General features: G+C 73.9%; 37 protein-coding genes, 3 tRNA genes and 1 pseudogene (1 of these 41 only partly in view). 18 read left to right on the plus strand and 23 right to left on the minus strand.

All coding sequences use genetic code 11. The features are described from left to right. A protein-coding gene (locus tag ACZ3YO_RS34875) for a chitinase (RefSeq protein WP_465577596.1) crosses the window boundary here: on the plus strand, positions 1-1200 show its 3' portion. It extends 489 nt beyond the left edge of the window; only the last 1200 of its 1689 coding nucleotides appear in the window; its start codon lies off the left edge, out of view; the stop codon is at positions 1198-1200. A gap of 130 nt (positions 1201-1330) precedes the next feature. On the opposite strand, the gene ACZ3YO_RS34880 is transcribed toward ACZ3YO_RS34875, so the two are convergent. Further along, entirely contained in the window at positions 1331-1693 is a 363-nt protein-coding gene (locus ACZ3YO_RS34880; protein WP_396322640.1) for a MerR family transcriptional regulator, read from the minus strand. A 63-nt stretch (positions 1694-1756) separates the two neighbouring features. Between ACZ3YO_RS34880 and ACZ3YO_RS34885 the strand changes: the two genes are divergently transcribed. Together ACZ3YO_RS34885 and hemC are read left to right on the plus strand one after the other, a co-directional pair. Continuing rightward, complete coding sequence (locus tag ACZ3YO_RS34885) at positions 1757-2947, plus strand: MFS transporter (protein WP_465577598.1); 1191 nt, start codon at positions 1757-1759, stop codon at positions 2945-2947. A 42-nt stretch (positions 2948-2989) separates the two neighbouring features. Continuing rightward, the gene (gene hemC, locus ACZ3YO_RS34890) at positions 2990-3925 is read left to right on the plus strand and encodes a hydroxymethylbilane synthase (RefSeq protein WP_465577600.1); all 936 of its coding nucleotides are present in this window, start codon (positions 2990-2992) and stop codon (positions 3923-3925) included. Between the two features lie 156 nt (positions 3926-4081). Here hemC and ACZ3YO_RS34895 read toward each other — a convergent pair. Beyond that, positions 4082-4155, minus strand: a tRNA-Lys gene (locus tag ACZ3YO_RS34895). Positions 4156-4234: 79 nt separating this feature from the next. Beyond that, positions 4235-5143 carry an NADP-dependent oxidoreductase gene (locus ACZ3YO_RS34900; protein ID WP_465577602.1) on the minus strand — a complete coding sequence of 303 codons (909 nt, stop codon included), beginning with the start codon at positions 5141-5143 and terminating at the stop codon, positions 4235-4237. Between the two features lie 224 nt (positions 5144-5367). Here ACZ3YO_RS34900 and ACZ3YO_RS34905 point away from each other — a divergent pair, with 224 nt between their 5' ends. Together ACZ3YO_RS34905 and pgi are read left to right on the plus strand one after the other, a co-directional pair. Further along, positions 5368-6951, plus strand: coding sequence for a Na+/H+ antiporter (locus tag ACZ3YO_RS34905; RefSeq protein WP_465577604.1), 1584 nt, complete (start codon positions 5368-5370; stop codon positions 6949-6951). A gap of 301 nt (positions 6952-7252) precedes the next feature. Next, positions 7253-8914 (plus strand): glucose-6-phosphate isomerase, encoded by a 1662-nt coding sequence (gene pgi, locus ACZ3YO_RS34910; protein ID WP_465577606.1) that lies wholly within the window; start codon positions 7253-7255, stop codon positions 8912-8914. A gap of 111 nt (positions 8915-9025) precedes the next feature. On the opposite strand, the gene ACZ3YO_RS34915 is transcribed toward pgi, so the two are convergent. The 6 genes from ACZ3YO_RS34915 to ACZ3YO_RS34940 all read right to left on the minus strand — a co-directional run bounded on the left by ACZ3YO_RS34915 (position 9026) and on the right by ACZ3YO_RS34940 (position 15041). Next, positions 9026-9099: transfer RNA gene (locus ACZ3YO_RS34915), tRNA-Lys, on the minus strand. Positions 9100-9187: 88 nt separating this feature from the next. After that, the gene (locus ACZ3YO_RS34920) at positions 9188-9739 is read right to left on the minus strand and encodes a bifunctional DNA primase/polymerase (RefSeq protein WP_465577608.1); all 552 of its coding nucleotides are present in this window, start codon (positions 9737-9739) and stop codon (positions 9188-9190) included. Between the two features lie 174 nt (positions 9740-9913). Continuing rightward, positions 9914-10321 carry a hypothetical protein gene (locus tag ACZ3YO_RS34925; RefSeq protein WP_396322633.1) on the minus strand — a complete coding sequence of 136 codons (408 nt, stop codon included), beginning with the start codon at positions 10319-10321 and terminating at the stop codon, positions 9914-9916. Between the two features lie 360 nt (positions 10322-10681). After that, a complete protein-coding gene (locus ACZ3YO_RS34930) occupies positions 10682-12031 on the minus strand; it encodes an AAA domain-containing protein (protein WP_465577610.1) in 1350 nt (449 codons plus the stop codon). An 8-nt stretch (positions 12032-12039) separates the two neighbouring features. After that, positions 12040-13695: a hypothetical protein gene (locus tag ACZ3YO_RS34935; RefSeq protein ID WP_465577612.1), complete on the minus strand. Its 1656-nt coding sequence runs from the start codon at positions 13693-13695 to the stop codon at positions 12040-12042. Next, the gene (locus ACZ3YO_RS34940) at positions 13692-15041 is read right to left on the minus strand and encodes a hypothetical protein (RefSeq protein ID WP_465577614.1); all 1350 of its coding nucleotides are present in this window, start codon (positions 15039-15041) and stop codon (positions 13692-13694) included. The genes ACZ3YO_RS34935 and ACZ3YO_RS34940 overlap by 4 nt, the downstream gene beginning before the upstream one ends. A 370-nt stretch (positions 15042-15411) precedes the next feature. Between ACZ3YO_RS34940 and ACZ3YO_RS34945 the strand changes: the two genes are divergently transcribed. Beyond that, the gene (locus tag ACZ3YO_RS34945; protein ID WP_465577616.1) at positions 15412-16062 is read left to right on the plus strand and encodes a histidine phosphatase family protein; all 651 of its coding nucleotides are present in this window, start codon (positions 15412-15414) and stop codon (positions 16060-16062) included. A gap of 172 nt (positions 16063-16234) precedes the next feature. Here ACZ3YO_RS34945 and ACZ3YO_RS34950 read toward each other — a convergent pair whose 3' ends face one another. After that, a complete protein-coding gene (locus ACZ3YO_RS34950) occupies positions 16235-17896 on the minus strand; it encodes a tetratricopeptide repeat protein (protein ID WP_465577618.1) in 1662 nt (553 codons plus the stop codon). Between the two features lie 541 nt (positions 17897-18437). Here ACZ3YO_RS34950 and ACZ3YO_RS34955 point away from each other — a divergent pair. From ACZ3YO_RS34955 to ACZ3YO_RS34965, 3 genes are all read left to right on the plus strand, one after another. Beyond that, positions 18438-18956, plus strand: a complete 519-nt coding sequence (locus tag ACZ3YO_RS34955) for a hypothetical protein (protein ID WP_465577620.1) — start codon at positions 18438-18440, stop codon at positions 18954-18956. Positions 18957-19035: 79 nt separating this feature from the next. Then, the gene (locus tag ACZ3YO_RS34960; protein WP_465577622.1) at positions 19036-19965 is read left to right on the plus strand and encodes a spermidine synthase; all 930 of its coding nucleotides are present in this window, start codon (positions 19036-19038) and stop codon (positions 19963-19965) included. 199 nt (positions 19966-20164) lie between these two features. Then, a complete protein-coding gene (locus tag ACZ3YO_RS34965; RefSeq protein WP_465577624.1) occupies positions 20165-20626 on the plus strand; it encodes a GNAT family N-acetyltransferase in 462 nt (153 codons plus the stop codon). A 94-nt stretch (positions 20627-20720) separates the two neighbouring features. On the opposite strand, the gene ACZ3YO_RS34970 is transcribed toward ACZ3YO_RS34965, so the two are convergent. The 5 genes and pseudogenes from ACZ3YO_RS34970 to ACZ3YO_RS34990 all read right to left on the minus strand — a co-directional run. Further along, complete coding sequence (locus tag ACZ3YO_RS34970) at positions 20721-21743, minus strand: hypothetical protein (RefSeq protein ID WP_465577626.1); 1023 nt, start codon at positions 21741-21743, stop codon at positions 20721-20723. Positions 21744-21866: 123 nt separating this feature from the next. Next, positions 21867-22313, minus strand: coding sequence for a DUF4442 domain-containing protein (locus ACZ3YO_RS34975; protein ID WP_465551477.1), 447 nt, complete (start codon positions 22311-22313; stop codon positions 21867-21869). Between the two features lie 174 nt (positions 22314-22487). Beyond that, a tRNA-His gene (locus ACZ3YO_RS34980) sits at positions 22488-22563 on the minus strand. 166 nt (positions 22564-22729) lie between these two features. Beyond that, positions 22730-23332, minus strand: coding sequence for an oligoribonuclease (gene orn, locus ACZ3YO_RS34985; protein ID WP_396322622.1), 603 nt, complete (start codon positions 23330-23332; stop codon positions 22730-22732). 892 nt (positions 23333-24224) lie between these two features. Next, positions 24225-25224: pseudogene (locus ACZ3YO_RS34990) on the minus strand (helix-turn-helix domain-containing protein); the annotation flags it as partial. A gap of 1026 nt (positions 25225-26250) precedes the next feature. On the opposite strand from ACZ3YO_RS34990, the gene ACZ3YO_RS34995 reads away from it, so the two are divergent. Then, on the plus strand, positions 26251-27054 hold the full coding sequence (locus ACZ3YO_RS34995) for a GNAT family N-acetyltransferase (protein WP_465577629.1): 804 nt from the start codon (positions 26251-26253) through the stop codon (positions 27052-27054). 261 nt (positions 27055-27315) lie between these two features. Here the strand turns inward: ACZ3YO_RS34995 and ACZ3YO_RS35000 are convergent, their stop codons facing one another. Further along, positions 27316-28746 carry an HAD family hydrolase gene (locus ACZ3YO_RS35000; RefSeq protein WP_465577631.1) on the minus strand — a complete coding sequence of 477 codons (1431 nt, stop codon included), beginning with the start codon at positions 28744-28746 and terminating at the stop codon, positions 27316-27318. A 591-nt stretch (positions 28747-29337) separates the two neighbouring features. Here ACZ3YO_RS35000 and ACZ3YO_RS35005 point away from each other — a divergent pair. After that, positions 29338-29817, plus strand: coding sequence for a universal stress protein (locus ACZ3YO_RS35005; protein ID WP_465577667.1), 480 nt, complete (start codon positions 29338-29340; stop codon positions 29815-29817). Positions 29818-30004: 187 nt separating this feature from the next. Here ACZ3YO_RS35005 and ACZ3YO_RS35010 read toward each other — a convergent pair whose 3' ends face one another. From ACZ3YO_RS35010 to ACZ3YO_RS35025, 4 genes are all read right to left on the minus strand, one after another. Then, positions 30005-31195: an acyl-CoA dehydrogenase family protein gene (locus ACZ3YO_RS35010; protein WP_465577633.1), complete on the minus strand. Its 1191-nt coding sequence runs from the start codon at positions 31193-31195 to the stop codon at positions 30005-30007. 228 nt (positions 31196-31423) lie between these two features. Next, positions 31424-32419: a hydroxymethylglutaryl-CoA lyase gene (locus tag ACZ3YO_RS35015; RefSeq protein WP_465577635.1), complete on the minus strand. Its 996-nt coding sequence runs from the start codon at positions 32417-32419 to the stop codon at positions 31424-31426. After that, on the minus strand, positions 32416-34743 hold the full coding sequence (locus ACZ3YO_RS35020; protein ID WP_465577637.1) for an acetyl/propionyl/methylcrotonyl-CoA carboxylase subunit alpha: 2328 nt from the start codon (positions 34741-34743) through the stop codon (positions 32416-32418). Before ACZ3YO_RS35020 ends, ACZ3YO_RS35015 begins: the two co-directional genes overlap by 4 nt. 135 nt (positions 34744-34878) lie before the next feature. Beyond that, positions 34879-36618 (minus strand): carboxyl transferase domain-containing protein, encoded by a 1740-nt coding sequence (locus tag ACZ3YO_RS35025; RefSeq protein WP_465577639.1) that lies wholly within the window; start codon positions 36616-36618, stop codon positions 34879-34881. Between the two features lie 133 nt (positions 36619-36751). Here ACZ3YO_RS35025 and ACZ3YO_RS35030 point away from each other — a divergent pair, with 133 nt between their 5' ends. Both ACZ3YO_RS35030 and ACZ3YO_RS35035 read left to right on the plus strand, forming a co-directional pair. Next, complete coding sequence (locus tag ACZ3YO_RS35030) at positions 36752-37390, plus strand: SACE_7040 family transcriptional regulator (protein WP_465577641.1); 639 nt, start codon at positions 36752-36754, stop codon at positions 37388-37390. Between the two features lie 360 nt (positions 37391-37750). Then, on the plus strand, positions 37751-42049 hold the full coding sequence (locus tag ACZ3YO_RS35035) for an ABC transporter ATP-binding protein (RefSeq protein ID WP_465577643.1): 4299 nt from the start codon (positions 37751-37753) through the stop codon (positions 42047-42049). Between the two features lie 110 nt (positions 42050-42159). Here the strand turns inward: ACZ3YO_RS35035 and ACZ3YO_RS35040 are convergent, their stop codons facing one another. Further along, positions 42160-43218: an ATP-grasp domain-containing protein gene (locus tag ACZ3YO_RS35040; protein ID WP_465577645.1), complete on the minus strand. Its 1059-nt coding sequence runs from the start codon at positions 43216-43218 to the stop codon at positions 42160-42162. 176 nt (positions 43219-43394) lie between these two features. Here ACZ3YO_RS35040 and ACZ3YO_RS35045 point away from each other — a divergent pair, with 176 nt between their 5' ends. Then, positions 43395-43931 carry an NUDIX hydrolase gene (locus tag ACZ3YO_RS35045; RefSeq protein ID WP_465577647.1) on the plus strand — a complete coding sequence of 179 codons (537 nt, stop codon included), beginning with the start codon at positions 43395-43397 and terminating at the stop codon, positions 43929-43931. Positions 43932-44068: 137 nt separating this feature from the next. Here ACZ3YO_RS35045 and ACZ3YO_RS35050 read toward each other — a convergent pair whose 3' ends face one another. Both ACZ3YO_RS35050 and ACZ3YO_RS35055 read right to left on the minus strand, forming a co-directional pair. Then, positions 44069-44761 (minus strand): hypothetical protein, encoded by a 693-nt coding sequence (locus ACZ3YO_RS35050; RefSeq protein ID WP_465577649.1) that lies wholly within the window; start codon positions 44759-44761, stop codon positions 44069-44071. A gap of 490 nt (positions 44762-45251) precedes the next feature. Continuing rightward, complete coding sequence (locus ACZ3YO_RS35055) at positions 45252-46373, minus strand: ABC transporter substrate-binding protein (protein ID WP_465577651.1); 1122 nt, start codon at positions 46371-46373, stop codon at positions 45252-45254. A 323-nt stretch (positions 46374-46696) separates the two neighbouring features. Between ACZ3YO_RS35055 and ACZ3YO_RS35060 the strand changes: the two genes are divergently transcribed. The 4 genes from ACZ3YO_RS35060 to ACZ3YO_RS35075 all read left to right on the plus strand — a co-directional run bounded on the left by ACZ3YO_RS35060 (position 46697) and on the right by ACZ3YO_RS35075 (position 51349). After that, the gene (locus ACZ3YO_RS35060; protein ID WP_465577669.1) at positions 46697-48268 is read left to right on the plus strand and encodes an APC family permease; all 1572 of its coding nucleotides are present in this window, start codon (positions 46697-46699) and stop codon (positions 48266-48268) included. Positions 48269-48443: 175 nt separating this feature from the next. Continuing rightward, complete coding sequence (trpS, locus tag ACZ3YO_RS35065) at positions 48444-49562, plus strand: tryptophan--tRNA ligase (protein WP_465577653.1); 1119 nt, start codon at positions 48444-48446, stop codon at positions 49560-49562. Between the two features lie 87 nt (positions 49563-49649). Next, a complete protein-coding gene (locus ACZ3YO_RS35070; RefSeq protein ID WP_465577655.1) occupies positions 49650-50609 on the plus strand; it encodes a S66 peptidase family protein in 960 nt (319 codons plus the stop codon). A 50-nt stretch (positions 50610-50659) separates the two neighbouring features. After that, positions 50660-51349, plus strand: a complete 690-nt coding sequence (locus tag ACZ3YO_RS35075) for a nucleoside/nucleotide kinase family protein (protein ID WP_465577657.1) — start codon at positions 50660-50662, stop codon at positions 51347-51349. Positions 51350-51641: the final 292 nt, after the last annotated feature.

Here is a 51641-nt window from a genome sequence, read left to right on the forward strand (position 1 = left end):
TGGTACGGGCAGGGCACCTACTACGCCGACGACCTCTCGCTGGACGGCCCGGGCGCGCCCTCGCCCACCGCCTCGCCCACGGCCACCGCCTCGCCCACCGCGACGGCTTCCCCGACCGCGACGGCGACGCCGACCGCCACCGCGACCCCGACCGACACCGCCTCGCCGACCGCGCCGCCCACCGGCAGCCACTCCCTGGTCGGCTACCTGCACGCCAGCTTCGCCAACGGCGCCGGCTACACCAGGATGGCCGACGTCCCGGACTCCTGGGACTTCATCAACCTCTCCTTCGGCGAGCCGACCTCCGTCACCTCCGGCGACATCCGGTTCAACCGCTGCCCGGCCACCGAGTGCCCGACCGTCGAGTCCGACGCCGACTTCAAGGCCGCCATCGCCGCCAAGCGGGCCAAAGGCAAGAAGGTGCTGATCTCGATCGGCGGCCAGAACGGCCAGGTCCAGCTCACCACCACCGCCGCCCGCGACACCTTCGTCAGCTCGGTCTCCGCGATCATCGACAAATGGGGCCTGGACGGCCTCGACATCGACTTCGAGGGCCACTCGCTGTCCCTGCAGACCGGCGACACCGACTTCAAGAACCCGACCAGCCCGGTCGTCGTCAACCTGATCTCCGCCCTGAAGACGCTGAAGGCCAGGTACGGCCCGAACTTCGTCCTCACCATGGCGCCGGAGACCTTCTTCGTCCAGCTCGGCTACCAGTACTACGGCTCCGGCCCCTGGGGCGGCCAGGACCCGCGCGCCGGCGCCTACCTGCCGGTGATCCACGCCCTGCGCGACGACCTCACCCTGCTGCACGTCCAGGACTACAACTCGGGCTCCGTCATGGGCCTGGACGGCCAGTACCACTCGATGGGCGGCGCCGACTTCCACGTCGCGATGACCGACATGCTGCTCAAGGGCTTCCCGGTGGCGGGCAACACCGCCAACGTGTTCCCGGCGCTGCCGGCGAACAAGCTCGCCATCGGCATGCCGGCCACCACCAACGCGGGAAACGGCTACGTCGCCCCCGCCGAGGTGAACAAGGCCCTCGACTGCCTCACCAGGCTCGCCGGCTGCGGCACCTACGTCCCCAGGGCCGGCGCCCAGCCGAACCTGCGGGGCCTGATGACCTGGTCCATCAACTGGGACCAGTTCGGCGGGCGGGAGTTCTCGAAGAACTTCGACGGCTACTTCCGCCGCTGACCGGCCTCCGGCGGACGTCGGACGGCCCTCCCCGCCGTCCGGCATCCGCCGGTGTCCGCCGTCCCGGCACCCGCCGGCACCCGCCGGCACCCGCCGGTGTCCGCCATCCGCCGTCCGGTGCCCGGGGCCCTCACGGCCCGACCCGGACCACCTCCAGGTACTCGGCGATGGCGTCCCGGTTGCGGGTCAGGAACTCGATCCGCCGGGTCATGCCCGTGAGCTCGCCCTCCAGGGTGGCGATCATCTCCGGGGTGGCGTCCGGGAAGTGGATGACCCTGGGCTTGTTCAGGCAGGGCAGGATCTGCTTGATGATCCTGGTCGGCAGCCCGGCGTCGAGCAGGCCCCTGATCTGCAGCACCCGGTCGACGGAGGAACCGTCGTAGGAGCGGTAGCCGTTGGCGCAGCGCTCGGCGAGGATGAGGCCCTGCTCCTCGTAGTAGCGCAGCAGCCTCCGGGACGTGTTGGTCCGCTCCGACAGTTCTCCGATGCGCATCCGAATCCACCTCGTGACCGGGCTTGACCTTCACATCAGTGTGAGGGTTCGAGCATAGCCGTCATGTCGACCATCGAACGTCCAACAGCCGTGGAACAGCGGAAACTTCCCGTGCCCGCCCTGCTGGCACTGGCCACCGCCGTCTTCGTCACCGCCCTCACCGAGACCCTGCCGGCCGGCGTCCTGCCCGCGATGAGCGCCGACCTGGGCGTCAGCGAGTCCGCCATGGGCCAGTCGGTCACCATCTACGCGATCGGGACGGCCCTCACCGCCATCCCGCTCACCTCGGCCACCGCCGGCTGGCGGCGCAGGCGGCTGCTGCTCACCGCGATGGCCGGGTTCGCCGCCGCCAACACCGTCACCGCCCTCTCCGGCACCTACCCGCTGACCATGGCCGCCCGGTTCGTCGCCGGCGTGGCGGCGGGCCTGGCCTGGGCGCTGCTCGCCGGGTACGCACGGCGGCTGGCGCCCGAGCACCTCCAGGGCCGGGCCATCGCGATCGTGATGACGGGCATCCCGGTCGCCCTCTCCCTGGGCGTACCCGCCGGGACCTTCCTGGGGCGGGTGCTCGGCTGGTGGGTGGCCTTCCTGCTGATGACGGCCCTCGCCGTGACCGTGATCGGCTGGATCGCCGCCACCGTCGCCGACCACCCCGGGCAGCGGGCGGCGAGCCGTGCGCCGGTGCTGCGGGCGCTGGCCGTCCCCGGCGTGGTGCCGGTCCTCTTCGTCACCCTGGTCTTCGTGCTGGCCCACACCGTCCTGTACGCGTACGTCGCGCCGTTCCTGGACCGGCTCGGCATGGGCGGCTCGACCGACCTCGTCCTGCTGGTCTTCGGCGGCGCGTCCCTGCTGAGCATCTGGATCACCGGGGCGCAGATCCACTTGAGGCTGCGCGCGCTGACCATCGCCGCCGCCCTGCTGGTCGCCCTGGCGGCCGCGGCGCTGGCCGTCCTGTCGGACAGCCCGGCCATGGTGTACGCGGCCGCGGCTCTCTGGGGCCTCGGCTGGGGCGGCGCCCCGACCCTCCTGCAGACCGCGGCGGGCAACGCCGGCGGCGAGCAGGCGGACGCGGCGCAGGCGATGCTGGTCACGCTCTGGAACGCCGCGATGGCCGCCGGCGGCGTGGTCGGCGGGATCCTGCTGGACCGCTACGGCGCCGGCTCCCTCCCGTGGAGCGCGTTCGCCCTGCTCGTGCCGGTGCTGGTCGTGGTGGCCGCCTCCCGCGTCCACGGTTTCCCGGCCGGGCGGCCCTGAGTCGCGGCGCCCGACCCGGAAGTGACGGCCTATCATCGGCGCATGCCCACCGCAGAGTTGATCCGTATCGTCTCCCGTTCCTCGCCGATGGCGCTCGCCCAGGTCGAGCGGGTCCGGGCCGAGCTCGCCGCCCTGCACCCGCGGGTGCGGACGGAGGTGGTCCCGGTGACCACCTCCGGGGACCGCTGGATGGGTGACCTCGCGCGGCTCGGCGGCAAGGGTGCCTTCACCAAGGAGGTGGACGAGGCCCTGCTCGCCGGCGAGGCGGACCTCGCCGTGCACTGCCTCAAGGACGTGCCGGCCGACCGTCCGTTGCCGGCCGGCACCGTCTTCGCCGCCTACCTGCGCCGCGACGACATCCGCGACGCCGTCGTCCACCCCGGCGGCCGCACCCTCGACGAGCTGCCGCCCGGGGCGCGGATCGGCACCTCCTCGGTCCGGCGCCGGGCCCAGCTCGCCGCCTCCCACCCGCACCTGGTCTGCGTGCCGATGCGCGGCAACGCCAACAGCCGCCTCGCCAAGCTGGCGGCCGGCGAGGCCGACGCGCTGCTGCTCGCGGTCTCCGGGCTGGAGCGGATCGGCGAGGAGGCCCGGATCAGCGAGATCCTGCCGCCGGAGTCGATGTGCCCGCCGATCGGCGCCGGCATCCTCGCCCTGCAGTGCCGCGAGGAGGACACCGCGACCATCGAGGCGGTGACCGGCCTCGGCGACCACCTGACCTGGCGCGAGGCGAGCGCCGAGCGGATGTTCCTGCACGTCCTCCAGGGCCACTGCAACTCGCCGATCGCCGGCTACGCCAAGGCCGAGTCGGACGGCCGCCTCTCGCTGCGCGGGCGGGTCTTCTCCCCGGACGGCAAGCAGGTGCTGGACGCCCACGAGTGGGCCGGCTCGCTCACCCCCGAGGACCTCGGCACAGCGACGGCCCTGGCGCTCAAGCGGCAGGGGGCGTCCGAGCTGATCGCCGCCATCCCACACTGAGCGGGCGGCCGGGGCCGGGCGGGTGGACAGGCGGTCGGACGGCCTGGCGGGTGGTCTGCCGTCGGGCCGGCTGGACGGCCGGTTGGTCGGCCGGGCGGGTGGACGCCGAAACGCCGGAAGGCCCCTCGCTCTCGCAAGGGGCCTTCCGGCTGTCTGTGCGCCGCCAGGGACTCGAACCCCGGACCCGCTGATTAAGAGTCAGCTGCTCTAACCAACTGAGCTAGCGGCGCCTGCTGACGTGGAGAACATTACCTGGTCAGCGGCCGAAACTTCCAATCGGGCCGGCCCGCCCGACCGCCCGCCGGGCCCTCACGGGGTGAGGACGACCTTCCCCCGGACGTGCCCGGTGCCGACCAGCCGGTGCGCGTCGGCGGCCCGCCCGAGGGGGAAGGCGTCGGCGATCTCCAGCCGCAGCCCGCCCGCCTCCCAGAGCTCGACCAGCTCGGCCAGCCGGGCGGCCGTCCGCTGCGCCCGCAGCGAGCGGAGCCCGAGCCGCTCGGCGGTGGCGTGGTCGACGATGGTGCCGATCCGGTTCCTGTCGGCGACCAGCTCGACGGAGGCCTCCAGCGCGCCGCGCCCGGCCGCGTCGAAGGCGGCGTCCACACCCTGCGGCGCCACCGCCCGCACCCGCTCGACCAGTCCCTCGCCGTAGCTGACCGGGATCGCGCCCAGCTCGCGCAGGTAGTCGTGGTTGCGCTCGCTCGCCGTGCCGATCACGGTGGCGCCCCAGGCGCGGGCCAGCTGGACGGCCACCGTCCCGACCCCGCCGGAGGCGCCGTGCACCAGCACCGTCTCGCCCGGGCCGACCTTCAGCTCGGTGAGCCCGACGTGCGCGGTCTGCCCGGAGGCGGAGAGCGAACCCGCCTGCTCCCAGGGCATCGCGGCCGGCTTGGCGACCAGCTGGGAGGTGTCCACGGTGACGAACTCGGCGTGGCTCCGCAGCAGCCGGAAGCCCAGTACCTCGTCGCCGACCTCCCAGCCGTAGCTGCCCGCACCGAGCTGGTCGACCACCCCGGCGAACTCGTTGCCCGGCACCACCGGCGGCTCGGTCCGCGTCCCCGGGGGCGACCAGCCCTCCCGGACGGCGAGGTCGACGGGCTGCACCCCGGCCGCGTACACCCGGACCCGTACCTCGCCCGGCCCGGCGCTGGGGGTGGGCACCTCGGCCACCCGCAGCACTTCGGGGCCGCCGAACCGGGGAACGGTGACTGCCTTCATGCGGAGCCTGCCTCTCTGTCGGTCCTCGGACGCGCAGTCGGTCCTCGGGCGCATGGTCGGTCCTCGGATGCGCGCTCCTCTGATGATCAGACTTGAAGTGCGCTTGAGGTCAAGCCCGTCCGGCGCGTTGTGGCAGTTGGGTGCATTGTCAGATTTATCCTGAACGGCGGCCCGCGCCGCGTGGTCCGGGCCGCCCCGCTCGTCCGTCGCCGAGAGGAACCCCCGTGGGCCAGCTGCCCCTGCTCTTCCTGGTGCTGCTCGCCTCCGTGGTGACCATGCCGCTCGCGCGCAGGACCGGCGTGCCCCAACCCGTGCTGATGACCCTGCTCGGCATCGTCATGGCGATCGTGCCGCAGATCCCGGACATCTCCCTCGACCCCGAGCTGATCCTCCCGCTCGTCCTGCCGCCGCTGATCTTCGCGGTCGCCCGGCGCTCCTCGGTCCGCTACTTCCGGGCCAACATCCGCTCCATCCTGCTGCTCGCCGTCGCCCTCGTCGTGGTCACCACGGCGGCGGTGGCCGGCGCCGTGCACTGGCTGCTGCCCGCACTCCCGGTCGCGGCCGCCATCGCCGTCGGCGCGCTGGTCTCCCCGCCCGACCCGGTCGCCGCCGTCGCGGTGGCCGGCAGCGTCGGCCTGCCACGCCGGCTGGTGGCGGTCCTGGAGAGCGAGGGCCTGTTCAACGACGTCACCGCGATCGTCATCTACTCGCTGGCCATCGACGCGGTCGCCGGCGGCGACTTCTCGGCCGGCCACGCGGTGCTCCGCTTCGTGCTCTCGGCGGTCCTCGCCGTGGTCATCGGCGTCGCGCTCGGCTGGGCCAACGCCAAGCTCGCCGCCCTCCTGGAGGACCCGACCCAGCAGGTCGCGCTCAACCTGCTGGTGCCGTTCGCCGCGTACAGCCTGGCCGAGGAGATCCACGGCTCCGGGGTGCTCGCCGTCGTGGTCTGCGGGCTCTACCTCGCCGAGCGGGCCGCCGACGCCGACGCCGTCTCCTACCGGCTGGTCGGCAACGCCTTCTGGGAGATCGTCGAGATCCTGATCACCGGCGTCGCCTTCGGCCTGATCGGCCTGGAGCTGGCCACCGTCCTCAAGGAGGCCGGCAACGGGTGGACCGGCATGCTCGGCGACGCGGCCGTGGTGATCGCCGTCGTCGTGGTGGTCCGGCTGCTCTGGCTGCTGCCCGCCGGCTGGCTCACCAAGAAGCTGCGCGGCGGGGCCGAGGAGGACATCCCGATTAGCTGGCAGGAGAGCGTGGTGCTCTGGTGGTCCGGGATGCGCGGGGTGGCGACCGTCGCCCTGGCCCTGGCCGTCCCGCTCACCGTCGACTCCGGCGCGGCCTTCCCCGAACGCGGCAGGCTGGTCTTCATCGCCTTCAGCGTCGTCCTGTTCACCCTGCTGGTGCAGGGCCTCACCCTGCCCTGGCTGGCCAAGCGGCTGCACCTGGACATCGACCAGGACCGGCACGAACAGGCGGTGCGCCAGCTCTGGTGGCGGGCCGCCAAGGCCGGGCTCACGCGGCTCGGCGAACTGGAGGAGCAGGACAGGCTGCCGGCCGAGGTCGCCGACCGGCTGCGGGACCGTCAGCACGACCGGCTGGCCCGGCTCTGCCCGGAGAAGTACGCCGAGGAGGACGCCGCCGAGGCGAAGCAGCGGCTCAGCCAGTGGCGCGCCGCGTACGCCGTCGAGCAGGAGATGATCGCCGCCTCCCGGCGCGAGATGGTGGCCGCCCGCAGCGAGCTCGGCGCCGACCCCGAGCTGGTCGACCAGGTGCTGCGCGGGCTCGACCTGCGCTCCGAACGGAAGTGACGCGGCGTCCGGAGGTTCCGTCGCGGCGTCGGGACGGTGACGCGTCGGCGGCGCCCCGGTGGCGGGCCGCGTCGGCCGGGCGCTCGGCAGGGACACGGGCCGGTGGCCCGGGCGGTGACCTCGGCGGGCGCCGGTGCAGCGTCGGCGAACGGAATGTGCGCGGGTGGTCCCGGCGTTGCATAGGCTGGTCCCGGGCAGGCCGTCAACGGAGTCGGCGCACCACCAGTACCCGCACGACCTCGCGAAACCCTCCCGCCTGGCCCTGCCGGTATCTGCACCCAGATGAATCGAGGAGCCACCGATGTCGGAGACCCGTGCCGACGCCCGTACCCCGCTGGACCGCACCCCGCAGTGGGCCGCCCTCGGCAAGCACCGCGCGGAGCTGGGCGAGACGCACCTGCGCGAGCTGTTCGCCGCCGACCCGGAGCGCGGCCGCCGCTACACCCTCCAGGTCGGCGACCTGCACGTGGACTACGCCAAGCAGCTGGTCACGGACGAGACGCTGACCCTGCTGCGCGAGCTCGCCGAGGCCACCGGCGTCGCCGGGCTGCGGGACGCCATGTTCCGCGGCGAGAAGATCAACACCACCGAGCACCGCGCCGTCCTGCACACCGCGCTGCGCGCCCCGCGCGGCGCCGTCATCGAGGTCGACGGCGAGAACGTGGTGCCCGCCGTGCACGCCGTGCTCGACAAGATGGCGGCCTTCGCCGAGCAGGTCCGCGGCGGGCAGTGGCGCGGCCACACCGGCAAGCGGATCCGGGCGGTCGTCAACATCGGCATCGGCGGCTCCGACCTCGGCCCCGCCATGGCCTACGAGGTGCTCCGCTCCTACACGCAGCGCGACCTCGACGTCCGCTTCGTCTCCAACGTCGACGGCGCCGACCTGCACGAGGCCGTCCGCGACCTGGACCCGGCCGAGACGCTGTTCATCGTCGCGTCCAAGACCTTCACCACGATCGAGACGATCACCAACGCGGTCTCCGCCCGCGACTGGCTGCTGACCGGCCTCGGCGCCGGCAGCGAGGCGGTGGCCAAGCACTTCGTCGCGCTCTCCACCAACGCCGAGGGCGTCGCCGACTTCGGCATCGACACCGCCAACATGTTCGAGTTCTGGGACTGGGTGGGCGGCCGCTACTCCTACGACTCGGCGATCGGCCTCTCGCTGATGATCGCCATCGGCCCGGACGCCTTCCGCGAGATGCTGGACGGATTCCACCTGGTCGACGAGCACTTCCGCACCGCGCCCCCGGAGGAGAACGTCCCGCTGCTGCTCGGCCTGCTCGGGGTCTGGTACGGCGCCTTCTTCGATGCCCAGGCACACGCCGTGCTGCCCTACTCGCACTACCTGTCGAAGTTCACCGCCTACCTCCAGCAGCTGGACATGGAGTCCAACGGCAAGTCGGTGGACCGCGACGGCAACCCGGTCGGCTGGCAGACCGGCCCGGTGGTCTGGGGCACTCCCGGCACCAACGGCCAGCACGCCTACTACCAGCTGCTGCACCAGGGGACGAAGGTCATCCCGGCCGACTTCATCGGCTTCGCCGAGCCGGTCGCCGACCTGCTGCCCGGCCTGGTGGCCCAGCACGACCTGCTGCTCGCCAACTTCTTCGCCCAGACCCAGGCGCTGGCCTTCGGCAAGACCCCGGAGGAGGTGGCGGCGGAGGGCGTGCCGGCCGAGCTGGTCCCGCACAAGACCTTCAAGGGCAACCACCCGACCACCACCATCCTGGCCGGCCGGCTGACCCCGTCGGTGCTCGGCCAGCTGGTCGCGCTCTACGAGCACAAGGTGTTCGTCCAGGGCGCCATCTGGAACATCGACTCCTTCGACCAGTGGGGCGTCGAGCTCGGCAAGGTGCTCGCCAAGCGGATCGAGCCGGTGCTGCTGACCGGCGAGGGCACCGACGCGCTGGACAGCTCCACCGCGGAGCTGGTCGCCCGCTACCGCGCGCTGCGCGGCCGCTGAGGCGGACGGCGGCCGGCCGGGGCCTTCCCCGGCCGGCCGGCGGTGTCCGGTCCGAGCACGCGGAAACGCCGGAAGGCCCCTCGCTCTCGCGAAGGGCCTTCCGGCTGTCTGTGCGCCGCCAGGGACTCGAACCCCGGACCCGCTGATTAAGAGTCAGCTGCTCTAACCAACTGAGCTAGCGGCGCCTGCTGACAGAGAAGACTTTAGCAGCGGGGCGCGGCCCGGCCAAAATCGAATATCCGCGGCCCGGGGCGGCCCGGCGCCCCCGGTCGCTCAGGCCGTCGGCAGGGCCACCGGCTCGGCCCGGCCGACCGGCTCACGGGTCGCCCGGACGCAGGCCCAGAGCACCACCGAGGCGCCCGGCAGCCACGGCTCCCGGCTCTCCGGCGCGACGATCCACCGCCCGGCGCCCAGCCCGGGGGAGTCCGGACTGTTCACCATCCGCTGCACCGGCGGGACCGTCACCGCGTCGCCGCGGCCGTGGCAGAGCAGCGGCGGCACGTCCCGGGCCCACTCCTCCCAGGCCAGCAGCCGGCGCAGGCGGGGCGCCGTGCCGGGCTGGACGAAGAGCAGCGTGCGCCCGCGGTAGGCGGCGACGGGTCCGCAGCCCGGCCCGGAGGCCCACAGCTCGTCCAGCACCCGGCGGCCGAACAGCGACGGCATGCTGATCACGTCGAAGGCGCGCCCGCAGGGCAGCACCGAGGGCGCCCACGGGCGTGACTCCCAGAGGGCGCGCATACTGCGCGGGTACTCACTGGCGGAGGCCAGCCAGGTCTCCCCGGCCACAGTGACGTACTCCACCGACTGATACGTCCAGATGTCCACAGAGAGCAGCGTGGAGCGTCCGGAGCGTGATCGTGAGGGAAAGGGCGGTTTGCCGGACAGCGCGGCGGGGAGCGGCGTACCCTTCCCCGGCGCATATGCCACTGGCGAGGTTGCCCGCCCGGGAATCGCGGCCGGTGGCGAGGTTGCCCGCCCGGGAATCGCGGCCGGGGGGCGTCAGCCGTCGTGGCGGCGGGGCTGGAGAAGGCCGCGGCCGTACTCGATCATCTTGGCCGCGTAGTCCGGGGTCCAGTCCGCCCGCTCCGCGATCTCGGCGTCCGAGAGCCTGTCGAAGCGGCGGGTGTCCGCCAGCTGTGCGGCGGCGACCGCCTGGAAGTCGGTGGCCCGGTCGGCGGCGGCGCGGAACGCCAGCGCCAGCTCGGTGGAGCGGCGCAGCAGCTCCGCCGGGTCGTCGATCGACTCCAGGTCGAAGAAGCGCTCCGACTCCGGCTCGGCGGCCTGCGGCTCGAACAGCAGCTGCACGGGGCGTCGCCGGGGGGCGGGCGCTTCACCGGCGCCGGCGCCCGGACCGGCCGGCGCGGTCGAACCGCTCGGGTCGGAAGCCTGGGCGTGGGAGTCGGGCATGGACGGACACCTCCGGGTGCTCGGTGGGGGCGGACGACGGCCTCCGGGAACGGCGCCGCCCGGTCGTGGCCGTCGTCCATTGTCTCGCGACGATGGCGGGTAACGGAACGGTGCGAGTCCGAGCGCTATTCCCTCCCCGCGCGCCGGGGGAGTGACTCCAGCGCCGTCCGGTACCGCCCGCCGTCGGCCACCGGCCTCTGTTTCGGCCCTGTGCTCAGGGCTGTGCGCTTCGGCCCTGCGCTTTGGGCCGTCTGCTTTGGGCCGTCTGCTTGGGCCCTGCGCTCTGACCCTGTGCTTCGGGCCGCGCGCCCGGGCCGGATGTCCCGGCACTGGACCGCAGGCGTGGCCGCGCCGGCCGCCTCACAGCCGGACGCGGTGCCCGGCGAGGTGGTGCAGCACCTGGTGATTGGCCTCCCAGCCGTCGGGGAACTTGACCGAGACGCCCAACTGCACCGGCTCGGTGGACGGATGCTCGTCCAGCAGCTCTGCGATCCCGGCCCGGGCCACCACGATGCAGGCGTGCCGGTGCCGGGAGGCGAGCACGCAGAGCCGGCCGGTCTCCAGGTGGAAGGCGGTCGCGTCCGGCCGCCCGGAGAGCGGGTGCAGCACCACCGTGACGTCGTACTCGCGCCCCTGCAGCCGGTTGGCGGTGTCCACCGTCACGGCCTGCCCTGCGGTCGGATCGACCGGGACCCCGGCCTTGACCAGCGCTGCCCGGACCGCCGCCGCCTGGTCCCGGTGCGCCGTTCCGACCGCGATCCGGCTCGGCGTGAGGGGCGCGGACCCCTGCTCGGAGTGCGCCGTCAGCCCGCGCTCCAGCAGCCGCCGCACGGTGGCGGCCACCGCGGCCACGGCCTGCGGATCGGTCCGGACGGTGTGGCGGGCGGGCAGCTCCAGCAGCGCCCAGCCGTGCTCGGCCGCCCGGTCGATCGCTGCGTCCAGGGCCGTACCGTCCGGCCGCACCGCGGCGGTGAGCCGGCGCTCCTGCGGCCCGGTGCCGGAGCGGAACGGCGTGTACGGGTAGAACGCGCCGGAGATCAGCGGTGCCGCACTGGCCGGCAGCCGCCAGGAGACCGGCAGCCGGTGCGGCTCGATCTGCGGGTTGTGCGCCAGCAACGTCACGACCGCACTGCTCGACGGGTCGTACGACAGACCCGACCACTGCTCGGTGCCGACCACTGTGAACGGGTCCAGCTGGCCCGGATCCCCGACGAACAGGGCCCGCTCGAACAGCCGGGCCACCGCGAGCAGCGCGTCCGATCGCATCTGGTACGCCTCGTCGACGATCGCGTGCCGCCACGGCGCCTCGGCCCTCACCCACTGCCACTTCGCCGCGGTCGAGATCACCACGTCGAGCTCGGCGAGGTCGGCCACCTTGTCCGAGGGCGTCACATTGGCGTGACGCAGCACCTCGGGCCCGGGGCGGGAGTCGGCTGCGTGCAGGCGTCCGATCGTCAGATCCGGTGCCTTCTCGGCCAGTCGGCCCACCAGGTCGTCCACCTGGCCGTTGGTCTGGGCCACGATCATCAGCCGCTCGCCGGCCCCGACCAGCTCCCGGGCGGCACGCACCACCAGGGTCGACTTGCCGGCGCCGGGCGGGGAGTCCACCACCACGCCGCGCGGGGCGCCGACGACCGGGCGGACGGTGGCCTCCAGGATCCGGGCCACCGCCGCGTCGGCCGCCGCGCCGGGGGCCTGCTCGCTGCTCATCTGCCGGATCACTCCCACTCTTCGAAGACTGCGGACGCGCCGGCGGCCGCCGTGGCCGCGGCCGGACCGGCCGCCGGCGCGGTGGGCGGCGCGACGGCGGGCGCGGCGGTGCCGGGCGGGCCGCCGTGCGTCCACGGGGTGTCGTCCGGCTCGGGCAACGGCGCGGACTGGCGGACCGTCAGCTCGAAGAGCGTGAAGGTGATCCGCTCGCCCGGCTCGGGCAGGCTCCCCGGCTCGGGCTCCTTCTTGCGGCCCATCCCGGAGAGCACTCGCAGCGTGACGGTGCCCTCGGCCTCGTCGACGGCCGCGATCACCGCCTTCTGCGCGCTCGGCCCGTGGACGCGGTGCGCCTCCCGGCCGAGGTCGGCGTGCGGCCGGTCGGTGGTGCGGACCGTCACCAGGGGGCGCGGCTTCGGCGAGCGGCCCGACGTGTCGTAGTCCGGCACCACCTCCGTCACCACGCCCGAGAACGCCTCGCCGGCCAGCCGGTGCTCGGCCATCGCCAGCGGGTCGTCCAGTGCCTCCTGGACGTCCAGCCGGGCCTGCTCGCGCTCGCGCTGCGCCAGCTTCCGGGCCGCCGTCACGGCGTCGTCCTGCCGGGGCTGCGGCGGCTCGCCGGCCGCCAGCCGGTCCCGGTGGCCGGTGTAGGACCAGCGGTCGCCCGTCCACCGCTCCTCCAGGTGCCCGGCGGGTGGCAGCGTGCGGAGCAGGTCCAGGCCGGTCCAGACGTCGTGCCAGGTGGGCAGCAGCACCTGCTCCAGCACCGTGCGCAGCTGCTCGACGGCCGTGCGGACGGCGGCCCTGGCCTGCTCGGCGGCCGCAGCGCTCCGCCCTTCGGCATCGTGCAGCAGGGTTGCGGCGGCGGTGTCGTAGCGGGCGATCGCCGGGCCCAGCACCAGCTCGTCGAAGCGCGGGTCGGTGGCCGGACCGGCCGGCGGGTGGAGCAGCCGGCCGTGGTCGTCCCGGGCGGACTCGGCCAGCTCGGCGGCCTCGGCGCCGGACAGGCCGGGCGGTGGCGCGTGCCAGGCCAGCCGGGCGGCCAGGTGCTGGTCCTCCAGGTGGCTCTGTCCGGTCGCCCAGTGCCGGGCGAGCAGACCGGTCATCGGCAGCAGCAGGCTGGAGCCGGGCACCTGGGCCCGATCGGTGAGGTGGGTCAGCCAGCGGCCGAGCAGCGGCACCCGGGCCGGCGCCGGGTACGGGCCCGGCTCGTCGTCCTCGATCGTGCGGCGGAACCGGGTGGAGCGGCCGATCAGGGACAGGTGGTGCACGCCCGCGCTGTTCGGCACGATCAGCTGCGGCGCGTCGGTGCACAGCTCGCGGAAGACCTGCGTCTTCTCGCCGGTCTCCGGGTCCTTCTCGGAACCCTCGATCTGCTCCACCCCGGCGGCGAAGGACTCCAGGTAGGGCAGCAGGTCCGCGGCCACCTCGGCCAGGTAGTCGAAGCGCAGCGTGCGGTTGAGCGGCTGCGGGACGAAGTGCAGCCGGGGCGCGGACCGGTCGGTGCCGAGCATCACGGCCAGCGGAGCGCCCGCCTCGCCCGCGGCGGTCAGCGGGACGAGCACCATCGGACGTTCGGAGAGGTGCCGGTGGCGGACGGTGGCCAGGGGCTCGGCCCGGCCGCTGCGGACGGCCTCCAGCCGGGCGAGGGTGCCGAGCAGGCTCATCCGGCACCTCCGGGTGCGGCCGGGGTGAGGGCCATGGCCGCACCGGGAGGTGCTGCCGGCCCGGTCGGCGCGGCCGGCGTCGCCGGGGCGGTGCTGCGCCCCAGGGCCTCGGCACGGAGCGCGGCGGCGTAGGCCAGCCGGGCCGCGGCCTCGTCGGCTCCGGCGTCGTTCGCGTCGGCTCCGTCGGCTCCGGTGCTGTGGTCGCTGCCGTGACCGGTGCCACGGCTGGTGCCGGCCGTGCCCTCGGCGGCGGCCAGTGCCGCGGTCACCGTCCGGATGGTGCCCAGTTCACCGCGAACCCCCCGGCCCAGCTGCTCGACCCGGTCCCCGCAGCGCGCCTCCGAGCGGCAGTGGAAGCCCAGCTCGCAGGCGGAGAGGCAGTCCGGGCTGTACGCGGCGGGCACCGCCTCGACCGACGTGGCCAGCTCCTCACCGGAACGGGCGGGCACGCCGTCCTCGCCGGGCGCGAGGTCGAAGCCGACGCCCGGCGGCAGCGCGTCCAGCAGCCGGCCGATGCCGGTCATCCGGCTCAGCTGGCGGCGGGTGGTGGCCAGCTCGCGGCGGATGTCCACCGGGACGGCGGTCGGCCGGTTGCTGAAGTCCTTCGGACAGACCAGCAGCACGCTCAGCCACGGGCTGCCGGGCAGCCGCTGCTCGGCGTACGGGTCCGCGTCCACCGGGCGGCCGGCCAGCGCGGCGGCCGTCTCCTGGAGCGCCAGCACGTAGACGGCGGCCTGACGGGCGGCGGCACCGACCTTGGCCGGGTCCGCGCTGCCGTCGAGCACCGGGAACGACTTGATCTCGACCACGGTGCACCGCCCGCCGTGCACCACGACGGCGTCCGGCTCCAGGTAGGCGGTGCTGCCCGCCACGTCGAGCCGGAGCAGCGGGTGGTCCAGCAGCGTCCAGGCCTCCGGGGCGGCGGCCGCCTCGGCCAGCGCGGCCGCCGTACGCTCGGCCCGGACCGCCGGGCCGGAGCGGCGCAGCAGGTCGGGCACGGTGAGCGGGGCGCCGCCCTCCACCGGGAGACCGAGATGGCGGCGGAGCGGCTCCAGGAGGGCCGCGTAGCCGTCCTCCTTCAACCGGGACTCGAAGATCACGCCGCGCGCGATGGCGAACGGCGACTGCCCGAACGGTGCGGGGCGACCGAGCCGGGCGGCCAGGGCCGACTTGTCGACCCCGGCGGCGTCGAGCACCGCGCGGCGCTGACAGCCCGGATTGGCGGCGAGCGCGGCGAGGGCGCGGGCGGTCAGGCTGCGCTGTGGCGCCGGACCGCGCAGCTCGGCGAGCCGCTGGGCGAGCGGCTCAGAGTGCCCGCTGGGCGGGACGTTCGTCGAGACGTTCATGGTGCGGCCCAGTGTCGCATCAGGGTCCGACAATCCGGTCCGGCCCGGGCCATCCGCGGCCATGCGTGACGATTCCGGGCGGTATCGGGACGGCAGCGGTGGTGCGCTCGCGGCACGCTGGTGGGTGCTGGTGAGCGCAGGCGGGTCGCTGACGGCCGGCCGGCGAGGTGGTGTCCGGGGTGGCATCCGGCCCGGAGTGGCACCACCCCGGGATCATGGACGGCCCGGGATCGTGGACGGCCCGGGACCGTGGGCGGCCCGGGATCGTGGGCGGCCCGGGATCGTGGGCGGCGCACGGGTGAGGGATCATGGAGCCCGGTGCTCAATGGTGAGACCGACCGTTGCCGCCGCCCCGCTGCGAGGAGCCTCCATGCCCGCCCGAATCGTGCTGGTCCGCCACGGCGAGACCGAGTGGTCGGCCACCGGCCGTCACACCGGCCGAACCGACATCCCGCTGACCGAGGAGGGCCGCGCGATGGCCCGGGCCCTCGGTACCCGCCTCGCCAAGGCGCCCTGGAACGGCCTGCCGGACGCCCTCGTCTACACCAGCCCGCTCGACCGGGCCAAGGAGACCTGCGCCCTGGCCGGCTTCGGCGACCGCGCCGTGGACCGGCCGGAACTGCTGGAGTGGGACTACGGCCAGTACGAGGGCCGGACCGGCCAGGACATCCGCGCCACCGACCACCCCGGCTGGCTGATCTGGCGGGACGGCGTGCCCGGCGGCGAGAAGCTGACCGACGTGGCCGCCCGCGTGGACGCCTTCCTCGCCGACCTCAACGACGAGCACGGTGTGCCCGAAGCGGACACCACCGTCATGCACTGCGCCGACCGCGACGTGGTGCTCTTCGCCCACGGCCACCTGCTGCGCATCCTGACCGCCCGCTGGCTCGGCCTGCCGCCCGAGTACGCCCAGCGCTTCAAGCTCGGCACGGCCGCGCTCTGCGTCCTCTCGTGGGAGTACGGTGCGCCGGCGGTCGAGGTCTGGAACGACCTCGGCCACCTGGAGGGCCTGAAGCACTGAGGTCTGAAGGGCCCGAGGCATGGAGCGCCTCGGCCTGATCCACGGCCGCTGCACCACTGACGCCCTGGACCTTCCCCGACGACTCGCCGGGGAAGGCCCAGGGCGTTCCTGGTCCGGGCGTTCCCGGTCCGGACGGCGCTGGGGCTGGGCGGTCCCGCCCGGACGGGCGGGCTCAGGCCGCCGCCGCCAGGTCGTAGTCGACCAGGAACCGGCCGACCTCCGGGACGCCCCGGTGCGGGCGCAACCGGTCGGCGGTGTCCGCAAGCATGCTCCTGATCCGCGCCGAGCGGACCTCGCCGAACAGCGCCACGGCGGCCGTGCCGTGGTGGGCCGCACCGGCCAAGTCCCCCCGGCCGAGCCGGTCGTGGGCGAGTTCGGCGGTGTACAGCACGCGGTTGCGTACGAAGTGCGGCTCCTGGAGCGTTATGGCCAGCCCGGCCTGCTCGCTGGCGCGGTCCCAGTCGCCGAGGGCGGACCAGCACTGGGACTGCAGCCCGGCGATCTCGGCCTCGCCGAAGAAGGACATCCACTCCGGGTCGGCCTCCGAGGGGCCGCGGTCGAACAGCCGGTACGCCCGGGCGAGCGCCCGTTCGCAGCCGGACCGATCCTGCAGCAGCGCCCAGCCGCCGGCCTCGCGCATGGCGAGCAGGGAGAGCAGCCGGTCGGAGTCCAGGTTCCGGGCGGCGGCCTGCCCGGCCTGGGCGGCGCGCAGCGCCTCGCGCGGACGGCCGGCGTCCCGGGCGAGGAAGGCGCTGTTGCAGAAGACGTGCGCCTCCAGGGCGGCGTCCCCCGCCATCCGGGCGGTGGCGAGCGCCTCGGCGTAGAGCGAGCGGGCGTCCGCCAGCCGGTTCGAGTCGTGCGCCAACCAGCCGACCGAGATGGCCAGTTCGCCCGCGCCGGCCTGGAGTCTTCGCTCCGTCTCGGCGCTGTAGTCGCCCTCGTTGAGCAGCACGTACGCGGTCCGCAGCGACTGCCCGGCCCGTTCGTACAGGGCGTCGGCGCCGTGGGCGTCGTCGGCCAGCCGGATCTCCCGGACGGCCTGCTCGACGCCGAGCACCTCGGCCGCACCGACCTTGCGCGGCGGCGGGACCGGCCCGGGCCGGCCGGGCACGAAGGCGGACCCGGGGTCGAACAGGGCGGGGCCGGTGTCGAACCGGCCCGCCCCGGGCCGCGGTTGGGCCGGGATGAACGCGCCGGCGGGGCTCTTCCCGGCGCCGGGTGCGGCCGGGAAGGACACCGTGTGGGCGGGTGGGGCGGTGGCGGCTTCGGCCGGCGGGTCGATGCCGATCACGGTGGCCAGCGCGGCGGAGCCGCCGGCCAGGAACGTACGGCGACGCACGTCGTCGTTCTCCTCGTCGAAATGGTGCGGTCCAGCGGGCCCCCGAGGCGGCGCTGCGGGCCTCGACAGCAGGGGCCCGTCCGGTGGGGGTGGTTCCGCATACGGCGAGGCAGCGTACGGGAGTTGGGTGGAGAGCGGCGAGCGCGGGGCGGGCAGGGGCGGGAACTGCGGGTGGAGCGGGGGTGGCACGGGTTCCCCGCCGCCGTCCGCTGAGCGGCGGCGGACGGCGGTGCGGGGGGAGAACCCGAGTTCGGTCAGCGAGCGGTCCGGCCACATGTGGCGGAAGACCCGCTCGTACGCGTAGTTGGGACAACGGATCTCGCCGGACTCGACCCGTCCGACGTAGCGGGCGTCGCAGGAGACGTGCTCGCCGATCTCGCGGGCGGCCCGGCGCACGGCCATGGCGAACTCGCCCGGCGAACGGTCGCCGCGCAGCGCGCGCATCACGGTGTTGGGTGACGGGCGGTTCGGCTCGGCCGGTGGGGTGGCTGCCATGGTGCGCTCCGTGGTCGTACTGGGGTGGTCGTGCTGGGTGTCGATCCTGCGGACGGTGGACTCGGCTCGGCTGGGGACTGCGGTGGGACCGGGCGGGTTCGGCGGGGTTCGGCGGGTTCGGCCGGGGATTTCGCCTTGTGGATGCCGGGGGGTCGGGGGCAGGGTGTTCGGCCGTGGGCGGGCCGAGGGGTGCGGCGCCGGCGGGCCTGGGGTGCGTGTGGGCCCGGCCCGGGTTTCGGGTGGGCCCGGTGGGGCCGGATGGACCACCGGGCACGCAACCGACAGTACCGGGAGTCACCGATTGGCCACAGCGTGTTTGCGGCTGATGTGTGGTCAATTGCGGTCAAATCGGTCGCTCTTGCCGGGATCTGCCATGAAATGCCATGCCTTGCTGTAAGGCGCCCCGTGGCCTGGAACGCGCCCTCACCGTTGTCCTGGTACGAGGAAGCCCCGGCCACCGCTCCGGCCCGCCGCCCGCAGCGGCGGCCCCCCACTCGCCGGGCGGCGGCGCTTCCGATCGGACGAGGTGACAGGAGGGCCCATGATGGCCACCGGAGTACCGCAGTACCACCGCCTGGTCGCCGGAGGAGTGCTCGCCGCCGCCCCCGCCCTGCTGCCCGAACCGGCCGACGACCGCGGTCAGGGCCGCGGGCCCGTCGAGGGCGGCCGCGGCCCGTGCGGCGGCGGGCCGCTCCGCCGCCTCGCCACGAACGGCGACGGCGTGGTCGTCACCGGCTGCGACACCGTAACGGTCGCCCTGCGGCACGGCCTGGAGGCGGTCGACATCCTGCGGCTGCGCCGGGCCTGCGGCGCGGTGCTGCAGAGTCGCAACGGCAGCGCCGTCTCCTTCTTCGTCCCCGCCGGCACCGCGGAGACGTGGCACCTGCCCGGCAGCTCCTGTACGGCGGGCGCCCTGCTCGTTCCCGCCGCCGACCCGCGCTGGGTGATGCCCCCGGCGGGCCCCGACCCCGTTGTCCGCCCCACCGACGCCTGGGTCCTGCGGTCGGCCCTCTGCGAGGCGGCCTGCACACTGACCGCCGGCGGCCTCGGCCCGTTCTGACACCGGCCGCCGAGCCCCCGGCCTCCCCCACCCCCGCCGAGCTGCGGAGCCCTCCGCCGGCCCGGCGATAATGGCCGGTATGGGACGAAGCAGCAGAGCCGGCCGCAGCACCGACAGGGGCCGTACGGCGGCGGAGCCGGAGCCGGCGGCCACCGGCCCCGGTGGCCGGACGCATGCCCAGGGCCCGCTCACCCGCCCCGTCGACTCCGGGCTCGCCGAACTCCGCCCCGACCGCGACCGCCCCTCCGCCTGGTCGTTGCTGATCGACGGCGCCCCGCAGTCCATGGTCGACCTCGCCGACCCGACCCATCTGGGCTTCGAGTACCAGCGCCGGCTCGGCCACCTGATCGACCTGGTCGCCCCGTCCGGTCGTCCGCTGACCGTCCTGCACCTCGGCGGCGGCGCCCTCACGCTGGCACGCTACGTCGCGGCCACCCGCCCGCGCTCCCGCCAGCAGGTCGCCGAGATCGACACCGCGCTCACCGAACTCGTCCGTGCCGAACTCCCGTTGGAGCGCGGCTGGCAGATCAAGGTGCGCGGCTCGGATGCCCGCAGCGTCCTGGAGCGGACCCCGGAGGGCACCGTCGACCTGGTGATCGCCGACGTCTTCTCCGGGGCCCGAGTGCCGGCGCACTGCACGACCGTCGAGTTCACCACGTTGGCCGCCAGGGCCCTGGCCCCCGGCGGCTGGTATGCGGTGAACATCGCCGACGGTTCGGCGCTGCCGTTCGCCCGTTCGCAGATCGCCACCCTCGGCGCGGTCTTCCCCGAAATCTGCCTGGTCGCCGATCCGGCGGTGCTGCGCGGCAAGCGATTCGGCAACCTGATCCTGGCCGCCGCCCACGCCCCGCTCCCGCTCGCCGAACTGGGCCGCAAGGTGGCCTCCGACGCCGCCCTCGGCCGGGTCGAACACGGCCGGGCCCTGGCCGATTTCGCCGCCGGCGCCGTCCCCGCCACCGACGCCACCGCAGCACCCTCCCCGGCCCCGCCGCCGGAGGTCTTCCACTGAGCTCCGCCCGACCGGCTACACCCTGGGCGCGGCACGGCCGCCTGCCCCGGGCGGGCAGGCTCGGCCGGGCGCACGTCCACCTGACGTCCGGCGCCCGCCGTGCGCCCGGTAAATCGTTTGGTGCGCGACGGGCGGATGCCGAGAATGGCTTCCGTCCGTCCGGAATCCGGACGGACGGAGCAGGCGGGAGGGGTGTGGCGTGCGGATCAGACCGGCCCGGCCGGACGAGGCGGAGCAGCTCAGCGCGCTCGCCCTGCGGTCCAAGGCGTACTGGGGCTACGACGAGGCGTTCCTGGAGGCCTGCCGGGAGGAGCTGACCCTGGACGCCGCCGGGATCGAGCGGCGCCGGACGGCGGTGGCCGAGGACGGCGGCCGGGTGCTGGGCTTCATCACCCTCGTCGGGGCGCCCCCGCAGGGTGAGTTGGGCATGCTCTTCGTCGAGCCCGACAGCATCGGCCGGGGCGTCGGTCGGCGCCTGGTCGAGCACCTGCGGGCGCAGGCCACGGCCCTCGGCTTCCGTCGGCTCACCATCGACGCCGACCCGTACGCCGAGCCGTTCTACCTCGCCATGGGGGCCACTCGGATCGGTACCACCCCGTCCGAGTCGATACCGGGCCGCGAACTGCCGCTGCTCGCCCTGGAGATCACCGCCGCGGACTGACGGCCCCCGGTGGGCCGGTGGCCGGCGCCGGGGGCCCGGGCATCGGCGTCCAAGCGGCGGAAGAGCCTCAGTGACCTCAGTGACCTCGGCGGCCTCAGTGGCCGCGTGGCAGGCCCCGGTGCTTGCACATCGCGGCCCCGGTGAGCAGCAGCCCCGCCGCGATCGGCGCGAGGACGGCCGTCCCGGTGCCCGCGAGCCCGTGGCCGGCCGGAGCGGCGAGCGCGCCGGTCAGCGCGAGGTCCTCGTGCGGGGCGGCCCGGCCCGGCGCGCTGGCCAGGGTGCCCTCGGCGTCGCCGGGTTGTCCGCCGCTCCGGACCCGCAGGCCGGCGTCCTCGGGCGCGGGTGGCGGAGCGGCCGGTCCGTGCTGCCCGGCGGTGGGCGGGACGGGCCGTGCCGTGGCGGTCCCGGACGGGTCGGCCGTCGCCGAGGCTTCGGCGGAGTCGCTGTCGGTGGTCCGGGAGGCGCGTGCCGACGTGGTGGGATCCTGTGCGGGGGCGGTCCCGAGCAGCCCGGAGGCGATCGCGAACGCGTCCGGGACGGAGGCCCGCTGGCCCGGCAGTGGCAGGTCGCCCGCCCTGATCCGGTCCTGGAGCGCGCTGCCGACCGGTGCGGTGGCCGCGTCCAGGCCGGGGACGGGTGCGGGCGCGGGGACGGCGCCGGTCGCGTCGGCGAGCTGGCCGAGCAGTCCCGGCGAGGAGGCCTGGCCGGGGGAGTGCCGCGGCTGTCCCTCGTGCGCCGCCGGGCCCGGTGCGGGCGAGTCGCCGGCCCCCCGGCCCGTTCCTGCGGTACGTCCGGCTGACTCTCCGTCGGTGGCCTGCCCGGGGGCGGCCTGCGCCCCGGCGGTCCGCCCGTCCGCGTTCTGCCTGTCCGTGCTCCGCCCGTCCGTGCTCTGCCCGTCGCCCAGCGCCCGCCCGACCGTGCGGCTCACCGGGCCGGGCAGCGGATCGGTCGTCGCCGCGTACGCACCGGGCGCCCCCAGCCCCCAGACCTGAGCGAGGAGCGCCCCGCCCGCTGCGACGGCACGCGGCCGGGGCAGCCACCGGCCGCCCGCGCGCCGTGCGCCGCCGACGGCGCGTCGGGCGGGTTCCAGGGCCTTGCTCGCGTGATTGGCTCGCACGTGAATCGAGAACGAGCGGACGGGCCGTGAGGTCACGCCCGCCGTCACGGACAGTCATCATCCCGGATGCCGACCCGCCGACCCGCCGACCCCGATGCCCGGGGCCGGTTGCCCGCGTGGCGGTCAGGAGTTGGGGCGCAGGGTCCAGATGACGGTCATGACGCCCGTCACAGCGCCGTCGGCGCGGGTGATCTCGACGGTGACGGGGAACTCCGGCCGCTCGCCCTTGTCCAGCTCGGCGACGATGTCGGCGGCCGGACGGCCCAGCACCGCGGTGGCGGTGACGGCGCCCATGGCCAGCTTCTTGTACGCGATCTCGGCGCTGACCGCGAGCGGCACCGCGCGCGAGAGCTGGTCACCGAAGGCGCCCAGCACGATGCAGCCGCTCGCGGACTCGGCGAGCGTGAACATCGCGCCGGCGTGCGGCCCGCCGACGTGGTTGTGGTACTCGGGCTGGTCGGGCAGCCGGAGGACGGCGCGCTCCGGCGTCGTCTCCAGGTACTCCAGCTTGAGGGTGTGTGCCATCGGCACGGTGGAGTCGAGCAGCTGGCCGATCGAAGGTGTGGTCATGGCGGCAATGTTACTGGCAGGTAGCTTCGGGCGGCAGACCTGTCGGCAGATCTCTTGCCGAGAGCCCGACCGGGACGTCGGGACACCGAAGGGTCCTGAGGGTGGGGGGTGATGTGAGGGAACGCGAAAACGCCTGAGGGGCCGATCTCTTGAAGAGATCGGCCCCTCAGGCTCTGGGGTGAGTGACGGGACTCGAACCCGCGGCCACCTGGACCACAACCAGGTGCTCTACCAACTGAGCTACACCCACCATCTGTCCGGTCCGTTCCCGCTCTTCGCGTTCCCGTTCCGACAGGAAGAACTCTACAGGATCCGAGAGGGTGCTCGCGCCAGGGTTTCGGCCGGGCGGTGGAGGCCTCCTCCCCGGCCCCCCGGCGGCCCCGGACCGAGGCCGCCGCCGGGCCCGGGCGGGAGGGTCAGTCCGTCGGCGCCTGGTACTTCTCGGCGATCGCCCGCGCGGTGTCGGAGTCCGGACCGGGCTGCGGGACGAACACCGCCTCGCGGTAGTACCGCAGTTCGTCGATGCTCTCGCGGATGTCGGCGAGCGCCCGGTGGTTACCGCCCTTCTGCGGGCTGTTGTAGTACGCCCTCGGGTACCAGCGGCGGGCCAGCTCCTTGATCGAGGAGACGTCCACGATCCGGTAGTGGAGGTGACCCTCCAGGGCCGGCATGTCCCGGGCCAGGAAGCCGCGGTCGGTCGCCACCGAGTTCCCGCAGAGCGGCGTCCGCCCGGCCTCCGGCGCGTGCTCGCGGACGTACGCGAGGACCAGCGCCTCCGCCTCGGCGAGCGTGACGCCGTGCTCCAGTTCGTCGAGCAGGCCGGAGGAGGTGTGCATGGTGCGCACCACCTCGGGCATGTTCGCCAGCGCCTCGGCGGGCGGGCGGATGATGACGTCCACGCCCTCGCCGAGGACGTTCAGCTCGGAGTCCGTCACCAGTGCCGCGACCTCGACCAGGGCGTCCCGGTCGAGGTCGAGGCCTGTCATTTCACAGTCGATCCATACCAAACGGTCATTCACGCCACTCACCCTACGGCGCGATCACGCGCCGCGGGCACCGGAGGAGCCGAGCGCGGCGCCGGGGCGCAGCCCTCCGCGGCGTGCTCGTCCTGGCCGTGGCCGTCCGGCTCGTGCGTCTCGCGGGCCGGTGCGGCCTGGTCGGCCTGGTCGGCCTGGTCCACCGGGTGGGCCGGGTGCGCCTGGTGGCCGTCCCGGGCGGTCCGCGGGTCGCGCGGCTCCCGGACGCCGTCCGGGGCTCCGGTGCGGCCGCCCTGCGGACGGACCTGCGGAGCGCGGCCCTGCCGGGCCCGGCCCTCCGGCGTCCCCGAAGCCGAGGACGCCGGCATCCGGCCGGCGGCCGAACCATGACCCCGGCTGCCGGCCGCGCCGCCGGAGCCGACTCCGGTGGCGCCGGTCCCGCCGCCCTCGTCCGACGGTCGCTCGGCCGTACTGCGATGCCCCTGCCCCTGACCGCGGGCGCCCGGCTGCGGGTGACCGTCCTCCGCTGCGGCGTGCTCCGCCGTGCGCGGCGGACGGCCCGCCCCCGGCCCGGCCTGCGCCGGGACCAGCGGCGGCCGTCCCGGACCGCGCCCGGCCACCGGCTGGCCGGGGTGCGACGGGTGCGACGCCTGCTGGTGCGGGTACGGCTGCGCGGCGCGCGCGTGGTACCCCGGGGCGGACGGCTGCCCGTGCTGCCCCAGCGGACCGTGCTGGCCCGGGTGCCCGGCGTTGCCCGCCCCGAGCGGATGCGCGGACGGCTGGCCCGCCGGACCGTGCTGCCCGGGCTGTCCGAGCAGCGCCCCGCCCGCGGCGGCGGCAGCGGCAGCCGCGGCATGCGCTCCCGCCGACTGCGGTGCGGCCCCGGCCAGCCGGAGGTCACCCGGGTGCGACGGAGCCTGGGTCGGCGACGCCGGCCCAGGGCGACGGGCCCGGTAACTGGTCCGGTACGCGGCCGGCGAGACCCCGAGCTGGCGCCGGAAGTGCCCGCGCAGGGCCACCGGCGACCGGAACCCGCAACGGCGGGCGACGTCGTCCACGGACAGCTCCGAGGTCTCCAGCAGCCGCTGCGCCTGGAGCACCCGCTGGGTGATCAGCCACTGCAGCGGGGCACTGCCGGTCAGCGTCCGGAACCGCCGGTCGAAGGTTCGGCGGCTCATGTAGGCACGGGCCGCAAGTACCTCGACGTCGAACTGCTGGTTGAGGTTCTCCAGCGCCCAGGTGACCACCTCGGCCAACGGGTCGTTGCCGATCTCCTCCGGTAAAGACTGATCGATGTACTGGGCCTGTCCGCCGCCGCTGCGCCGGCTGGGCACCACCAGCCGGCGGGCCAGCGCGTTGGCCGCCTCGGCGCCGTGGTCGCTGCGCACCACGTGCAGGCAGAGGTCGATACCGGCGGCGGTGCCGGCCGAGGTCAGTACGTCACCGTCGTCGACGAAGAGTTCGCGCGGGTCGACGTGGACCCGGGGGTAGCGCTTGGCCAGGGTCGGCGCGTACATCCAGTGCGTGGTCGCCGGGCGTCCGTCCAGCAGGCCGGCGGCCGCGAGGACGAACGCGCCGGTGCAGAGCCCGATGATCCGCGCACCCTCGTGGTGCGCCTTGCGCAGTGCGGTGATCGCCTCGACCGGCGGCGGCTGCGAGATCGAGCGCCAGGCCGGCACCACGATCGTGCCCGCCCGGGCGAGCGCCTCCAGCCCGTACGGCGCGGAGAGCGTGAGGCCGCCGGTGGTGGCGAGCGGCCCTTCCTCCCCGGCGCAGACCAGCAGGCGGTAGCGCGGGACCCCGGCGTCCTGGCGGTCGACGCCGAAGACGGAGAGCGGGATCGAGCTCTCGAAGATCGGGGCGCCGCCGAAGATCAGTACGGCGACGGTCTCGCGTCGGCGCCGGCCGGACAGCTTCCGGGGCGCGGCGGCCATCACGGCGGCCGAGGAGCCGGCCGCACCTGGTCCGCCGCCGACGCCGTGACCGGCCGGGCCGTGGCCCGTCCCGCCCAGTCCGAGCGGACCGGCCGCGCCGCCGGGCGCCGTGCCGCCGCCCGCCATGCCCCCGGGCGTCAGGCCCGTGGACGGGGAGACGGGCGCGGGGCCGCCGGAGTAGACGGGGAACCCCGTGTCCTGGCCGCCCTGACTGTGACTCGGGGCGCCGTACTGACCGTGGTTCTGGCCGTGGCCCGGAGCGCCAGGATGGCCGGGAAGCGACTGCCCGGAGTGGCCGACCGGCCCGCCGCCGTGAGCGGCAGACGGATTGACGGCCGATCGACTGACGGTCCGTCCACCCTGTTCCGTGGTCACCGGAAAGCCCGGCGCTCCGGTGGAACCGGATGCCGCGGAGGCCGCTGGTACGGAAGGGGCGGAGGCGGCCGCAGAGGTGTACGAGGGGTACGGGGCGGCGCTGGAGGTGCTGGAGGAACGGGGGTTGGCAGCGATGGCCGAGGCGCCGGTGGCTCTCGGGGAACGACCCGTGATACCGGCCACGGCCTGGCCGCTGTCAGGACCCGCGTCGCTCCTGCTCACCCTGCTCAAGGCGCTCAAGCCCCCTCGGTGGTGTGGTGTGGTGGTGCGGCACTGCTAGCCAAGATCGAATCTATCGGGTGGACCGTTGCCGTTGTGACAAGTTCACCATCCGACGCTATGTCGACATGGCAATTTGGCGTGATGCATTCGATCACGAAGCGTGGCACCCGTCGACCCTTCTGGGAAGGGGGCCGGTGCAACGGTGGCTGGTTGTCGCGGGACCGGTCCTGGGGCGTCCGGCTTCGGCGCGCCCGGCCGGCGGGTCTGGGCTGCGACTTTGCCCAAGGCCGGGGGAGCCGCGTGAGATTGACTGAAAATAGGCGGTGCACAGGAGGGCGCACGTTGGTCGAACCGTGCGCCTCCCTGGCTTCATCCGGCCAGTGCCGGGGCGGCAGAGCGACGATCGGCGGCCCGCGCTACCGTCCAGGCGTGGACAACATCAGCCGGCTCGAACAGGCCAACGACAACGCCGCCGCATTCTGGCTCGCCCAAGCCCGTGCGCACGGCTGGCAGCAACTCATAGACCCCCGGTTCACCGCCGTCCGCTGCGACCGTTCGCCGGACGACGCCCACCGCATCGTGATCACCCGCCCCTACAGCGATTCCGCACCGCTCGAAGACGAGTTGGCGGCCCTCCTGCGCGAGTGGTCCACCGTCCGGCTCACCCTGGAGGACCCTTACGGCCGCCTGGACATGACGCGCCACGGCTGCGGCCACGGCCGGGGCATGGCCGTGATGGTCCGCGAACCCGGTCCGCTCGACGCACCGCTGCCCAGCTCGCTCCCGCGCTCCGGCGACCAGGGCGGCGGCCCTCTGACGGTCGATGAGGTGCTGGACGCCGACGGCTTCGCCGAGGTCGAGCACGCAGTGGTCGAGGGCTTCCCGATCGAGGCCCACCAGCCCTGGACCCGGGGCGGGATGCTGCCCGCGGAACTCCTCCGGGAGCCGGGCCTCCGGGGCTGGCTCGGCCGCATCGACGGTGCACCGGCCGGCGCCTGCCTCACCTACGACGACGGCCGGGCCACCGGCGTGTACTGGGTTGCGACGCTCCCCGACCACCGCTCTCGCGGCGTGGCGCGCGCCGTTCTGGAGACCGCCCTGGCCGCCGCGCATCCCGACCGCCCGGCCACCCTGGTCGCCACCCAACTCGGCGAACCGCTGTACCGCAAGCTCGGCTTCACCGAGTGGGGCCGCACCCACTGGTGGACGCTCACCGACCCCTCGGACGCGTAGCGACTCCTTGGCCGGCGGGCTGGCGGGCCGGCGGGGTGGCGGGGTGGTGCGGTGCGAGGCGGGGTCGGCGGGGCGGGGGTGCGACGGGTCGGCAGCTCGGCGGCCGGCACGTTGCCGGGCTGGTGGCTGGTGGCTGGTGGCTGGTCGCCGGTGGGCCGGTGGGCCGGTGGGCCGGTCAGGCGGCCGGTCGGCCGGTCCGGCCCGGTGGCGAGCTGCGCTCCCGCGGTTGCCGGCCGGAGCCCCGGCCACGGAGGTCCCGGGTCACGGCGAGACCGCCGTGGCTTCCACCGCAGGCACGGCCGGACGCGGGCCGAACCACGCCTGCGGCTTGACGAACCTCGTCCGAGCGGGGTGGCCGGAGGTGGCGTGCCCGGAGGCGGGGAGTTCGGCGGCCGGTTGGACAGTGGCGGGTTGGGCAGTGGCGGCGTCGACGCTCGTGGCAGGGGCGCCGGTCGCGACGGGGCGGTCGGGATGGAGCCCGGACCGGTCCGAACGCCTGCCCGACGGGTCCGCCGTGCCCGAGGGGTCCGCCGTCGCCGACCGGGCCGCTGTGCCGGGCAGCCCGGTGCCGGCGGAGCGACCGTCGTCGCTGACCGCAAATTCGCCGGAACGGTTTCGGACACCGACCTCCGCCGTCGCGCCCGGAGCGCCGCCGTCCGGTCCGTGCACGGGAACAGGCGCGCGCGGGCCGTCCGGGGCGGACGGCGGGAACTGTGCGCCGGACCGCGCCCCGGGCAGCGCCGCCACAGTCCCGTTCCGGGACCAGAGGCTCACCGATGCCGCGCCCGCGGCCCTTCGGCGGTCCGCCCCGCCCGCCCGGATCCCCGGCCGCGGCCCCGGCGCGCTGCGCGCGGACAGGACCAGCCCGACGGCCTCCGGCAGGCCGGCCGCCTTGAGCGTCGGCCGGTAGCCCGGTTCGGCCCAGGGGCGGCCGTGGTGCAGCCAGACGCTGCGCAGCCCCGTCAGCTCCGCCCCCGCGATGTCGGCGGGGGCGTGGTCCCCGATCATCCAGGTCTCCGCGGCCCAGTTGCCGGTGGGCGCGATGCCGCAGCGCTGCGCGGCAATCTCGAAGATCAGCGGGTCCGGCTTGATGCAGTCCGCCTCCTCAGAGATGACCCAGCCGTCGACCATCGGACCGAGCCCGGTCCGGCGGATCTTCTCCAGCTGGGGCCGGGTGCCGCCGTTGCTCACGATGCCGAGCGTCCACCCGGCCGCGCGCGCGGCCTGCAGTGCTTCGACGTGCCTGGACGGGCAGTGGATATGGGAGTTGATGCCACGTCGGTAGTGCGCGAGAAGGAATTCGAGGGAGTCGTCCAACCCGTAGCGGCGCTGCGTGGCGGACAGTACGGTGCTGCGCGGCACGTAACCGCCGCCGTCGATGGTGACGAGCCAGTCGAGGTCGCCGGGCGGCAGCCCTCGTTCGGCCAGAAAATCCTGAGCCCAGGCCCGGAAAGCGGCATCCCTGGGGAGCAGCGTGTTGTCGAGGTCGAGCAGGAGCAGGGGCATGCCGAGCATGGTGCCAGCGGCCGCGCCTATGCACCTGGCAAATGCCAGACGCCGTCGCGAACCCGTGCGAATTGGCTGAAAGGGATGCCGGCGCCGCCGGAGCGCCGGCGGGTCAACCCCATCCCGGGAGCAGCGGCCAGTGACGGGTGGCAACCGATCGTTGTCGATCCATGACAGTCCGGTCACGGTGTCCCGGTGGCCTGTTGCGTCGCCCGGTCCGCTCAGTCAAGCTCCAGAGAACCTCCCGTTGCCAGAGGGGGCGCAATCGTTCGCGGGCGGGGGCGCACTGCGGCCTGCGGGCGCATCCTCCGTTAGCGGGAACAATGTCGGTCGGAGGCTTCGCCGCTGTGCTGAGGCTCCCGCCCGTCGTACTCTGAAAGGAAATAGGTCACAAACGGTGGTGCTCGGCGCAGTCCGACGTCGTCCCGTGGGCGGCCCTGCTGTCTGGGCAGCGTTGTCCTCTCCTGTCGGCCCATCTCCCTCGAAGAGCCTTGAGCCATGGCTGGTATTGAGTCCTCCCGACCGGTTGAGCCGGACGCTGTCCGTGGCATGGGCGCAGCGGCCGGTCGAGTCGGTGGTGACGGCCGTGTCGGCGGAAGGCCGGGGGGAGAGCCGGTCGCCGTGGACGCTCGGGCTCTTTCCCGCATTGTTCGCAACATCGCGCGCCGGGGTCGCCCCGGCTCCCGCCAGCGACGGGACCAGCACCGGGCCGACCCTGCGGAGTCGGCGGTGACGGGCCGGCTGGGTCCGGGTGCCGAGCACCCGGGGGCCCCGGGCCTGCCCAGTGAGTCGGGCGTGCCGGAGCTCCAGGAGACGCCGGTCCGTTCCTGTGATCCCGCGTTCCAGCACGGTGTGGTGGTGGGTTTCGACGGCTCCCTGTCGAGCGAGCGCGCCCTCGCCTACGCGGTGGGCATGGCCCGTCGCTCACAGTGCGGCCTGGTGATCGTGCATGTCGCCAACCGCCTGCCCGCCACGGTCTGGGCCGGCTGTGAACCTCCCGTCTTCGTCGACCTCCCCGACCACCGGACCGAGGTCCTCGGTCTGGAGCTCGCCTGTGCGGACTTCCTCGCCGGCGTCCCCTGGATCCTGGTCGAGCGGGGTGGCGACATCTGCCATGAGATCGAGGAGGTCGGCCGCGAGTACGCCGCCGACGCCATCGTGGTCGGCAGCACCCACGGCCTGCTCGGTAAGATCTTCGGCTCGGTCTCCGGGCGGCTAGCCCGGCGTGCCAACCGCCCGGTGATCGTGATCCCCTGACGGCCCGACGTGCGGCCCGTCAGTCTCGCGCGGCCGTCAGTCTCGTGCGGCCTGTGCGGCCCGGTGCGCCGCGTAGGCGCGTGGGCCGCCCCGATTCTCCGACGGGCCTGGAATCGGCCGAGGTAGGGGTCGGCAGTCCGGGCGGCCGGAGAATCGGAGAACGAGCCTCTTCAGGATGGGAACGGCGTCAGGAGGGAATGCCCAACTCCCGGGCGATGAGCATGCGCTGGACCTCGGACGTGCCCTCCCCGATTTCGAGAATCTTGCAGTCGCGCCAGAAACGTGCGACCGGGAATTCGTTCATGAAGCCGTACCCACCGTGGATCTGGGTCGCCTCGCGGGCGTTGTCGACGGCGGCCTCGGACGAGTACAGCTTGGCGATCGCGGCCTCCTTCTTGAACTTTTCGCCGTGCAGCAGCCGGGAGGCGGCGTCCCGCCAGGCCAGGCGGGAAGTGTGGGCGCGCATCTCCATGTCGGCGAGCTTGAACTGGATGGCCTGGTTGGCGCCGATCGGCCGGCCGAAGGCGCGGCGCGTACCGGCGTAGGCGACGGACTGGTCGACGCACCCCTGGGCCAGGCCGGTGCCCAGGGCTGCGATCGCGATGCGGCCCTCGTCGAGGATCCGCAGGAACTGGGCGTAGCCGCGGCCACGCTCGCCCAGCAGGTTGGCCGCGGGGACGCGGCAGTCGGTAAAGGACAGTTCGCGGGTGTCGGATGCGTTCCACCCGACCTTCGAGTACTTCTTCGACACCTGGAACCCCGGGGTTCCGGTAGGCACGATGATGGAAGAGATTTCGCGCTGTGGCGAGGAGAATTCGCCCTCTTCACTCGAACGAGCGAGCGGTTCGGTGAGGGCGGTGACGGTGACCAGGCCGGTGATCTCGGTGCCGGAGTTGGTGATGAAGCACTTGGTGCCGTTGATGACCCACTCCTCGGTGGCCTCGTCGTACCGCGCCGTGGTGCGGGTCGCGCCGGCGTCGGAGCCGCCCTCGGGCTCGGTCAGGCCGAACGCCCCGAGCATCTCGCCGGAGGTCAGCCGGGGCAGCCACTCGCGCTTCTGCTCCTCGGTCCCGAAGCGGTAGATCGGCATCGCGCCGAGCGAGACCGCGGCCTCCAGGGTGATCGCGACCGAGGAGTCGACCCGGGCGAGCTCCTCCAGGGCGAGGCAGAGCGCGAAGTAGTCGCCGCCCATGCCCCCGTACTCCTCGGAGAACGGCAGGCCGAAGAGGCCCATCCGCCCCATCTCCCGGACGATCTCGTAGGGGAACTCGCCCTGCTCGTAGAACTCGCCGATCTTCGGCGCGACGACGTCCTGGGCGAACTCGGCGACCGTGCGCCGCAGTTCCTCGTACTCGCTGTTCAGCCGGTGATCGAGCATGGTGATCCTCCTGTGGCCCGGCCGGGTTGGCCGCGGGCGTGATCGGGATGACCGCGCGCCGGTCGGATGGTGTGACCGGCGTACGGAGCGCGGAGAGAGAAGGGGTGGTGCGGGGCGGGCGCCGGCCGGGCAGGGCTCCGGCCGGCGCCTGACCATCGCGGGGACAACGGAAGTCGCAGAGGGGTGCGTGGAGTTACGAGGGGGCGCTGGGGGCGGGCCGCCGGCGCGTCAGCCCCGGTTCGCGCCGAGCAGTGCCTGGACGGTGCGGGACGGGCTGGGGCGGCCGAGCCGCTCGGCCATCCAGCCACTGGTGGCGACCAGGGCGCGGAGGTCGACGCCGGTCCGGATGCCGAGGCCGTGCAGCATCCACACCAGGTCCTCGGTGGCCAGGTTGCCGGTGGCGCTCTTGGCGTAGGGGCAGCCGCCGAGGCCGCCCGCCGAGGCGTCGACCGTGGTGACGCCGCTGCGCAGTGCGGCGAGCGTGTTGCTGAGCGCCTGGCCGTAGGTGTCGTGGAAGTGCACCGCGAGCCTGCCGACCGGCACGCCGGCCTTGGCGAAGCCGTCCAGCAGTGCCGTGACCTGGCCCGGGGTGGCCACCCCGATGGTGTCGCCGAGGCTCAGCTCGGTGCAGCCCATCTCCAGCAGCCGCACGCCGAAGCCGACCACCTGATCGGCGGGCACGGGGCCCTCCCACGGGTCGCCGAAGCACATCGAGAGGTAGCCGCGCACCCGGACCCCGTCCGCCGTGGCCCGTTCCACCACCGGCCGGAACATCGCCATCGCCTCGTCCGCCGAGCGGTTGAGGTTGCGGCGGGCGAAGGTCTCGGTGGCGCTGGCGAACACCGCGATGTCGGCCGCGTGGTGGGCGAGCGCGCGGTCCAGCCCGCGCTCGTTGGGCACCAGTACCGGCAGGCGCAGCCCGGGGTGACGCTCCGGCAGTCCGGCGAGCCGGGGCACCAACTCCTCGGCGTCGGCGAGCTGGGGTACCCATTTCGGGTGAACGAAGCTGGTCGTCTCGACGGTGCGCAGCCCGGCGGCCGCGAGCCGGGCGATGAACTCGGCCTTGACCTCGACGGGGACGAGTGCGCTCTCGTTCTGCAGTCCGTCGCGCGGTCCGACCTCGTGGATCCGGACCTCCGCGGGCAGGCCCGCGGAGCGGACGGGGTCCGGCAGGCCGAGGTCGAGTGCGTCGGGCTCGTGCGCGGGGGAGGCGGCGGTGCTCATGACCGCACCTCGGCGGCGACCGCGCCGAGCGCCCCGGCGGCCGCCCCGCCGTCGGCCGACCCGTCCGCCGGGCCGTCCTCGGCCGGGGCCACCACGACCAGCAGCTCCTCCATCGCCACGGTGGCCCCGGCGGCGACCCGCAGCTCGCTCACGGTGCCGTCGTGCGGGGCGGCGATCACGTGTTCCATCTTCATGGCCTCCAGGACGAGCAGGGGTTGGCCCCGGCGGACCTGTTCGCCGAGCGTGGTCTTCACGACCGTGACGGTGCCGGGCATCGGGGCGGTGAGGCCGCCGTGATGGGCGGCGCCGACGGCGGTGCTCTCGCCGACGGGGTCGTAGGCGTGCACCGGCCACGCGTCGCCGTCGATCCCGAGCCAGGTGACCGGGCCGCCGAGGGACCCGCCGGGCCGGCCCGGAGCGTCGTCGGTGGTCAGGGCGAAGGTCGTCTGCAGGCCGTCGACGGTGAGGTGCAGGCGGTCGCCGGTCCGCACGGCCCGGGCGCGGTGGGCCGGTCCGGAGCCGAGTCGGATGTCCACCTCGGGAGTGACGCCCGGGGGAATGTCAGCGCCCTCGGCTACGTTGCTCGCAGTGATCGGGCGGATGCGCACCGACACCGGGTCCTGGCCGGGGGCGCGGAGTCGGTGGGTGGTCCAGGCGGCTTCGCCGCCCAGGCGCCACCCGGAGGGAAGAGAGAAGGGGTCGGTCCAGCCGCCGCCGTCGGTGGCGGGGGTGAGGTCCAGCTGCCGCGCCAGTGCGGCCGCGTAGTAGAGGAGGTGGGTGGGTGTCGGAGTTTCGGCGGGCCGGGAGCCGGTGGTGTCCGCGGTCTCCGCCGGGTCGGCGGAGGAGTCGGAGCACGCAGGCGAGTAGGGCGAGGCGAGCAGAGCGGGTTGCTGCTGGGCCGTCTGTTCCACCAGTCCGGTGTCGAGTCGGCCTGCGGTGACCTCGGGGTGTGCGAGCAGTCGCCGCAGGAAGCCGGTGTTGGTGGTCACGCCGAGGATCCGGGTGTCGGCCAACGCGGCACGGAGGCGGCGCAGCGCGGTCGGGCGGTCGGGCCCGTACGCGATGACCTTGGCGAGCATGGGGTCGTAGGCGCTGGTGATGACGGTGCCCGCGGTGACACCGGAGTCCACCCGGATGCCTTCGCCCTGCGGCTCGTCCAGGACCAGGATGCGTCCGCCGGTGGGAAGGAAGTCGCGTTCCGGGTCCTCGGCACAGATACGGGCCTCGATGGCGTGGCCCAGGAAGGAGATGTCCGGCTGGGAGAAGGTGAGGCTTTCGCCCGAGGCGATCCGCACCTGCCACTCGACCAGGTCCAGTCGCCCGGTCTGGGCGGCAGCCGGTCCGGCGGCCGGGGTGGTGACGGCGACGGCGAGTTCGGTGACGGGGTGCTCCACCTGGAGACGGGTGTTCATCTCCATGAAGAAGAAGTCCCGTACCCCCTCGGCGGGAGCGGGGGAGTCCGGGTCGATGCCGGGGACGATGAACTCCACGGTGCCGGCCCCGGTGTAGCCGCAGGACTCCGCGGCGCGGACGGCCGCGGCGCCCATCGCGGCGCGGGTCTCGGCATTGAGCAGAACGGAGGGTGCCTCTTCGATCAGCTTCTGGTGCCGGCGCTGCAGACTGCACTCGCGCTCGCCGAGGTGGACGGTGGTGCCGTAGGCGTCGGCCAGCACTTGCACCTCGATGTGGCGTGGCCGGTCGATCCAGCGCTCCAGCAGGAGCGTGTCATCGCCGAAGGCGGTCCGGGCGACCCGCCGTGCGGCGGCGATCTCGGTCGGCAGGTCGGCGGGGTCCCGCACGAGGCGCATGCCCTTGCCGCCGCCGCCGGCGGACGGCTTGAGCAGCACCGGGTAGCCGATCTCCTCGGCGGCCGCGACGAGTTCCCCGTCGGTGGGCGCGGTCGCCCGGCTGCCCGGGACGACCGGCACGCCGGCGGCGCGGACGGCCTCCTTGGCGTTGATCTTGTCGCCCATCAGCTCGACCGCGGAGGGAGGAGGTCCGATGAAGACCAGGCCGGCGTCGGCGCAGGCGCGGGCGAAGGCGGCGTTCTCGGCGAGGAAGCCGTAGCCGGGGTGGACGGCCTGGGCGCCGGTGCGGCGGGCGGCGGCGAGGATCTGGTCGGTCCGCAGGTAGGTCTCGGCGGCCGAGCTGTCGCTGCGGTCGGCCGGTCCGAGCCGGACGGCGGTGTCGGCCTCGCGGACGTGGGGTGCGTCGGCGTCCGCGTCGCTGAACACGGCGACGGAGCGCACGCCGAGCCGCCGCAGGGTGCGGATCACCCGGACGGCGATCTCGCCGCGGTTGGCGACCAGAACTGTGTCGAACATGGGAGGCGTTCCTCCGGGTCGAGGGGAGCCGTACGAAGGAGGTGGTGGAAGGGGACGGCAGCGCGGGGGCGAGCTGCGCCGGGCGCGGTCACGTCCGGCGCAGGCTGCCGCCGGGCGCGGCCACGCCCGGCGGGGCTACATGCGGAAGACGCCGTACGGGCCCGGCTGCGGGAGCGGGGCGTTGGCGCAGGCGGTGAGCGCCAGCCCGAGGACGGTGCGGGTGTCCATCGGGTCGATCACCCCGTCGTCCCAGAGGCGCGCGGTGGCGTAGTAGGCGTTGCCCTGGCGCTCGTACTGTTCGCGGACCGGGCGCTTGAACTCGTCCTCCGCCTCGGCCGGCCACTCCTCGCCGTGCGCCTCCAGCTGGTCACGGCGGACGGTGGCCAGTACGGATGCCGCCTGCTCGCCGCCCATCACCGAGATCTTGGCGCCCGGCCACATCCAGAGGAAGCGGGGTGAGTAGGCCCGTCCGCACATCGAATAGTTGCCGGCTCCGTACGAGCCGCCGATCACCACGGTCAGCTTCGGGACGCGGGTGCAGGCGACGGCGTTGACCATCTTGGCGCCGTGCTTGGCGATGCCGCCCGCCTCGTACTGCCGGCCGACCATGAACCCGGTGATGTTCTGGAGGAAGAGGAGGGGGATGCCCCGCTGATCGCACAACTCGATGAAGTGGGCGCCCTTGAGCGCGGACTCGGCGAAGAGCACGCCGTTGTTGGCGACGATGCCGACCTGGTGGCCGTGGATCCGGGCGAACCCGGTCACCAGGGTCGCGCCGTACTCGGCCTTGAACTCGGCGAAGCGGCTGCCGTCGACGAGCCGGGCGATCACCTCGCGCACGTCGTACGGCGTGCGCGGGTCGACCGGGACGGCCCCGTACAGGCCGGCCGGGTCGACGGCGGGCGGCTCGGCCGGGGCGAGCGGCCACGGCCGGGGTGCGCGCGGACCGAGCCCGGCGACGATGGTGCGGACGATCGAGAGGGCGTGGGCGTCGTCCTCGGCCAGGTGGTCCGTCACCCCGGAGGTGCGGGAGTGGAGGTCGCCGCCGCCCAGTTCCTCGGCGGTGACCACCTCGCCGGTGGCGGCCTTCACCAGCGGCGGCCCGCCGAGGAAGATCGTGCCCTGGTTGCGGACGATGACGGCCTGGTCGCTCATCGCCGGGACGTACGCGCCGCCCGCCGTGCAGGAGCCGAGCACGGCGGCGATCTGCGGGATCCCGGCGGCCGAGAGCCTGGCCTGGTTGTAGAAGATCCGGCCGAAGTGGTCGCGGTCCGGGAAGACCTCGTCCTGCATCGGGAGGAAGGCGCCGCCGGAGTCCACCAGGTAGATGCAGGGGAGGCGGTTCTCCAGCGCGACCTCCTGGGCGCGCAGGTGCTTCTTGACCGTCATCGGGTAGTACGTGCCGCCCTTGACGGTGGCGTCGTTGGCGACGACGACCACCTCGCGCCCCGCGACCCGGCCGATGCCCGCGATCACGCCGGCTGCCGGTGCGGCCCCGTCGTACATCCCGTCGGCCGCCAGCGGGGCCAGTTCGAGGAAGGGGGAGGCGGGGTCGAGCAGGGTGTCGACGCGATCGCGCGGAAGCAGCTTTCCGCGTGCGGTGTGCCGGGCCCGGGCCTTGGCCCCGCCGCCGAGGGCGGCCGCGCCGAGCTTCTCACGCAGTTCGGCGACCAGCGCACGGTGTGCCTCGGTGTTGGCCCGGAAGGCCTCCGAGCCCGGGTCGACGGCGGTGCCGAGCCGGGGTGCGGGAGCGGCGGCTCCCGGGGCGACGGATCCGACGGCCGTACCGGACGGCGAGCCGCCCGCGCCTGCCGCGGCTCCGCCTGCCGCGCTGCCGTTGACGCCGGTGGGTACACCGGCGGTGGAGATGACCATTCCCAAGAGCTCCCTTGCCCTCGGCACCAGGTGGGCAGCAGGGCCGGATGAGCCCGCGACCCCCACGTTAATGAGCGTTAACTCGTGCGGCCCAGGTTAACGGCCGATAACCCCACTGTCTACGATGGGCAGCATGCCGAACGTCCCAGCCGCCTCCGCGCTCCCACGCCGTGACCAGATCCGCAAGGAGGCTGCCCGGCTGTTCGCCGCGCGTGGCTTCCTGGGCGTGGGGGTCGACGAGATCGGCAAGGCGGTCGGCATCAGCGGGCCGGGGCTCTACCGGCACTTCGCCGGCAAGGACGCGATGCTCGCCGACCTGCTGATCGGCATCAGCGAGCGTCTCCTGGAGGAGGGCCGCCGCCGGGCGGGCGGGGGCGACGGCGCGGCCGCCGCGCTCGATGCGCTGATCAGCGGGCACGTCGACTTCGCGCTCGACGACCGGGACCTCATCACCCTGCACGACCGTGAGCTGCTGAACCTCAAGGAGGAGGACCGCCGGACCGTCCGCCGACTCCAGCGCGGCTACGTCGAGCTGTGGGTGGAGGTCGTCCGGCAGGCCTACCCGCCGTTGGCCGGACCGGACGCCGAGCCGGTCGCGCGGGCCGCCGTGCACGCCGTCTTCGGTCTGATCAACTCGACCCCGCACAGCGCCGGCCCCAACCCCGCCCAGGGCGACCGGGCCGCTCTGCAGCGCGACGGCATGGCCGCCCTGCTCCACACCCTGGCGCACGGCGCCTTCTCCGCGGCGGCCGACGCCGCGGCGCGCGGCTGAACAGGCCGGCGCCCCCGGCCTGGCCCGCCCGTTCATGCCCCGGCGCCCCCTGCCCCGGCGCCCCTGCTCCTACTCCGGCGCTCCTGCCCCAGCCCCCCGGTCGCCGGGCATCCGCTGCGCTGCCTCGTGGTGCGCTGCGGCATGCGGCCTAGGTCCAAAGGAGGGCGGCCCGCTGCGCCGGTGGAGGGTGGGCGTTCGGCGCGCCATCGTCCACCCTGGTAGCAGGGGCGCGGGCCGACGGCCGGCCGGGAATCACCGCAGGCTGCGGGCTGTTGGCCCCTCAGCCGGGCCGGACACCCGGCGTGCTCTGGCCGGATAAACCATGGCGGCCACTCGACGGAATGGTTAGCATCCCTAAATATGCCTGAGACTCACGGATCTACGGTGGAGCTTTCCCCGAGCGGCCCTCGAACCGGTACCCGGGGTGCGCCGAACGGTGCCGACGGCACGCGGAGCAGCGACAGCGAGCAGAGCGCCGGCGGCAACCAGAGCGCCGGCGGCAGCCCGAGTGGGGCCGAGGCCCCCGACGGCAGCGGTCAGGGCTGGCTGCGGCGGCTGGTCGGCTACTGCTGGCGCTCGCGCCGCAGCCTTCTGCTGGCCTTCGGGGCGTCGCTCGTCGGCATGGCCGTCACCGCGCTGGTCCCGCTGGTCACCAAGCTGATCATCGACGACGTCATCACCCAGCGCACCCGTTCGCTGGCCCCGTGGGCCGTGGCGCTGCTGGCGGCGGCCGCCCTGGTGTTCGCCTGTACCCAGGTGCGCCGCTACTACGGTGGTCAGCTCGCCCTCGACGTCCAGCACCACATGCGCAGCGACCTCTTCCGCTCGCTCGGGCGGCTCGACGGGCACCGGCAGGACCGGCTGGACACCGGCCAGGTGGTCGGCCGTGCCACCTCCGACCTCCAGTTGATCAACGGCCTGCTCTCGATGCTGCCGATGATGACCGGCTACCTGCTGATGTTCGTGATGTCGCTGGCCGTGATGCTCTGGCTCTCGCCGCCGCTCACACTGGTCGCGCTGGTCATGGGGCCGGCCCTCTGGTGGGTCTCGGTCCTGAGCCGCAAGCGGCTGTTCCCGTCCACCTGGGCGGCGCAGCAGGAGGCGGCGGCCGTCGCGGGCGTGGTCGACGAGGCGATCGGCGGCGTCCGGGTGGTCAAGGGCTTCGGCCAGGAGGCCCAGGAGCTGGGCAAGCTGGAGGCGGCCTCGCGCAACCTCTTCGCGGCCCGGCTGCGCTCAATCCGGCTCAACAGCCGCTACAACCCGGCGATGCAGGCGATCCCGGCGCTGGCCCAGGTCGCGGTGCTGGCGTTCGGCGGCTGGCTGGCGGTCGACGGCCAGGTCTCGCTCGGCACCTTCGTCGCCTTCTCCACCTACGTGGCGCAGATGACCGGTCCGGTCCGGATGCTGACCATGGTCATCACGGTGGGTCAGCAGGCCCGCGCGGGCGTGGAGCGGGTGCTCCAGCTGATCGACGAGCGCCCGCTGGTGCAGGAGCGCCCGGACGCGGCCGCCCTCGACCTCACCGCCGCCCACCTCTCCGCCGGGCACGCGGCCTCGGCGGCCGGCACCGTTTCCCCCGCCGCCGAGATCACGACGGCCACCCCGGCCATCGCGGCCGCCGGGACCGCGACGGCCGCCGGGACCGCGACGGCCCCCGAGCGCACGGCGGCCCCCGAGACCGCGACGGCCACAGGTACCGCCGAAACCGCCGCGCACGGCGAACCGCAGCGCACCGTCGGCCCGCGCACGCCGGACACGGCGCTGGAGTTCGACCAGGTCGAGTTCCGCTACGACCCCGAGCACCCGGCACCCGTCCTGCACGGCCTCAGCCTGAAGCTGGCCCCCGGCGAGACGCTGGCCCTGGTCGGCGCCTCCGGCTCGGGCAAGTCGACGGTGGCCCAGCTGGTGCCCCGCTTCTACGACCCGGCGGCCGGAGCGGTCCGCCTCTACGGCCACGACCTGCGCGATCTCACCCTCGACTCGGTCCGGGCAGCCGTCGGCATCGTCCCCGAGGAGAGCTTCCTCTTCTCCGAGACGGTCCGCACCAACATCGCGTACGGGCGGCCCGAGGCCACCGACGAGCAGGTCGTGGCGGCGGCCCGCGCGGCGCAGGCGGACGAGTTCGTCCGGGAGCTGCCCAACGGCTACGAGACCAAGGTCGGCGAGCAGGGCCTCACGCTCTCCGGCGGCCAGCGCCAGCGCATCGCCCTGGCCCGGGCCATCCTCACCGACCCGAGCATCCTGCTGCTGGACGACGCCACCTCGGCGGTCGACCCGCAGATCGAGGCGGAGATCCACGATGCCCTCCGCTCGGTCATGACCGGCCGTACCACCCTGCTGATCGCCCACCGCCGCTCCACCCTCCAACTGGCCGACCGGATCGCCGTGCTGGACCACGGCCGGCTGCTGGACATCGGAACGCACGAGGAACTCGACGTCCGATGTCCCCAGTACCGGGTCCTGATCTCCGACCCCGAGGCCGCCGGAAGGACCAAGCCCCCGGCCACCCTCGAATCACCGGCCCAGGCGCTCACCGGACCGCTCGCCGAGTACCCCCCGGCCGAGGGCACCACTCCCGAGCGCACCACCACCGAGCCCGCCGACTCGCAGCCCACCGACCCCACCGAGCTCACCGGCCCCACCAAGCTCACCAAGCTCACCACGCTCACTGACCCCACCGGGCCAAGCGAGCCCACCGCGGACACCGCGGACACCGCGGACACCGCGGACACCCCCGCGGCGCAGCCCCTCCCCGAGCTGCCGACCCCGGCCCTGGCCAAGGCGGCCCGCGCCGCCGACCCGGACCTCCTGGCCCAGGTCGCCGCCCTCCCGCCGGCCACCGACAACCCGGCGATCTCCCGGGCCGAGGCCGAGGCAGGCGACTCCGACTTCTCCCTCCGCCGCCTGCTGCGCCCGTTCCGCGGCCCGCTCGCCCTCGCCCTTCTGCTGGTCGCCCTGGACGCGGGCGCCGGCCTGGTGCTGCCGATCCTGATCCGGCACGGCATCGACGACGGCGTGAGCAAGGCCCTGATGTCGGGCGTCGCCGTCGCCGCCCTGACCGCGCTGGCGATCGTCCTGTTGGACTGGCTGGTGCAGGGCGCCGAGAACCGGGTCAGCGGCCGCACCGGCGAGCGCGTGCTCTACACGCTCCGCCTCAAGATCTTCGCCCACCTCAACCGGCTCGGCCTGGACTACTACGAGCGCGAGCTGTCCGGCCGGATCATGACCCGGATGACCACCGACCTGGACTCGCTGACGTCCTTCCTGCAGACCGGCGTGGTCACGGCCGTGGTCAGCCTGCTCACCTTCCTCGGCATCTTCGCCGTCCTGCTGGTCATCGACGCCGGCCTGGCCCTCGTGGTCTTCGCCGTGCTGCCGCTGCTGGTGGTCGCGACACTGGTCTTCCGCAAGAAGTCCAAGACGCAGTACGAGATCTCCCGCGACCTGATCAGCACGGTCAACGCCGATCTCCAGGAGAACGTCGCCGGCATGCGGATCGTCCAGGCCTTCCGCCGGCTGGACGCCAACACCGACCGTTTCGTCGCCCGGGGCATCGCCTACCGCGAGGCCCGGGTCCGGGCGCAGCTCTACATCTCGCTGTACTTCCCGTTCGTGCAGTTCCTCTCCAGCGTCGCCGCCGCGCTGGTGCTGATCGTGGGCGCCTCGCGCGTCGAGGCCGGGACGCTCACCGTCGGTGCGCTGGTCGCCTACCTGCTCTACATCGACCTGTTCTTCGCGCCGGTCAACCAGCTCTCGCAGGTCTTCGACGGTTACCAGCAGGCCGCGGTGGGTCTGGGCCGGATCCGCGAGCTGCTGCGCACGCCGACCACCACCGCCGAGGCGGCCGATCCGGTGCCGGTGCAGAAGCGGCTCCGCGGCGACATCGACTTCGAGGACGTCAGCTTCGCCTACAACGGCGGCGCCGACGGGGCCCCGTCCGTGCTCACCGGCGTCAGCCTGCACATTCCCGCCGGCCAGACGGTGGCGCTGGTCGGCGAGACGGGGGCGGGCAAGTCGACCCTGGTCAAGCTGGTCGCCCGGTTCTACGACGCGACCGCCGGCACCGTCCGGGTGGACGGCGTCGACCTGACCCGGTACGACCTGGCGCGGTACCGCCACCGGCTCGGCGTGGTGCCGCAGGAGGCGTACCTGTTCGCGGGCACGGTGCGCGAGGCGATCGCGTACGGCCGGCCCTCGGCCTCGGCGGCCGAGGTGGAGGCGGCAGCCCGGGCGGTGGGCGCGCACGAGATGATCGTCCGCCTGTCGGGCGGCTACGACCACGAGGTCACCGGGCGGGGGCGGAACCTCTCCGCCGGGCAGCGCCAGCTGATCGCGCTGGCCAGGGCCGAACTGGTCGATCCGGACATCCTGCTCCTGGACGAGGCCACCGCCGCGCTCGACCTCGCCACCGAGGCAGCCGTCAACCACGCCTCGGACCGGCTCAGCGGGGGCCGCACCACGCTGGTCATCGCCCACCGCCTCACCACCGCCGAACGCGCCGACCGTGTCGTGGTCCTGGACCACGGCAAGGTGGTCGAGGACGGCACGCACGCCGAACTCGTCGCACAGGGCGGCGTTTACGCGCGGCTCTGGCAGGCGTTCATCGCCGACGGCCACCCGGCACCGGAACCAGTGGCCCAGCCACTGCACGGCCGCTGAGGCTGCACGGGTGTGGAGGCTACGCGCGCCGGGGCTGCGTGCGCTGGGGCTGCGTGCGCTGGGGCTGAACAGGCGTTCAGGCTGCCCGCGCACTGGGGCTGCCGAACGGGTCAGGCCGCGAGCAGGGAGGAGAGCAGCCCGGAGGCGTCGATCCCGCGCGGCAGGTCGCTGACCTGTCCGTCGCCCACCTCGACCACCCGCCAGCCGGAGCCGTCGGCCCGGCTGGCGAGGTCGGTGGTGACGAAGCGGCAGCCGAGGGCCCGGACCAGCGGCCGGACCGCGGTGAGATCGGGTTCGGCGGTCTGCCCGGGCGCGTCCGGGTGAGGTCCGACCAGTACGGGCTCACCGTCCAGCCACCACACCCGGGCTTCCACCGGCCGTTCCCCGGTCCCGCCGCGGCCCGGCGCATCCGAGGACCCGCCCGACGACCTACCCGAACGCCCCGCCCCTGTTCCGTCGCCCGGCCCCGCCCCTGCCCCCGGTCCGTCGCCCGGCTCCGCCCCTGCCCCCGGTCCGTCGCCCGGCTCCGCCACCGCTCCGGTGCCGCCCCCGTCCCCGGCCCGCGCGAACTCCTCGTAGCGGCGCAGCACCACACCGCCCGCCAGGTACTCGCCCTGCAGCTCGACGAAGCGCGCCACCACCCGCCCGACGGCGGCCAGGTCGGAGAGCTCGGGGAGGTAACAGGCCTCGTGCCACTCGTGCTTGCGGGACTTCACGTAGTCCTTGACGATCGCAGGCCCGCGCCCGCCCAGCCGGGCGACGGCGGCCGCCAGCTGCTCGGGACCGGGCCGGCCCGCCGCCGGCGCCAGTGGGATCCAGGTGCTCGGCGGTGTCGCACCCTCGAACACGCCGTACCAGCCGGGCAGTTCGTGCGCCGAGGCGTACCCGGGAGCGCTGGTCAGCAGGTTGGCGCCGCGGTCGGCCAGGGCGCGGGCGAAGGAGGCGTAATCGGCGGAGGGGATCATCCAACCCCGGTACCAGAGCGGGCCGGCGTCCCTCGGCACCCGGCGGATCGCCTCCGCGACGTCGCCGGCGAGCAGCGCGTCGTGGTCGACGAGGTGCTGCTCACCGCCCAACTCCCGCAGCGTCCGGGCCTCCCAGGCGAAGTGCGGGTCGGGCCGGCGCGGGTTGAGCGGGTCGGCCGGGAAGAGGATCGCTGGTGCGGGCATGGGCGTCAGAGTACGGCCACCGGACGTTCGCGTCGCCGCCAACACCCCTTCGCCCCGTGGTCGGTGCGGCACCGATGACCCCCGACTCCACGCCGGCAGGCCGCACTCAGCGCTCGCCTCCAAGGCCGCCCTCGATCCGCTCGACGCCCCGGCACCGGCCCTGCGAGAGTGATCCGATGCGAAATCTGCTGCGTCGTGCGAGGCGGACCCCCAGGCAAGCGGCCCGGACGGTGGTGCTGGACGGGAGTGGTTCCGTCTTCCTGCTCCGCTCGGACAACAGCGAGGTGGGTGTGCACTGGACGATGCCCGGCGGCGGCATCGAGGCAGGTGAGACACCGTGGGCCGGCGCCCGTCGCGAGCTCTGGGAGGAGACCGGCTGGACGGACCTCGAACCCGGGCCGCTGCTCTGCACCTGGGAGCACGACTTCACCTGGCACGGCACGCCCGTCCGCCAGCACGAGCACATCTACCTCACCAGCGGGCCGCACCGGGGCCCGGTCGGCGACGTCAGCGCGGTGCACGCCGTCGACCGGATCCTCGACTGGCGCTGGTGGACCCAGGCCGAGCTGGCCGACGAGGACGCCGACGCCCTCTGGCCGCCCAGACTCCCGGAGTTGCTGGCCGATGTCCGGGACGGCTGGCTAACCGACCGACGCGAACCGGTGCCCGTCCACCTCGGCTACATCCCGAACGCCCCGACCCCGGCCGCCTGACCGCCGAAACCGCACCGCACGGGCCCCGCACCCACGGGCGGACCCCGCACCACGGCCAGGCCATAGGGCGCCGAAGGCGCACCAGGGCAGAACCCGCCGAACACCGGACCCTTCGGTACGTCGGACCCGCGGTGCGTTCACGCCGGCCCGGTGGACGGCCGGCCCGGATCCTGGAGCGGCGGCCGCCCGCCGCGCCGGCCCGGCCGGGCAGCCTGGCCGGATTGCCAGCCGTGGAGGTCCAGCTCCCGGTCGTGCAACGCACCCGGGTTGATCAGCACCGACAGCTGCGCCCCGGCCAGCTGGTCGAAGGCGAGGCCGGTGGTCTCCAACAGGTGCTCGGTCGGCACCGAGACGGCGATGGCGGGCCGCCACGCGGGCAGCACCACCAGGACGGTGCCGCGGCCGATCCGTACCAGCTCGGCCGTCACCCGGACCGGCTGCCGTTCCTCGGGGCGGCCGGCGACCTCGGGGAGGTTCGGACTGCCGCCGATCAGGATGCCGAGCGGCGTCTCGGCCGCCGCGGTCACGACCCCCACCGCGGCCGTGGTTCCGACCGAAGCCGTGGTTCCGACCGCGGCCACGGCGCGGCCGGCGGGCGCGGCTCCGATCACGGGTGCGGCCGGGGCGGGCTCGACCACCGGGACGGCCGCAGACACCGCCGGAGCCGCCGCCCCACGCTTCTCCGCGACCGCGACCGCGACCGCGACCGCGGCCGCGACCTCGCCGGCCGACGCCACCTCGGGGTGCATCCGGCGCAGCCGCCGCGAGGGTGAGGGCCGCCTGGCCAGGGCGGTCCGCGAGTCCTCCTGCACGGCCCTCAGAACGGGCACGTCCTGGTCCGCCGTCGCCGGCACCGGTGGCTGGAGCCGTATGAGGCCCCCGTCGGAGGCCTGGGCAGACCCCTCCGCGCCGTCGCCGGCTCGCGGCCGGGGAACGGCGTCGGCCCGAGCACCGCCGGCCGCCACGGGCTCCGACGCCGCCACCGCGATCGAGCAGACGGCAGCGGGCGGGGCGGACAGGGCAGCGGCCGAGGCGGACAGGTCAGCGGAGAGTCGGCGGGCGCCGGACACGCCGCCCACGGGAAGGCCGGGGGAGGGCAGGCCGGCTGACGGCGGGTCGGAAGCGGTCGAGGTCTGGTCGAGCGTGGTCATCGGCACGAGCCCTTCGGGGTACGGTCCCGACGATCCTCCCGCACCCCGTGATCAGCTCCAAGCCGCTTTCCGCCGGGTGTGGGCGACGACACCCGGCCACCCTTCCCCGAGGCGGTCGCAGCCGCGGCCCGCCGCCACCCGCCGCCTCACCACCGCTCCGCCGTCCGCCTCAGGCACCCGGCACGACGAAGCCCTTCAGGTCGGCCAGGACGGCGTTGGCGGCGGTGACGCCGAGTCCGAGGAACCAGGTCTCGTCCGAAACCGGCCGGGCCTGACCGGACTTGACCGCGCCGAGGGTCTTCCAGAGCGGCCCGCCGAGCACGGCGTCCTGGTTGGTGGAGCTGGGCGTGCCGTAGACGCCGTAGAAGACCCAGTCGGCGTCGGCCTTGTCGATCTGCTCCGGACTGATCTCGACGGCCAGCTCCTTGACCTGCTCGATCCTGGGCTGCGGAAGCGGCACGTCGGCGAGGATGGTTCCGATGAAGGACAGCTCCGCGTACAGCCGGGTCTTGCCGGGCATGAACCGCAGTGGCGTGATCGTGGGCCGCTTGTCGCCCGTCTTGGCGCCGATCGCCGCGGCCGCCGCCTGGTAGGCGTCGAGCTGCGCCCTGGCCTCCGGCTCCAGGCCGAACGGGGCGGCGTTCAGCTGGAAGTTCTGCTTCCAGGGGTAGCCGGGACGCAGCGAGAAGACGGTCGGCGCGATCTTGGAGAGCTGTGCGTACTGGTCCTGGGCGCGCAGCTGGCTGCCGAGGATCAGGTCGGGCTTGAGCGCGGCGATGGCCTCCAGGTTGAGGCTGTTGATGGTGCCGACGTTGGCCGGGTTGCCGGCCTTGTCCTTGAGGTAGGACGGCATGTTCTTCGAGCCGTCGGTGTAGACGACGCCGACCGGCTGGAGGCCGAGGGAGACGACGTTGTCGAGCTCGCCGGTGTCCAGCACCACGACCCGGACCGGCTTGGCGGGGATGAGGGTTTCGCCCATGGCGTGCTTGATGGTGCGCGGGTAGACGCCGGGGGCAGCGTCTGTCCCGAAGCCCTTCATCTGCTCGATCACGGTGGCGTAGTCGTCGCCGCCCTGCTTGACCGACTTCTGGTCGGGTGACGAGCCGCCCGAGGCGCCGGAGGAGGTCTTCGTGGAGCTGGCGGCGGTCCCGCCGGACCCGCCCGAGCTGCCGCAGCCGGAGAGGAGTCCGCCCAGGCCGAGGGCGGCGCCGCCGGCGAGCCCGGCGGTGAGGAGCCTGCGGCGGGAGGGGGTGCGGCTGACGACGGTCCGGTCGGCGGGGTGGGGGGTCACACGACGCTCCTTCTCGATCGATGTTAGGTGAGGCAAACCTATCCAAACCCCCGGGAGGACCGATCGAGAGGCTGTCCAGGCGAGGGTCAAAACGTCTCAAGTCGTGACACAAGGGAGAAATCAACTCGCCATGAGCCCTTCGAAATCAAGGTACATGAGTTAACGCGCCATTAATCCATCGACCTTCCTCCTCTATCGGCAAATGAATCGAAGCAAGTGGTTCAGATCACCAAGGGTTGGCCTACACAACCTTCGGTGCACCCACCTAGGGTGCGCTGGTGTTTGATCAGCAGCTCTCAGAGCACGGAAGCAGCGGCTGGGCAATGGCGCCCGCCGCTCCGCAGGGTGCCCCGGTCAGTGGCGCCAGTGGTGGAGCCCCTGACCCGGGGGCGACGGGGGCAGCGGGGGACAAGGGCCTACGGGGCAACTCGGTCGGCCTTCTGAGCAGCGTGGTCCTGGGCGTCTCCACGGTCGCCCCGGTCTACTGCCTGACCGCGACGCTGGGCCCGACCGTCACCGCCGTCGGCGTCCAGATGCCCGCGGTCTTCCTGGCCGGCTTCCTGCCGATGCTGCTGGTCGCGTTCGCCTACAAGGAGCTGAACAAGGACTTCCCGGACTGCGGCACGTCCTTCACGTGGACGGTCAAGGCGTTCGGCCCCCGGGCCGGCTGGATGGCGGGCTGGGGCCTGACGGTCGCCACGATCATCGTGCTCTCCAACCTGGCCGGGGTGGCGACCGACTTCCTCTACCTGATGCTCGGCGAGATGACCGGCAGCAGCGGGATCGCCGGGCTGAACGACAACCAGGCCGTCCACCTCCTCACCGTGGTCGTGCTGATCGCCGCCGCCACCGCGATGAGTTATCGGGGCATGACGGCCACCAAGTGGTTCCAGTACAGCCTGGTCGGCCTCCAGCTGGCGGTGCTGCTGCTCTTCGCGGCCATCGCCATCGGCAAGGCCGCCGCCGGCGACCTGCCCGACTCGATCGGCTTCTCCGCCTCCTGGCTCGACCCGCTCCAGGTGACCTCGTTCAGCGCGTTCACCGCGGGCCTGTCGCTCTCGATCTTCATGTACTGGGGCTGGGACACCTGCCTCACGATGAACGAGGAGACCCTCGGCAGCGCCAAGACCCCGGGCCGGGCCGCGATGATCTCCATGGTCACCCTGGTCGGCTCGTACCTGCTGGTCGCGATCGCCTCCCAGATGTTCGCCGGCGTCGGCGCCGCCGGCAACGGGCTCGGCAACCCGGCCACCGCCGACAACGTCTTCGCCGCGCTGGCGCGCCCGGTACTCGGCTCGCCGTGGAGCGTCCTGCTCTTCCTGGCCGTCGTCGCCAGCGCCGCCGCCAGCCTGCAGACCACCTTCATCCCGGTCGCCCGCACCCTGCTCGCGATGAGCTCCTACCGGGCCGTCCCGCCGCGCTTCGGCTCCGTCCACCCGCGCTTCCGCACCCCCGGCTACGCCACCGTGGCCGCCGGCGCCGCCACCGCCGTCTTCTATGTCGGCATGAGTCTGATCAGCGAGAACGTCGTCCAGGACACCATCCTGGCGCTCGGCCTGATGATCTGCTTCTACTACGCGCTCACCGCCTTCGCCTGTGTCTGGTACTTCCGCCGCTCGCTCCTGGGCAGCCCGCGCGACCTCGTCCTGCGGGGCGTCGCCCCGCTCCTCGGCGGCGTGCTGCTCAGCGCCGTCTTCCTGCAGACCCTCACCGACGCCTGGGACCCGGAGTACGGCAGCGGCGCCGTCTTCGGCATCGGCTCGGTCTTCGTCATCGGCGTCGGAATCCTGCTGCTCGGCGGCGTCCTGATGACCTGGTACGGCGCGTTCCGGCCGGAGTTCTTCCGCGGCGAGACGCTCCGCAAGGACACGCCCGCCCTCGTCGTGGAGGACTGACGGGTATCCTCGGCACATGAAGTGCTTCGCAGGTCTCACCTGGTGGCCGTCCTAGGACGGCCACCAGCCACGCCTGAACAGGGCCGTCCGGATGGACGGCCCTGTTGCGTTTCCCCACGGGACGGGCCCGAGCCCCGGACGGCCGCCACCATCGCCGTACCGAGGAGAAACCCCCATGACCGCTCTCGTCTCCGCTGCCGCCGGTCTCACCGTGGCTGCCGCCGTCGATCCGACCGCCGCTCCCGCGGACGATCCGACCGCCGCTCCCGCCGCCGACCTGGACGAGCGCATCCGCCGGGACCCGGGCGCCCACCGCGTCCTCACCGGCGACCGCCCCACCGGCCCGCTCCACCTCGGCCACTACTTCGGCACCCTGCAGAACCGGGTCCGCCTCCAGCGCCTCGGCGTCGAGATGTTCGTCGTCGTCGCCGATTACCAGGTCATCACCGACCGCGACCTCGCCGACCGACTCGCCGAGCACACCGAGAACGTCGTCCTCGACAACCTCGCCGCCGGCCTCGACCCCGAGCGGGCGACGATCTTCATCCACAGCGCCGTGCCCGCCCTCAACCAGCTGCTGCTGCCCTTCCTCAGCCTGGTCAGCGTCGCCGAGCTGAGCCGCAACCCCACCGTCAAGGACGAGATCGCCCACTCGGGCCAGGCCGCCGTGAACGGTCTGATGTTCACCTACCCCGTCCACCAGGCCGCCGACATCCTCTTCTGCAAGGCAGACGTCGTCCCCGTCGGCCAGGACCAGCTGCCCCACCTCGAAGTCGCCCGCACCGTCGCCCGCCGTTTCGACGAGCGCTACCCGCACCCGGACGGCTCCGGCGTCTTCCCCCGCCCCGAGGCACTGCTCTCCGCCGCCCCGCTGCTGCTCGGCACCGACGGCGGCAAGATGAGCAAGAGCCGCGGCAACGCCGTCTCGCTCTGCGCCGACGAGGACGCCACCGCCCAGCTGATCAAGGGCGCCAAGACCGACACCGAGCGCCGGATCACCTACGATCCGGCCGCCCGCCCCGAGGTCTCCAGCCTCGTCCTGCTCGCCGCGCTCTGCCAGGACCGCGCGCCGGAAGCGGTCGCCGAGGAGATCGGTAACGGCGGCGGCGCCGCGCTCAAGCGCACGGTGACCGAGGCCGTCAACGAACACCTCCGCCCGCTCCGCGCCCGCCGCGCCGAACTCGCCACCGACCGCGGCTACGTCCGGCAGGTGCTGCGGGCGGGTGCCGAACGGGCCAACGCCGTCGCTGAGGCCACCCTTGCCGAGGTCAGGACAGTGATGGGGTCGATCTGAAGCCTGCGGGGCATATCTTGTCTGGTCGGCGCCGCACGGACGTCGCCGACCGGACACGAATCACCTCTTCCCGTAAGGAACCTGGCAATGGATCAGCGCACTCCCGCGCCCGCCCGAGGCCTGACCCGTCCGCCCCGCCTCCTCCCCGGAGACCGCATCGCCGTGGTCGCCCCCAGCAGCCCCATCGACCCCGAGCGGCTCACCGCCGGGTCCGCGATCCTGCGCTCCTGGGGACTGGAGGTCACGGTCGGCGACCACGTCCTCGACACCCACCCCACCCTCGGCCACCTCGCCGGCACCGACGCCGACCGGGCCGCCGACCTCCAGTCCGCCTGGCTCGACCCCGCCGTCGGCGCCGTCATCTGCGCCCGCGGCGGCTACGGCGTGCACCGCATGGTCGACCTGCTCGACTGGGACGCCATGCGCGCCGTACCGCCCAAGGTGCTGATCGGTTTCAGCGACGTCAGCTCGCTGCACGAGGCCTTCGCCCAGCGGCTCGGCATCGCCACGCTGTACGGGCCGATGAGCGCGGGCGCCTCCTTCATCGAGGACGGCCCGACCGCCGAACACCTGCGCCGCACCCTCTTCGACCCCGAGGCCACCACGGTCCTCACCTCGGCCACCGCCGAGACCCTCGTCCCTGGCCGCGCCCGCGGCATCACGGCGGGCGGCTGCGTCCACGTCATCACCGCCGAGCGCGGCACACCGTCCGCCCGGCCCTCCTACGCCGGCACCGTCCTCGTCCTGGAGGACGTCAACGAGCACCCGTACCAGCTCGACCGCCTCATCACCCAGCTCCTGCGCTCCGGCGCGCTCGACGGCGTCGCCGGCGTCGCCCTCGGCTCCTGGGAGGGCTGCGGCCGGCCCGAGCGGGTCAGGGAGGTCATGCTCGACCGGCTCGGCCCGCTCGGCATACCCGTGATCTGGGAGCTGGGTTTCGGCCACAGCCCCTCGACCCTGACCGTCCCGCTCGGCGTCCCCGCCCTCCTCGACGCCGACGCCGGCACGCTCACCCTGGAGACCCCGGCCCTCGCCCCGCGGGGGTGACGGCACGAGGGACCGGTCAGGAGGGCGCTCCTTCTCAGTAGGGTGCGCCCATGAACGAGGACACCCTCACCGACCCCGATCTCGCGGCGCTCGCCCTCGGTCTCCTCCGGGGCCCCGGCAGCAACGCCCGCACCATCCTCGGACTTGCCGGCCCGCCCGGGGCCGGCAAGTCCACCCTCGCCCGGCACCTGGTGGCCGAGGTCGAACGCCGTGAAGGCCCCGGCAGCGCCGCCTACCTCCCGCTCGACGGCTTCCACCTCTCCGCCGCCCAGCTCGACCGCGTGGGCCTGAGCCACCGCAAGGGCGCACCCGCCACCTTCGACGCCCACGGCTACGTCGCCCTGCTGCGCCGGGTCGCGTCGGACCGTTTCCAGGACATCTACGTCCCCGACTTCGACCGCGAGCTCGACGAACCCGTCGCCGCCAGTCACGTCGTCCCCCCGCACGCCCGGCTCGTCATCACCGAGGGCAACTACCTCGCCGCCGCCGAACACCCCTGGCCGGACGCCCGCCGCCTGCTGCGCGAGCTCTGGTACGTGGACGCCGACGACGCCGTGCGCGAGGAGCGCCTGATCCGCCGCCACCGCGCCGGCGGCCGCGACGAGGCCACGGCCCGGCACTGGGTCACCACCAACGATCACCCCAACGGCGAGTACGTGAAGGCCGGCCGCTCGCTCTGCACCCGGATCATCCGGGCCACCGGTTTGCCTCCCGTCCCAGACGGGCGTAGTGTTCTCTAGTCGCTCGGCAGGGAGCACCGGACACGCATCGGCGCGGACGGTCCCGGGGCGGCCAATCCCTAGAAACATCACTTCCCGGTTCGGGCTGGGTTGCGCCTTGTCTTTTTGACGGTGTGGCTCGGGTCTTATTCGGTGTGCCCGTTTATATGGATTGCGGCCGGATTCGCCTTTCGAGGCGGGGATGGGCTAGAGTTTGGAACGTCGGACGGGGCGTCAAGCCGCAGAAGACAGCAGCGAGTTGGATGAATGAAGCGCCGGAAACGGAGCGGAAAGCGTCTGGTAAGCTGGAAAC

The sequence above is a fragment of the Kitasatospora sp. NPDC022785 genome, from assembly GCF_055561295.1.

Bases quoted from the DNA above. Each gene is read 5' to 3' on its own strand.
- ACZ3YO_RS35040 (WP_465577645.1), bottom strand. From the start codon at position 43,218: ATGCCCGCACCAGCGATCCTCTTCCCGGCCGACCCGCTCAACCCGCGC.
- ACZ3YO_RS34975 (WP_465551477.1), bottom strand. From the start codon at position 22,313: ATGACCACACCTTCGATCGGCCAGCTGCTCGACTCCACCGTGCCGATG.
- ACZ3YO_RS34880 (WP_396322640.1), bottom strand. From the start codon at position 1,693: ATGCGCATCGGAGAACTGTCGGAGCGGACCAACACGTCCCGGAGGCTG.
- ACZ3YO_RS35030 (WP_465577641.1), top strand. From the start codon at position 36,752: ATGCCGAACGTCCCAGCCGCCTCCGCGCTCCCACGCCGTGACCAGATC.
- ACZ3YO_RS34945 (WP_465577616.1), top strand. From the start codon at position 15,412: ATGCCCGCCCGAATCGTGCTGGTCCGCCACGGCGAGACCGAGTGGTCG.
- ACZ3YO_RS35015 (WP_465577635.1), bottom strand. From the start codon at position 32,419: ATGAGCACCGCCGCCTCCCCCGCGCACGAGCCCGACGCACTCGACCTC.
- ACZ3YO_RS35010 (WP_465577633.1), bottom strand. From the start codon at position 31,195: ATGCTCGATCACCGGCTGAACAGCGAGTACGAGGAACTGCGGCGCACG.
- ACZ3YO_RS34955 (WP_465577620.1), top strand. From the start codon at position 18,438: ATGATGGCCACCGGAGTACCGCAGTACCACCGCCTGGTCGCCGGAGGA.
- trpS (WP_465577653.1), top strand. From the start codon at position 48,444: ATGACCGCTCTCGTCTCCGCTGCCGCCGGTCTCACCGTGGCTGCCGCC.
- ACZ3YO_RS35045 (WP_465577647.1), top strand. From the start codon at position 43,395: ATGCGAAATCTGCTGCGTCGTGCGAGGCGGACCCCCAGGCAAGCGGCC.
- ACZ3YO_RS35020 (WP_465577637.1), bottom strand. From the start codon at position 34,743: ATGTTCGACACAGTTCTGGTCGCCAACCGCGGCGAGATCGCCGTCCGG.
- ACZ3YO_RS34950 (WP_465577618.1), bottom strand. From the start codon at position 17,896: ATGGCAGCCACCCCACCGGCCGAGCCGAACCGCCCGTCACCCAACACC.
- ACZ3YO_RS34885 (WP_465577598.1), top strand. From the start codon at position 1,757: ATGTCGACCATCGAACGTCCAACAGCCGTGGAACAGCGGAAACTTCCC.
- ACZ3YO_RS35025 (WP_465577639.1), bottom strand. From the start codon at position 36,618: ATGGTCATCTCCACCGCCGGTGTACCCACCGGCGTCAACGGCAGCGCG.
- hemC (WP_465577600.1), top strand. From the start codon at position 2,990: ATGCCCACCGCAGAGTTGATCCGTATCGTCTCCCGTTCCTCGCCGATG.
- ACZ3YO_RS35075 (WP_465577657.1), top strand. From the start codon at position 50,660: ATGAACGAGGACACCCTCACCGACCCCGATCTCGCGGCGCTCGCCCTC.
- ACZ3YO_RS34900 (WP_465577602.1), bottom strand. From the start codon at position 5,143: ATGAAGGCAGTCACCGTTCCCCGGTTCGGCGGCCCCGAAGTGCTGCGG.
- ACZ3YO_RS34960 (WP_465577622.1), top strand. From the start codon at position 19,036: ATGGGACGAAGCAGCAGAGCCGGCCGCAGCACCGACAGGGGCCGTACG.
- ACZ3YO_RS34930 (WP_465577610.1), bottom strand. From the start codon at position 12,031: ATGAGCAGCGAGCAGGCCCCCGGCGCGGCGGCCGACGCGGCGGTGGCC.
- ACZ3YO_RS35070 (WP_465577655.1), top strand. From the start codon at position 49,650: ATGGATCAGCGCACTCCCGCGCCCGCCCGAGGCCTGACCCGTCCGCCC.
- ACZ3YO_RS34940 (WP_465577614.1), bottom strand. From the start codon at position 15,041: ATGAACGTCTCGACGAACGTCCCGCCCAGCGGGCACTCTGAGCCGCTC.
- ACZ3YO_RS35060 (WP_465577669.1), top strand. From the start codon at position 46,697: ATGGCGCCCGCCGCTCCGCAGGGTGCCCCGGTCAGTGGCGCCAGTGGT.
- ACZ3YO_RS34935 (WP_465577612.1), bottom strand. From the start codon at position 13,695: ATGAGCCTGCTCGGCACCCTCGCCCGGCTGGAGGCCGTCCGCAGCGGC.
- pgi (WP_465577606.1), top strand. From the start codon at position 7,253: ATGTCGGAGACCCGTGCCGACGCCCGTACCCCGCTGGACCGCACCCCG.
- ACZ3YO_RS34925 (WP_396322633.1), bottom strand. From the start codon at position 10,321: ATGCCCGACTCCCACGCCCAGGCTTCCGACCCGAGCGGTTCGACCGCG.
- ACZ3YO_RS35035 (WP_465577643.1), top strand. From the start codon at position 37,751: ATGCCTGAGACTCACGGATCTACGGTGGAGCTTTCCCCGAGCGGCCCT.